Origin of the sequence: Sporosarcina sp. P12(2017), from assembly GCF_002743035.1 — a bacterium.
Classification (GTDB): Bacteria; Bacillota; Bacilli; order Bacillales_A; family Planococcaceae; genus Sporosarcina; species Sporosarcina ureae.
Genome location: NZ_PDYL01000014.1, coordinates 57,672 through 98,082, shown reverse-complemented (window position 1 = coordinate 98,082; position 40,411 = coordinate 57,672). Strand labels below are relative to the sequence as shown.

Annotated in this window: 38 protein-coding genes, 1 tRNA gene, 1 other RNA gene and 2 pseudogenes (1 of these 42 running past the window's edge); 8 read left to right on the top strand and 34 right to left on the bottom strand. The window is 42.6% G+C overall.

What is annotated here, in order from left to right; genetic code table 11:
• Window positions 1–570 precede the first annotated feature (570 nt).
• Genes CSV80_RS12480 through CSV80_RS12470 form a run of 3 tightly spaced genes read right to left on the bottom strand, consistent with a single transcriptional unit; the run spans window position 571 to window position 4,113 of the window.
• Window positions 571–1,695, bottom strand: a complete 1,125-nt coding sequence (locus CSV80_RS12480; protein WP_099671349.1) for a BRCT domain-containing protein — start codon at window positions 1,693–1,695, stop codon at window positions 571–573.
• A 20-nt stretch (window positions 1,696–1,715) separates the two neighbouring features.
• Window positions 1,716–2,150, bottom strand: a complete 435-nt coding sequence (locus CSV80_RS12475) for a hypothetical protein (RefSeq protein ID WP_099671342.1) — start codon at window positions 2,148–2,150, stop codon at window positions 1,716–1,718.
• A gap of 37 nt (window positions 2,151–2,187) precedes the next feature.
• Window positions 2,188–4,113 (bottom strand): DUF2075 domain-containing protein, encoded by a 1,926-nt coding sequence (locus CSV80_RS12470; RefSeq protein ID WP_099671341.1) that lies wholly within the window; start codon window positions 4,111–4,113, stop codon window positions 2,188–2,190.
• A 211-nt stretch (window positions 4,114–4,324) separates the two neighbouring features.
• On the opposite strand from CSV80_RS12470, the gene CSV80_RS12465 reads away from it, so the two are divergent.
• A complete protein-coding gene (locus CSV80_RS12465) occupies window positions 4,325–5,176 on the top strand; it encodes a DegV family protein (protein WP_099671340.1) in 852 nt (283 codons plus the stop codon).
• 202 nt (window positions 5,177–5,378) lie between these two features.
• Here CSV80_RS12465 and CSV80_RS12460 read toward each other — a convergent pair whose 3' ends face one another.
• The 16 genes from CSV80_RS12460 to CSV80_RS12385 all read right to left on the bottom strand — a co-directional run bounded on the left by CSV80_RS12460 (window position 5,379) and on the right by CSV80_RS12385 (window position 20,783).
• Complete coding sequence (locus CSV80_RS12460; RefSeq protein ID WP_099671339.1) at window positions 5,379–5,621, bottom strand: hypothetical protein; 243 nt, start codon at window positions 5,619–5,621, stop codon at window positions 5,379–5,381.
• Between the two features lie 75 nt (window positions 5,622–5,696).
• Window positions 5,697–6,434 (bottom strand): Fic family protein, encoded by a 738-nt coding sequence (locus CSV80_RS12455; protein ID WP_099671338.1) that lies wholly within the window; start codon window positions 6,432–6,434, stop codon window positions 5,697–5,699.
• 90 nt (window positions 6,435–6,524) lie between these two features.
• Window positions 6,525–6,885, bottom strand: a transfer-messenger RNA (tmRNA) gene (gene ssrA / locus CSV80_RS12450).
• 90 nt (window positions 6,886–6,975) lie between these two features.
• Window positions 6,976–7,443 (bottom strand): SsrA-binding protein SmpB, encoded by a 468-nt coding sequence (gene smpB, locus CSV80_RS12445; RefSeq protein WP_029054058.1) that lies wholly within the window; start codon window positions 7,441–7,443, stop codon window positions 6,976–6,978.
• Window positions 7,444–7,485: 42 nt separating this feature from the next.
• Window positions 7,486–9,867 carry a ribonuclease R gene (gene rnr, locus CSV80_RS12440; protein ID WP_099671337.1) on the bottom strand — a complete coding sequence of 794 codons (2,382 nt, stop codon included), beginning with the start codon at window positions 9,865–9,867 and terminating at the stop codon, window positions 7,486–7,488.
• A 39-nt stretch (window positions 9,868–9,906) separates the two neighbouring features.
• Window positions 9,907–10,653 (bottom strand): alpha/beta hydrolase, encoded by a 747-nt coding sequence (locus tag CSV80_RS12435; protein WP_099671336.1) that lies wholly within the window; start codon window positions 10,651–10,653, stop codon window positions 9,907–9,909.
• Window positions 10,654–10,714: 61 nt separating this feature from the next.
• On the bottom strand, window positions 10,715–10,942 hold the full coding sequence (gene secG / locus CSV80_RS12430) for a preprotein translocase subunit SecG (protein ID WP_029054061.1): 228 nt from the start codon (window positions 10,940–10,942) through the stop codon (window positions 10,715–10,717).
• A gap of 110 nt (window positions 10,943–11,052) precedes the next feature.
• On the bottom strand, window positions 11,053–12,348 hold the full coding sequence (eno, locus tag CSV80_RS12425; protein ID WP_099671335.1) for a phosphopyruvate hydratase: 1,296 nt from the start codon (window positions 12,346–12,348) through the stop codon (window positions 11,053–11,055).
• A 12-nt stretch (window positions 12,349–12,360) separates the two neighbouring features.
• Window positions 12,361–13,887, bottom strand: a complete 1,527-nt coding sequence (gene gpmI / locus CSV80_RS12420; protein WP_099671334.1) for a 2,3-bisphosphoglycerate-independent phosphoglycerate mutase — start codon at window positions 13,885–13,887, stop codon at window positions 12,361–12,363.
• On the bottom strand, window positions 13,877–14,641 hold the full coding sequence (gene tpiA / locus CSV80_RS12415) for a triose-phosphate isomerase (RefSeq protein WP_099671333.1): 765 nt from the start codon (window positions 14,639–14,641) through the stop codon (window positions 13,877–13,879). Before tpiA ends, gpmI begins: the two co-directional genes overlap by 11 nt.
• 12 nt (window positions 14,642–14,653) lie before the next feature.
• Window positions 14,654–15,841 (bottom strand): phosphoglycerate kinase, encoded by a 1,188-nt coding sequence (locus CSV80_RS12410; RefSeq protein WP_099671332.1) that lies wholly within the window; start codon window positions 15,839–15,841, stop codon window positions 14,654–14,656.
• A 133-nt stretch (window positions 15,842–15,974) separates the two neighbouring features.
• Window positions 15,975–16,982 (bottom strand): type I glyceraldehyde-3-phosphate dehydrogenase, encoded by a 1,008-nt coding sequence (gene gap / locus CSV80_RS12405; RefSeq protein ID WP_099671331.1) that lies wholly within the window; start codon window positions 16,980–16,982, stop codon window positions 15,975–15,977.
• A 61-nt stretch (window positions 16,983–17,043) separates the two neighbouring features.
• Window positions 17,044–18,069: a sugar-binding transcriptional regulator gene (locus tag CSV80_RS12400; RefSeq protein ID WP_099671330.1), complete on the bottom strand. Its 1,026-nt coding sequence runs from the start codon at window positions 18,067–18,069 to the stop codon at window positions 17,044–17,046.
• A 126-nt stretch (window positions 18,070–18,195) separates the two neighbouring features.
• Window positions 18,196–18,429: a glutaredoxin family protein gene (locus CSV80_RS12395; protein ID WP_099671329.1), complete on the bottom strand. Its 234-nt coding sequence runs from the start codon at window positions 18,427–18,429 to the stop codon at window positions 18,196–18,198.
• 993 nt (window positions 18,430–19,422) lie between these two features.
• Entirely contained in the window at window positions 19,423–20,208 is a 786-nt protein-coding gene (locus tag CSV80_RS18110) for a TPM domain-containing protein (RefSeq protein ID WP_099671328.1), read from the bottom strand.
• Window positions 20,205–20,783 (bottom strand): LemA family protein, encoded by a 579-nt coding sequence (locus CSV80_RS12385; protein ID WP_099671327.1) that lies wholly within the window; start codon window positions 20,781–20,783, stop codon window positions 20,205–20,207. Before CSV80_RS12385 ends, CSV80_RS18110 begins: the two co-directional genes overlap by 4 nt.
• Window positions 20,784–21,201: 418 nt before the next feature.
• On the opposite strand from CSV80_RS12385, the gene CSV80_RS12380 reads away from it, so the two are divergent.
• The 5 genes and pseudogenes from CSV80_RS12380 to CSV80_RS17880 all read left to right on the top strand — a co-directional run.
• Window positions 21,202–21,942, top strand: a complete 741-nt coding sequence (locus tag CSV80_RS12380; protein WP_099671326.1) for a metal ABC transporter ATP-binding protein — start codon at window positions 21,202–21,204, stop codon at window positions 21,940–21,942.
• Window positions 21,942–22,808, top strand: coding sequence for a metal ABC transporter permease (locus tag CSV80_RS12375; protein ID WP_099671325.1), 867 nt, complete (start codon window positions 21,942–21,944; stop codon window positions 22,806–22,808). The genes CSV80_RS12380 and CSV80_RS12375 overlap by 1 nt, the downstream gene beginning before the upstream one ends.
• Before the next feature lie 64 nt (window positions 22,809–22,872).
• The gene (locus CSV80_RS12370; protein ID WP_199083984.1) at window positions 22,873–23,850 is read left to right on the top strand and encodes a metal ABC transporter solute-binding protein, Zn/Mn family; all 978 of its coding nucleotides are present in this window, start codon (window positions 22,873–22,875) and stop codon (window positions 23,848–23,850) included.
• 252 nt (window positions 23,851–24,102) lie between these two features.
• Window positions 24,103–24,219, top strand: a pseudogene (locus CSV80_RS18045) (ArsB/NhaD family transporter); the annotation flags it as partial.
• A gap of 52 nt (window positions 24,220–24,271) precedes the next feature.
• Window positions 24,272–24,603: pseudogene (locus tag CSV80_RS17880) on the top strand (ArsB/NhaD family transporter); the annotation flags it as partial.
• Between the two features lie 304 nt (window positions 24,604–24,907).
• Here the strand turns inward: CSV80_RS17880 and CSV80_RS12355 are convergent.
• Window positions 24,908–24,979 (bottom strand) — tRNA-Arg (locus tag CSV80_RS12355).
• Window positions 24,980–25,210: 231 nt separating this feature from the next.
• Between CSV80_RS12355 and clpP the strand changes: the two genes are divergently transcribed.
• Window positions 25,211–25,807, top strand: a complete 597-nt coding sequence (gene clpP, locus CSV80_RS12350; protein ID WP_029054094.1) for an ATP-dependent Clp endopeptidase proteolytic subunit ClpP — start codon at window positions 25,211–25,213, stop codon at window positions 25,805–25,807.
• A 425-nt stretch (window positions 25,808–26,232) separates the two neighbouring features.
• On the opposite strand, the gene CSV80_RS12345 is transcribed toward clpP, so the two are convergent.
• The 12 genes from CSV80_RS12345 to hprK all read right to left on the bottom strand — a co-directional run bounded on the left by CSV80_RS12345 (window position 26,233) and on the right by hprK (window position 36,646).
• Window positions 26,233–26,490, bottom strand: a complete 258-nt coding sequence (locus tag CSV80_RS12345; protein WP_029054095.1) for an HPr family phosphocarrier protein — start codon at window positions 26,488–26,490, stop codon at window positions 26,233–26,235.
• 48 nt (window positions 26,491–26,538) lie between these two features.
• Complete coding sequence (gene whiA / locus CSV80_RS12340) at window positions 26,539–27,465, bottom strand: DNA-binding protein WhiA (RefSeq protein WP_029054096.1); 927 nt, start codon at window positions 27,463–27,465, stop codon at window positions 26,539–26,541.
• A gap of 41 nt (window positions 27,466–27,506) precedes the next feature.
• Window positions 27,507–28,454, bottom strand: coding sequence for a gluconeogenesis factor YvcK family protein (locus CSV80_RS12335; RefSeq protein ID WP_099671348.1), 948 nt, complete (start codon window positions 28,452–28,454; stop codon window positions 27,507–27,509).
• A 22-nt stretch (window positions 28,455–28,476) separates the two neighbouring features.
• A complete protein-coding gene (gene rapZ / locus CSV80_RS12330) occupies window positions 28,477–29,364 on the bottom strand; it encodes an RNase adapter RapZ (RefSeq protein ID WP_099671323.1) in 888 nt (295 codons plus the stop codon).
• Window positions 29,365–29,369: 5 nt separating this feature from the next.
• Window positions 29,370–29,846, bottom strand: a complete 477-nt coding sequence (locus CSV80_RS12325) for an 8-oxo-dGTP diphosphatase (RefSeq protein ID WP_099671322.1) — start codon at window positions 29,844–29,846, stop codon at window positions 29,370–29,372.
• Between the two features lie 203 nt (window positions 29,847–30,049).
• Entirely contained in the window at window positions 30,050–31,003 is a 954-nt protein-coding gene (gene trxB / locus CSV80_RS12320) for a thioredoxin-disulfide reductase (RefSeq protein ID WP_099671321.1), read from the bottom strand.
• Between the two features lie 148 nt (window positions 31,004–31,151).
• Window positions 31,152–32,675 carry a tetratricopeptide repeat protein gene (locus tag CSV80_RS12315; protein ID WP_099671347.1) on the bottom strand — a complete coding sequence of 508 codons (1,524 nt, stop codon included), beginning with the start codon at window positions 32,673–32,675 and terminating at the stop codon, window positions 31,152–31,154.
• An 88-nt stretch (window positions 32,676–32,763) separates the two neighbouring features.
• Window positions 32,764–33,285 carry an acyltransferase gene (locus CSV80_RS12310; protein WP_099671320.1) on the bottom strand — a complete coding sequence of 174 codons (522 nt, stop codon included), beginning with the start codon at window positions 33,283–33,285 and terminating at the stop codon, window positions 32,764–32,766.
• A complete protein-coding gene (ppaX, locus tag CSV80_RS12305) occupies window positions 33,282–33,938 on the bottom strand; it encodes a pyrophosphatase PpaX (RefSeq protein WP_099671319.1) in 657 nt (218 codons plus the stop codon). The genes CSV80_RS12310 and ppaX overlap by 4 nt, the downstream gene beginning before the upstream one ends.
• Window positions 33,931–34,890: a nucleoside recognition domain-containing protein gene (locus tag CSV80_RS12300; protein ID WP_099671318.1), complete on the bottom strand. Its 960-nt coding sequence runs from the start codon at window positions 34,888–34,890 to the stop codon at window positions 33,931–33,933. Before CSV80_RS12300 ends, ppaX begins: the two co-directional genes overlap by 8 nt.
• Window positions 34,874–35,695, bottom strand: a complete 822-nt coding sequence (gene lgt / locus CSV80_RS12295; RefSeq protein WP_233201601.1) for a prolipoprotein diacylglyceryl transferase — start codon at window positions 35,693–35,695, stop codon at window positions 34,874–34,876. The genes CSV80_RS12300 and lgt overlap by 17 nt, the downstream gene beginning before the upstream one ends.
• A complete protein-coding gene (hprK, locus tag CSV80_RS12290) occupies window positions 35,696–36,646 on the bottom strand; it encodes an HPr(Ser) kinase/phosphatase (protein ID WP_099671317.1) in 951 nt (316 codons plus the stop codon).
• A gap of 186 nt (window positions 36,647–36,832) precedes the next feature.
• Between hprK and CSV80_RS12285 the strand changes: the two genes are divergently transcribed.
• Window positions 36,833–37,384: an N-acetylmuramoyl-L-alanine amidase family protein gene (locus CSV80_RS12285; RefSeq protein WP_099671316.1), complete on the top strand. Its 552-nt coding sequence runs from the start codon at window positions 36,833–36,835 to the stop codon at window positions 37,382–37,384.
• Window positions 37,385–37,827: 443 nt separating this feature from the next.
• On the opposite strand, the gene CSV80_RS12280 is transcribed toward CSV80_RS12285, so the two are convergent.
• Both CSV80_RS12280 and uvrA read right to left on the bottom strand, forming a co-directional pair.
• The gene (locus tag CSV80_RS12280) at window positions 37,828–38,919 is read right to left on the bottom strand and encodes a DUF4097 family beta strand repeat-containing protein (RefSeq protein WP_099671315.1); all 1,092 of its coding nucleotides are present in this window, start codon (window positions 38,917–38,919) and stop codon (window positions 37,828–37,830) included.
• Between the two features lie 80 nt (window positions 38,920–38,999).
• A protein-coding gene (gene uvrA, locus CSV80_RS12275) for an excinuclease ABC subunit UvrA (protein ID WP_099671314.1) crosses the window boundary here: on the bottom strand, window positions 39,000–40,411 show its end. It continues 1,456 nt past the right edge of the window; only the last 1,412 of its 2,868 coding nucleotides appear in the window; the start codon falls outside the window, past its right edge; it ends in the stop codon at window positions 39,000–39,002.

Sequence of the window (40,411 nt, the reverse complement as noted above, 5' to 3'; positions counted from 1 at the left end):
TCTGTCACAGTAGCCAAAAGGTATAGTAAAAAAATGGATGTTGACTGTCTCTGTTCAGCTGTCTTCGATTTTTTCCTTGTGGACAGAAAAGTATAGACGGAATATTGTGAACTCATTTATGCGACGCTAGTGTACGAATTTATAAATATAATTCATTGGCATAACAGGTACAACTAATTCAGCCTCTAAAAAATCCAACATATGTCTTCCTTCAAATAAATTGGGTTCTCGTAAATAAGATTCAGGCGTTATTGTCTCAACACCGTCCCAATAAAGTAGGGATTTGTAAATCCAGTCTGTTTTTGGCACGGTGATATTAGGAAAATACAATAAATTATCCATAACTTAATTCCCTTCCTTCTATATATTTAATATAATGAAAATTAATATAGGTTCATGTTCATAAAATTTCATAATTATTTAAATACTTTTTTTCGTACAGACACATCAAATAATATTACTTATTGAGTAAACTAAATATTATATGATTCCTACGCATGTAGTCTAATTGAGAATTACTAATGTTTTATATTAGACCCATTATATTACTTTCCATTCGTCTATCTGCCTTTACTCAAGCAACATCCTATTAAAACTAGACGCTGCAATCAACTTAATGTTAAATTCTTCAGCTCGCTTAAGCATTACATAATCTCCATCATCAGTGTAAATCATATAATCCACGTTCTTACCACTTGGGCTTTTATTAACTGATGCGCCCATATCTTCAAGGATTTTAATAACTCTTTTCTGAACACTAGCTTTTAAACAAGCAACATTAACTTTTTTACCGTAGAACTCAGGTAGTTGTTTGTATGGACTTTCAATATAAGAATCATTCATTATCTTCCGATTAAAAGTTGACTTAGAGTCATCTTTTACGATATTATCTGCTTGCTCTAAGTTTATATCATTAAAAACAATGTCTATAAACCATTCGTCTGTATATAATGGTATTTCTAATTCATTAGCTCTGTCGATTTTACTTTGACCTACTTTTTCACCGCATATTAGGTAATCGGTTTTCTTAATAACACTATTACCAACTGAAGCGCCACATGCCACGGCTATCTCCTGCATTAAAACACGTGGAAACTGTGATGCACCTGTAAACACTAGATGTTTACCTTCAAATGCAGACGACTCACCTTGCAATTGCATGCCTCGTTCAAGCAAATTTTTTGCTTTTGATTTAAATTGGGATGGTAATGGTTTGAATAACGGTATCCATGTTTTAGGATTTGCTTTTTTAATAACATTATACAAAGCAAAAACATCTCCAAGAGCTGTATGGGAATGTCTTTGATCTACATTGAAATAATTAGATACGAAACTCATTGAATAGGAGAATAAATGTGGATGTTCAATCCTTAATGCACGTACTGAATCATAAACTGGATAGTCTTCTGGCAACCAGTTATAATAAACTAAAAATTTACGATCAAATGATGCGTTATGAGCAATTATCGGGTAATTATATTTTTCAATTATATATTTAAATGAATTACGATATTTATCATTTACTGATATATCTTCATATCCCTCGCCCATCCCATCGTATATAAGTTCAACATCACATACTTTTCCTAAGTGTAATTCATCAACTATTACATCATTTTCTACTACAAGGACCGCCACTTCAAAAATACCATCTTCAACTTGAAAACCTCGTGTCTCTAAATCAACAATAATCATATTCTCCAAAATAATCACTCCTATTCAATGTTTAGTTGATAGTTGAAGGTCTGCATCATATATTCTGTTATTTCATGAAGAGTATTAAATAAAAGTCTAGTATCTTTCATCCTAAAATTATAGTGAGAAGTATATCTACTTTTTCTTATTTCAAACGCAGATATAGTTTTCTTCATTTTATCGTTTGTACCTTCTACAGTATCACGTAAAATAATTTCAAATTGATATCGAGCAAACTCTCGTCCATTATTTTGTACTACAATTAGAGCTTCACTTTTTAGATTATTAAACACAATTTCTTCAACGTCATATAATCCTTTTGATGACCAATTGTCTAACTTCTTTGTTTCATAAGCTTGTAAACGATTTGAATTATGAAATCCTGTTAGTCTAACTTTATTTCCTGTTATATTAACAATACCGCTATTCAAGTCATTAATTCTAGTTTGCAACATGATATCTCCACCCTTTAATATCTAATCATTTCATTAATCAATAACCTTCCCTCTCATCCACCAAATACAACAACTGCTCCTGATCCCTACGATTCGCCGTCACTCTTTTCAATCGTTCCTTCAAATAAGACTGCAACTCTGGATTAGTACAATAAATAAAGCATCCTTTTTGTCCGCGTGTCATCAGCGTTCGGTACGTGTTACGGATAATCGGATCCGCCACCTCATAAGCTTTTTCAGGATCTTCTTTAGCTAGCTTCTTAATCCCTTTCAGTGATTGATCCGACTTTGCGCGCTTAGTGAAATCCGTGACTAGTTTCCCGTCCTCCATGCGAAGATCGTCCCCTATAATCACACCGACATAGTCAAACTCTAATCCTTGCGCAGTATGGATGCACCCTGCTTCACGAACAGATGAATTCTCTATAGCCCATGTGTTTTCTATGTTCCAACTAATACCGAAATCATACTCGGGAACCGTAATGTCATAATGGTCTACGTCACGCCGATTGGATTTTGGCCACTCCCAGCAGTACCCCGCCATCAGACGTGATTTGTTATTTCTTTCATTGAGCTTTTCAATTTCCTCAAGCATTTCATTCGGATCCTCGTAAATCCTGAAATCGTAGTCCATCCCCATATCATTGATGTTTGCAGTATGTCGAATTTGCAATACATCATCCAGCCATGCAATATAGCCGTCTGATCCGCCACAACGAAATTGCGACACTAGCTCACGTGAAATAATTTCAGCCCCTAGTTCTTTCGCATATTTTTCGATCGTTTCTATACTGCCAATGTCGTGTATGGTGACTTTCTGATGTTCATCAATAAAGAAAATCGTAAATTGAGAGCCTTTAATCAGTTCTTTAACCTGATTCTCTCCTAGATTGCGAAATAAGCCTGATTTCTCATTTAATCGATGAGCTTCGTCGACGATTAAAATATCAAATTCATTTGGCTCTACTTCTGTAAAGCTGCCAGATCCTTTGAAGAGATTATCAATATGGGACTTTTTAAAATCCTTTTTCAGCTTTGTAGAATAAATATGCCGCGGCGCAGCATTCTTCGTTACATACATCGCTACCAGTTCTTCAGCTATCAACTTCACCATTAAATTAATAGCGAGCACCGATTTACCTGTACCGGGTCCCCCTTCCACTATCATCACTTGTTTAGTTCCTGTCCGGATACTATTGAGCGCTAAGTGGAATGCCTCTTCATAGAATACTTTCTGCTCATCGATCATGATGAACTCTTCATTTCCTTTTAGCATGTTGTTCAACGCATCCTGAAGAGATTTTGACGGTCGGATTCTACCATTTTCAATCTGATAAATTAAATGATTGCGGTCACCTTCGCGTATGTACTTTTTAATGAATGTCCGCAACTTGGAAATTTCACCTTTAACAAAAACAGGTGCTTTTTCTAGATGATCTGCATAGTAATCATCTGTTAACGGATCATTATCTGTTTTTCGATAGTTATGTAGGTAAGCACACGGTTCCAAACGAATTTCTTGTTGCTGTACGTTTTCATTGAAGTCTTCAATTAGCGCCGCATACGACCATGCTTGATAGGAGGGATGGACGACTTCTCTAACGCCTCCACCAACATATGTGCGAACCAACGCATCACGGGATGGTACTTTCTCTACTTCTTCCCACTGCTTTAATTCTACAATGACTACATGATCTTGCGTCCCGTCATTACCCGCAATAAGAAAGTCCACCCGCTTGGATGTATTAGGAATATTGAATTCAATAGCGACTGCTGCATCGCGCGGTATATCGTCATCCTGCATCACATTGGACATTTTCTGCAAAGAATTTTCCCACGAACGAATCTCCGCTTTACTCGTTCTCCCTATCTTCTTTTGATAGGAGCTATATAACCGATCAATCAACAGTTCATTTACGACATCACCAACAAATTGTTCTTTAGTCGATTCATATATAATCAATGCATCACCTACATACTTTATATTTACGTTCTATCCACATCTTACCATTATAATAGTATAGCGACAATACTTGACAAAATAATCAGTATACTACGAACTACTTTTTCTTGCATTTCATAAATCCAATATACATCGCCTATTTATCATGTATAGTTAAAGTGAATTCAAAAACCTACACATCTAATAAAATGCAAACTGGAGGCGACACACAGTGAATAAAATCATCCTAACAACCGAAAGCGGTGCCGACTTGCCGGAGTTTCTATCAAAGAAACATAATATACAAGTAGTACCCATGCACGTCATCATGGACGGCCAAGACTATTTAGACGGTCATCTACCTGTACAAGACATCTTTGATTTTTACAACCGTACCAAAAAGATCCCTTCCACCGCTGCCACGAATACCCATGAGTACCAAGAGTTTTTCAAAAAGATCCGAACAGAATTTCCTGACTGTGTAATCGTTCATATAGGGTATACATCAAAGGCGTCTGTTTCCTTTCAAAATGCATTAACAGCAGCGGAAGAAGTAGAGGATATATATTTAATAGATGCATTAAACGTTACAGGCGGATTAACTGCGGTGATTATGTATGCGGTTGCTCTGCTGGAGGAAGAACCTGAAATGGATCCTGTCCACTTGGTAAAGAAAATCGAAGCAAAGGTTCCAAAAGCAAGACTTGCCTTCGTTCCTGGTAGCTTAGACTTTTTACGGGCTGGCGGACGAGTCAGCAATATGGCGTATCTTGGCGGGGCTTTGTTAAAAATCAAACCATGTATTGAATTAGTGGAAGGTAAGCTTGTTTCGACTAAGAAATATCGTGGAAAAATGAGCAAAGTGGCTGAAAGTTTATTGCTTGATTATTTACAACAATACGATATAGATCGACAACAAATATATTTCATATACTCGATCGGACTAAGTGAAACTATTAAAGAACGGATCAATGAAATTGCATCGGAAAAAGGATTTGAAAATATTCTTTGGATGGAAGCGGGTGGTATGATCTCGACACATTCCGGTCCTGGAGGATTTGGGATTGCGGGGATAGAAATTTAACGTCAAAAAGGTACCTGGGTTTGTACAGGTACCTTTAACTATGTTGAGCCCTATCCAATAAAACTCAAATACCGTTCTCAACAACAAACGAGCTCCATTGCCATCAGTGAAGGTATTTTCCAACCTGCTATGAAGGATTGCAGCTCCGTCCACAACTATAGATTGTCTGTTTATTTTTATAAGAAAACCCTCATCAAAAACCTTACTGTATATATTTCCAAACATCTTCCACAGATTCATAACGAAAAATATTAGACAATAACAGCCCCAATGCAATCGAGTCTGCCCGCATAATCGCTTCTTTAATGTCTACTGGTAATTTGCCGAATCTCTCGGTTAATTGAATGGCGGCAATTTCCGCTAGTGCTTCTTCTTTACCGATTTGTTTACCCTTTTCAATTCCTATTTGCAATCCTTCTTCTCTCCACTGATCTGCCAACGACATAGCTAACTCACTTCCTTCTGAAAGGTTCAGTATCTACACATGTTAGATTAGCTACTGGTCTATAGACAACTACGACTAATCTAAAAACTCTAAATACCGTTCCAATTCCATCTCTTCATAATCCACAACAAACTCCACAAACCCTTCATAATCCCCTGTAACAGCAGCCCGATCCAATAACTCATAATACTCAAACCGACGCTCAGTCTCAATAATAATTGGTAAATAACCTGATTGCACGAGCTCTAAATTCAACAATAAGCGAGCCGTCCTACCATTACCATCAGTGAATGGATGGATATTTACAAACTTACTATGAAGAATCGCTGCTCTTTCCACTGGATGAAAATTTGTAGTAGCATTGTACCATTCAATCAAATCCGTCATTAACTGTGGCACCACTACAGCATCAGGTGGCGTATGAGAGGCACCTGATATGATTACATTCTGCTCTCTATACTTCCCGGCATTGGCTCTATCTATTGAATGCAAGACGATACCATGCAATTCTTTAATCACTATTTCTGAGAAAGGCTGATTTTGCTGCACAATTTCTTCCGCAACTAAAATTGCTTCCTTATGATTAATAGCTTCTAGATGCTCTCTCATGGATTTACCGGCAATAGTTATTCCATCTTCCAGCACTGCTTTTGTTTCATAAACCGTTAACGTATTTCCTTCAATTGCATTGGAGTGGTACGTACTTTTAATTAGAAAATCCTCTTTAAGACTTCGAATCAGTTCCTTAGATAGTGGTCGTTGCTGATCAACTTTCTTCTTCAACAATGAAATTGTATCCAGTTTTTCTATCATAGTGCATATACCCTCCTATTAAAATAAGGGATATCACACAAGAGGTTCTCTTGTACAATATCCCTTACTTACTATTACACCTTAATCTCATAATGGAGACGGTGGGAGTCGAACCCACGTCCAAAGGCTCTGCTACTTCAGCGTCTACGCGTGTAGATTGATCATTTAGGTTTCGCGCAAGCATTCTGCCATCAATCAGGGCTTCCTGTGCGCTATTCCGGGAATCTCTTATGACACCCTCAGAATGCAGATGTCATCGTAGCTCACTATAAGTGAACCTTACGCCTCCACATGAGCGATGGAAACGGAAGGTAGATTCAACAGCTTACGCTGCGAATGCTAGGTTGTTGTTTGTTTTGCCAGTTATTATTAACTGTCGTTTCTGACGGAGACGATCCCTCCGACGCGCAGCTCAAGCCCAGACCACCCCTGTCGAATCCGTAACGTCCCCGAAGGAAAGTCCGGAACCCAGGCCCGTTTCACTTAAAACGGCGGGTCGTACTTGAAACTATCTATAGTATACAATAAATCGGCGGGATTATCAATCTTGTTGATTGGCTTTGAATGCTCGTTGCATATCACGCTTATGCTCTTTTTCTTTCAAGTCTTGGCGCTTATCATAGAGTTTCTTCCCTTTACCTACGCCGATTAATACTTTAGCAAAGCCGTTTTTAATATACATTTTCAACGGGATAATCGAATAGCCTTGTTGTTTCATCGTGCCTGTGAGCGAAGCAATCTGTTTTTTGTGCAAAAGTAATTTTCGCACGCGAACGGGATCATGGTTATGGATATTCCCTTGTTCATATGGACTGATGTGCATATTCGACAGCCATGCTTCGTTATTACGGATTAATATAAAGGCATCACGCAACTGGACTTTCCCTTTGCGGATTGATTTGATTTCCGTTCCTTTTAGCACGATGCCTGCTTCAATCGTTTCTTCAATTGCGTAATCAAAATTCGCCTTTTTATTGACGGCGAGTACTTTACCGGTTCCTTTGGCCATGCAACTTCCTCCCTGACAGAAGACCGGAGACAGGCTCCAGTCTTATTTTTTCTTCGGACGTTTCTTAGATTTCTTTGGCATACCTTCGTAAAACTTCTTCTTTGGTTTTTCATATTTTTTATTGCGCTTGTCGCTAGAACTTTTCGCTCCGCCACCAGCACCTGATTTACTACTCGACCCTTGGCTTCTTCCTCTACCTGCACCTTGGCCCCTGCTCTTACCTCTGCTAGCCTGGATCACTTTTGGTGACTCTTTACGAGAGCCTCGGAAGTTTTCTTTCATTCCAACGATTTCGAAGTCCACTGCTTGCTCTTCTGGTTTAACAGATGTCACACGCACTTTTACTTCGTCCCCGATACGGTATTGTTTCGCTGTACGTTCCCCGATCATCATCATTTGGCGATCATCGAAGCGATAATAGTCGTCGTTCATGTTCTTGACATGGACAAGTCCTTCTATCGTATTTTCAAGCTCTACAAAGATTCCGAAGTTCGTAACAGAAGATATGACTCCTTCAAACTCTTCCCCAACTTTATCGAGCATAAACTGTGCTTTCTTCAGTGCGTTCGTATCACGCTCTGCATCTACTGCACGGCGTTCACGTTCAGACGTGTGCTGCGCAATCTCAGGCAGTGTAGCGGACCAATGTGCAACCGTTTGAGCCGATGTGTCTTTATTGAATAAATACGTACGGATCAGGCGGTGAACGATTAAATCTGGATATCTTCTGATTGGTGCAGTGAAGTGCGTGTAGTAGTCCGTTGACAAACCGAAGTGACCGATACTGTCTTGGAAGTACTTCGCTTGTTGCATCGAACGTAATAACATCGTTGAGATCAATGATTGTTCTGGCAGTCCTTCGATTGATTCCACAATTTCTTGTAATGCACCTGAATCGACTTGTTTATCCGTTCCTTTGACGACGATTCCGAATGTCGTAAGGAACTCGAAGAAGCGTTGTAATTTCTCTTCTTTTGGATCTTCGTGGATTCGGTATAAGAAAGGTACTTTCATCCGGTCGAAGTGCTCTGCAACAGTCTCGTTGGCAGCTAGCATGAATTCCTCGATCAACCGTTCGGATACTGTACGCTCGATAATGACCACGTCTGTCGGCCAGCCGTTTTCATCTACTAAAATTTTGGATTCTTTGAAGTCGAAGTCGATGGCACCACGGTCTTGACGCTTCTTACGGAAAATGCTTGCCAGTTTGGCCATGTCGTTTAGCATCGGTACGATCTCTTCGTATTTCTTCGATAGTTCTTCCTCTTGATGCTCAATGATTTGGTACACTTCATCGTATGTCATGCGGTAATTGGAGTTAATGACACTCGGATAAATATCATGATCAATGACTTTACCGTTCATATCGACTTTCATTTCGCATGTCAATGTTAAGCGATCTTCTCCTGGATTGATGGAACAGATGCCGTTCGACAATCGATGCGGTAACATCGGAATGACGCGGTCTGTCAGATAGACACTCGTACCACGGTCTGCTGCTTCTACGTCCATTGGAGAGTTCTCTGTTACGTAGTAGCTCACGTCTGAGATATGGACAAATAGACGATAGGATCCGTTGTCTTCTTTGAAGACTGAAATCGCATCATCCAAGTCTTTTGCATCGGCACCGTCAATGGTCATCGTCAATTCTTTACGTAAATCTTTACGGCCTTCGAAGTCTTCCGGCTGAACTGTCGTCGGTACACTATTCGCGTGTTCCATGACGTCTTTAGGGAATTCGATTGCAATGCCATGTTTGTGAATAATTGATAGGATGTCTACACCTGGGTCGTTTTTATGCCCGAGAATCTGTGTGATCATGCCAGTCGCATTATTTTCATCGCTTGGCCAAGCCGTGATTTCAGCAATAACTTTCTGACCGTCTACCGCTTCCAATGAATGACCTTTTTCGATGTACAAGTCCATTGGCAATTTCTTGTCATCCGGTAAGACGAAACCATATCCTTCATGTGCTTGATATGTTCCGACAACTTGTGTCGTTTTACGCTCGACGACTTTCGTGATCACGCCTTCGCGACGATCTCCAAATGAGTCGTCTGATACGCGTACCAAGACGATATCGCCATTCATTGCGCCGTTTACTTCATGTGGTGGGATGAAGACATCATCGCCCTCTACTTCCTCTGGTGCCACAAAGCCGAAGCCTTTTGCGTGACCGATGAATTTACCGCGAAGTAAATTCATTTGTTCAGGCAAGCCATAGCGGTTATTGCGTGAACGAACGATTTTCCCGCTCTGTTCTAATTGTACGAGCATTTTCACTAAGTCTTTAAATTCGTCCGCCTGTTCTAAGCCGAGTGCTTCTTGTATCTCGTGCACAGTGGACGGCATATAGGATTTTTCTTTTACTAAAGACATAACCCGTTCTTGTAACTCTTTTATATTTGGTTCCAAAAAAACCATCTCCTCCTTTTGTTCCTTTAGTTATATCTTCCCCTAATTTCACTCTTGCCAATCAAGGGATTCTAAAAAATGTAGTATATTTTCGTGAAGTTGTGCTTTTTCGGGACCTAGTGTAATGACATGTCCCGATTCTTCGTACCATTGTAGTTCTTTTTCTGTAGATTCAGCTTCGTCATAGATGATTTGTGCGGAATTCGGGTCGATTACATCGTCGTGACGCGATTGAACAACGAGTAATGGTGTGTAGATGCAGTCGACTTGATCGCGCACGCCCTGTACCATGGATTGTAAACCGTCTAGACCTGGCATAGACTTCGTTTTCAAGTCGTCCATTTCTAATTTAATTTGCTCGTCTGATAGGCCCGCGAACTTTTTGTAGTCTCGTGCATATTTCAGCACGCCTGACCACATCAAGTCGGTCGTTTTCATCGTCATCGGTGCACACATCGTCACGATGCCTTTTAGCGGAAATTGCGCTGCAAGCTTTAGTGAAAATACGCCACCGAGCGATAATCCCGCCACAGCAATCTCTTCATATCCTGCCTCTTTCAGTTTATTATATGCATCCAGTACATCTTGCCACCACTGGTCAGGATTGGTCTCGATCAATTCTTCAGGCGGCACACCATGACCGCGGTAATGTGGTGCCAATGAAGTGTAATTATGTTTTTCAAGGAAGCGGCCGAGCATCCGCACATCCGCGGATGTTCCTGTAAAACCATGCAATAGTAATACCGCACGTTTTCCATGTTGAAAGAAGAATGGTTTCGGTTGGGCAATTCGCATGTATTTCGTTCCTTTCTACGAAAAGCGCCTGACCGTTCAAACATGGTCAGGCGCTTGCATTTTATATTTTCATGATCGCAATAGTTAGGACAAAAAATAAGACGGATAAGACGATAGTCGCTCTTTGTAGAACGAGATCTAATCCACGTGCTTTTTGTTTTCCGAAAAGTTGCTCTGCGCCTCCGGAGATGGCCCCTGACAGTCCCGCACTCTTACCGGATTGCAATAAAACGACTACTATTAATGCTATAGCTACGACTATCAGCGATGCTGTGAAAACGGCATGCATGTTTTTCCACCTCCAAAATAGCAAGTTACAACATTTCTATTCTAACAAAGCTAGTCTCTCGGCACAACCTTTTGTTACGGATTATGCCGATTGACCAGTAATAGAAGCTATTATTTATTCAAATTATAGAATGTCTCTTTGCCTAGGTACTGTGCTGTTTCAAACAATTGATCTTCGATACGAAGCAATTGATTGTATTTCGCGACACGATCCGAACGAGAAGGTGCACCCGTTTTGATTTGGCCAGCGTTTGTAGCGACTGCGATGTCTGCAATCGTCACGTCTTCTGATTCACCTGAACGGTGAGAAATAACTGCAGTGTAGCCTGCGCGTTTCGCCATTTCAATTGCATCGAATGTTTCAGTCAATGTACCGATCTGGTTTACTTTGATCAGAATTGAGTTACTGATGCCTTCTTTGATTCCACGTGACAGTTTTTCTGTGTTTGTCACGAATAGATCGTCACCCACTAATTGAACTTTGTTGCCAAGACGTTCTGTCAATAGCTTGTGGCCATCCCAGTCGTTCTCGTCCAAACCGTCTTCGATCGACACGATTGGGTACTTTTCGCAAAGCTCTTCATACCAAGCAACCATTTCTTCAGATGTTTTACGAATATCTTCACCTGCAAGGTAGTAGTTGTTTTGGTCTTGATCGTAGAACTCAGAAGAAGCTACATCCATCGCAAGCAAGATGTCTTCGCCTGCTTTGTAACCTGCTTTTTCGATTGCTTCGATAATAGTAGACAGTGCTTCCTCGTTAGAAGCTAAGTTCGGAGCAAATCCGCCTTCGTCTCCAACTGCTGTGTTCAAGCCTTTACCGTGAAGAACCGTTTTTAGGCTGTGGAAAATTTCCGTGCCCATGCGAAGTGCATGACGGAAAGATTCTGCGCCAACCGGCATGATCATGAATTCCTGGATGTCGACGTTGTTATCTGCGTGCTCTCCACCATTTAAGATATTCATCATCGGTACCGGCAATTGCTTCGCGTTGAATCCGCCAAGATGCTGGTACAATGGAATGTCTAAGTAATCAGCTGCTGCGTGTGCAACTGCCATAGAAACACCAAGGATTGCGTTTGCGCCAAGCTTGCCTTTATTCTCTGTACCATCTAATTCGATCAAGGCTCTGTCGATGACGACTTGATCCAACACAGAATAGTTTTCTTCTAGTTCAGAAGAGATCACTTCATTGACATGATCTACTGCTTTCAATACGCCTTTACCGTTATAACGATTTTCGTCGCCGTCACGTAGTTCTACCGCTTCATACTCCCCAGTAGATGCACCGGATGGTACGATGGCACGTCCAAAGGCACCGCTTTCTGTGAATACTTCTACTTCTACAGTTGGATTGCCTCGTGAATCCAATACTTCTCTAGCTTGAATGTGGGTAATGATTGGCATGAAAATCTCTCCTTAGAATAATGATTTTCCGGTCATTTCAACCGGTTGTGGAATTCCTAACATTTTCAACATCGTCGGTGCTAAGTCTGCAAGAATGCCGTCTGTACGCAGCACTACATCTGGATTCGTGACAATGACAGGTACAGGATTTGTCGTGTGTGCTGTCATAGGTTGTCCACCAATTGTAGTGACTTCATCCGCATTGCCGTGATCCGCTGTAATGATAGCCGATCCGCCTTTTGCAGATAAGGCGTCAATGATCCGGCCTAAACATGTATCAACCGTTTCAATCGCTTTAATGGTTGGCTCTAGCATTCCGCTATGACCGACCATATCCGGATTCGCGAAGTTCAGGATGATGGCATCTTGTCGTTCCGCTTCGATTTCCGCAACTAACGCATCCGTTACTTCGTATGCGCTCATCTCCGGCTTCAAATCATACGTCGCGACTTTCGGCGAATTGATCAGAATGCGGGTTTCGCCTTCAAACGTCTCTTCGCGTCCACCACTCATAAAGAACGTCACATGCGGATACTTTTCCGTTTCCGCGATACGCAACTGACGCTTGCCTTGGTCTTCTAGCACTTCACCGATTGTTTTGGTTAGATTGACATTATGAAATACAATGTCTGCTACTACATCATCATTATAATGCGTAAAGCCGACAAAATGTAAGTCCGTAAAATTTTTCACGCCTCGATCGAAGCCATCAAAGTCTGGTTGCGTGATCGCACGTGACATTTGAATCGCACGGTCTGGACGGAAATTGAAGAAAACGACCGCATCTCCGTTTTCGATCGTCGCTACCGGCTTGCCGTCTTGTTGAATGACAAACGGCTCGACAAACTCATCATGTATTTCTTCGGCATACGAAGCGCGGACTCCTTCTTCTGCTGAATCACAATGAGGTCCGATACCATACACCATGGCGTCATACGTCTTCTGCACACGTTCCCAGCGCTTGTCGCGGTCCATCGCAAAGTATCTGCCGGACACCGTCGCGATCTGACCGACACCTACTTCTTCCATCACATCTTCCGTACGTTTGATGTAAGGAAGAGCTGTCGTCGGTCCCACGTCACGTCCGTCGAGAAATGCATGCAAGTAGACACGCTCTACGCCATGTTCTTTCGCCATTTTCAATAAAGCGAATAAATGTTCATAATGACTGTGAACGCCACCGTCTGACACCAGTCCCATTACGTGAAGTGCAGAGCCCTTCGTTTTGACATGCCCCATCGTCTCAAGCAATGTCGCGTTCTCAAAGAACTCACCTTCACGAATCGACTTGTTGATGCGCGTCAAGCTCTGATAGACGATACGCCCCGCACCAATATTCAAGTGACCTACTTCAGAGTTCCCCATTTGTCCTTCTGGTAACCCTACGGCTTCACCACATGCCGTTAATGTTGCGTGAGGGTAGTTCTCCCACAGCAAGTCAAAGTTCGGAATGTTGGAGTGTGCTACCGCGTTGCCGTACGTTTCATCTCGTAAGCCGAAGCCGTCCAAGATAATTAACGCGACCGGTTTATTCACCATGAGTTCCAGCCTCCACTAATTTTACGAATGCTGCCGGATCAAGACTTGCTCCTCCGACTAACGCACCGTCAATATTGTCCTTGCTAAGTAATTCAGCGATATTTTCTGGTTTCACACTACCGCCGTATTGAATACGGATAGCATTTGCTACGTCTGTTGAGTAGAGTGTTTCGACCTTATGACGAATCGCTGCACATACTTCATTAGCATCTTCAGCCGTTGCAGTTTTGCCTGTGCCAATCGCCCAGATAGGTTCGTAGGCAATAACGGACTGTTTCGCTTGTTCCGCTGTGACACCGAAAAACGCTTTTTCTACTTGCGCTGAGACGATTGAAACCGTTTCAAGTGCTTCGCGTTGCTCTAACGATTCTCCTACACATACTATCGGTACGAGGTGATGGTTGAACGCTGCCAGTACTTTTTTATTCACGGTATCGTCTGTTTCATTGAAATACTGACGACGCTCGGAATGTCCAAGAATGACATACTGTACGCCTAAGTCTTCCAGCATAGCCGGGCTGATTTCGCCTGTGAATGCCCCTTCGTCGGTATCATGCATCGTTTGAGCGCCTACTTTGATCGCAGTCGTTTCAAAACGTTGTAGTAAATCGTTCAGATACAATGCCGGTGGGCAGATGACTGCTTCGACTTGATCTGATGCCGTGAGTTGTCCTTTAATGTGTTCCGCAAAATCTGCAGCTTCACCAGATAATTTAAACATTTTCCAGTTGCCCGCAATGATTCGTTTTCGCAAAAGAATTCCCCCTTATTCTCGATCTTGTAATACAGCGACTCCTGGCAATTCTTTGCCTTCCATAAACTCGAGTGATGCGCCGCCACCTGTAGATACGTGATCCATTTGATCCGCTACTTCAAACTTTTCCACAGCCGCTGCAGAGTCTCCTCCGCCAATTACCGTATAAGCAGCTGTTTCTGCCATTGCGTCCGCCACTGTTTTCGTGCCGTTTGCAAATGGTTCCATTTCGAACACACCCATCGGCCCGTTCCAGATGACAAACCTGGAGTCTTTAATCACTTGCTCGTAACGCGCTGCTGTTTCCGGTCCGATATCCAGACCCATCCAGCCTTCTGTAATTGCATCGACTGCAACCGTATTAGTTTCTGCATCCGCTGCGAACTTATTCGCTACGACTGCATCTGTTGGCAAGTATAGATTCACTGCCTTTTGCTTCGCCTTCTCAATGAAAGACTTCGCCAACTCTACTTTATCTTCTTCTACTAATGAATCTCCAGTTTCATGACCTTGTGCGCGCGTGAATGTATACGACAATCCGCCACCAATCAATAAGTTGTCGACTTTATCCAACAAATTGTCGATGACGCCGATTTTGTCTTTTACTTTCGCTCCGCCAATGATTGCTGTGAACGGACGATCGGGATGAGACAATGCTTTTCCGAGAACATCTAATTCTTTTTCGAGTAGGAAGCCAAGAACCCCCGGTATGTACTCTGCAATGCCAGCAGTAGAAGCATGTGCACGGTGCGCCGTTCCGAATGCATCATTTACAAAGACGTCTGCAAGTTCTGCAAATTGTTTGGATAGTCCCGCGTCATTCTTCTCTTCGCCTGGATTAAAGCGAACGTTTTCCAGCAAGATCACGTCGCCGTCTTTCATTTCCGCAATCGCTTTTTCTACTTCTTCACCGATGGATGAATTCAATTTCTTCACAGGTTTCCCAAGAAGCTCAGACAATTTATCGCCAGCAGGTGTCAAACGCATATCTTCTTTCACTTCGCCTTTAGGACGTCCTAAGTGGCTAGCTAAAATAACCTTTGCCCCCGCGTTTGTCATATACTCAATTGTTGGTAAAGCTGCTCTAATGCGTGTATCATCCGTTACCTTTCCGTCTTCCATTGGTACGTTGAAATCCACGCGACAAAATACGCGTTGACCGTTCAATTTAATATCTCTAATCGTCTTTTTCGTGTTCATTCAATAAGTCCTCCTTGGCTTAAATACAAAAAGAGGAACGGGGTTCTCCGTTCCTCTCACCCATATTTATTCATTATAATCGGTAACTTGTGGAATGGCTACGATTTATAACAGAATTCATGGTTTTCTCAGCTTATAGGCCTTGTTTATTCATATATCGTGCAAGATCGATACAACGAGCGGAGTAACCGGACTCATTATCGTACCAAGAAATGACTTTTACCATATTATCTTCCATAACCATTGTAGACAAACCATCTACTGTGGAGGAAGCTGTGTTGCCATTGTAGTCAACAGATACTAATGGCAAGTCACTGAAGAACAGAAGTCCTTTTAATTCGCCTTCAGATGCTTTCTTCAATGCTGCGTTGACTTCTTCTACCGTTACGTCTTTTTCTAATTCCGTCACAAAGTCAACAAGTGAAACGTTTGGAGTTGGCACACGTACCGCCATTCCATCTAGCTTTCCTTTCAGTTCAGGAATTACTTTCGTTACAGCAGAAGCTGCACCTGTTGTCGTTGGAATCATCGACACGCCAGCCGCACGCGCACGTCGGTAGTCGGAGTGTGGTAGATCCAGAATCTTCTGGTCGTTCGTATACGAGTGAATCGTCGTCATCATACCGCGCTTAATACCGAATGAATCATTCAATACTTTCACGACAGGTGCTAAACAGTTCGTCGTACAAGACGCGTTCGATACGATATGGTCGTTCGCTGCATCGTACGTTCCTTCATTGACACCCATGACAAGTGTTGTCATTTCACCTTGTGCTGGAGCCGACAAGATCACTTTCTTCGCGCCTGCATCGAGGTGCTTTTGCAATCCTTCTTTTGAACGGAAGACACCTGTACAATCGATGACGATATCTACGCCAAGGTCTTTCCAAGGTAGGTTCGCAGGATCTTTTTCTGCAAACACACTAATCTTTTTGTCATTAACACGAATTGAGGATTCATCTGATTGCACATCTGCGTCGAAAATACCGTGTACTGAATCATATTTCAATAAATGAGCCAACATCGATGCATCCGCTAAATCATTGATTGCCACTACTTCCATATCTTCTGTTGCAAATGCTTCGCGAAGTACCAAACGTCCAATTCGTCCAAACCCATTAATCGCTATTTTCACTGCCACAATAAATCGCCTCCGTTAAAGTAGTTGTATCATTTCGCCTTTTAGGCATTATCTCTGCGGTTTACATGAGCGACAGCATATTCTGTGCTGCCCCTTCATCTGTTATCAAAATTGTTTGGGACGGTGCACTTGCTAAATACGACAGCAGTGCTTCCGCTTTACTCGCTCCGCCAGCTACTGTGAACACGAGCGGAACGTCTTGCAATTGCTCCATCTGAATTCCAACTGTTCGGATACGATGGACAATTTCACCTTGCTGATTGAAATAAAAGCCGAATGCTTCTCCCTTAGCTTGCCGGTCCCGTAGAATGTGTTGTTCTTCTTCGGAAGAGTTTCGCAATACAGCCATCTTCGTCGCATCCCCGACACCGTGGATCACGCAATCGGTGCGACTATATAACTCCAACATCTCTTTCGCAGCGGGCTCATGCTGGAATACCGCATGTGCTTCTTCACTCAGAGTATCTGGATAATAAAACGCTTTGTATGTCGCTTGACACGATTCTGCAAACGAAGCAGCAATCATATTCGCCTGTAACCCAACTTCTTCCCCAACGCCACCTCTTGCTGCAATGAATTGCACATTCGGCAATTCGTCTTGCTGCATAAACGAGGGAATCGCGGCTACTGAACTGCCACCAGTTACAGCGACAATTTCATTCCCCTTAATGCGCGAGCGAAATTGTTTCGCCGCTTGCATGCCGAGCAGCTTTTTCGTCAAAGGTGAATCATCGGAATCCCCTTCCACAACATGTACTTTTAGAATGCCGAGACGCTCCGCCAACTCATTCGCAAGTTGTCGTCTGCCCGATTTCTCTTCCATCGTATCATGCAATACAAAGAGCACTTCTATACCTTTTTCAGTAGTGGATACGCCTTCTTTCGCAATATGCACCAATTCTTGTTCTTTCATTAAATCGAGCATCGTACGTGTTTCCCTTTCGGAATAACCAGACATGGAACTAAGTGTTCGTCTGCCGACAGGCCCCGACGCTTTAATCAATTTCAACATCTGATAGCGTTGCTCGATCAACAGCGGAAGTTCTGGTACAAGCGCGAGTTGCGCTTCGTAAAATGATAAGTTCACTCACATCACTCTTTTCAAGTGGGTTATATTCGGTCCCTGTTAGTTATTCTTGTCCCACCTAGTGTAAAAAAATACTATACATGAAGTATAGCATGTTCAGAAATGAAACACAATAAGAAAGCGTTTTCATTGTTCAGTTAATTCCAAAACCTCGATATAGCCGATATTTCCATATGCTAACACTTGTCCTTCGTGCTCAATGACCGGGATCATCAACATATACTTCTCGTGGATTTCGTCATCTTCTTCTATATTAATCGTCTGCCACTCGAGCGGGTAATCTTCTGCGACCAAGTGAAGCATTCGTTCTGCTTCTTCGCATAGCGCACAATTGGGTTTTGTGTAGAATTGAATTTTCATTGGTGGGTCACCTCGTTTTTACTTATGATGTCATGGAATGGGTTGTTTTTCTAGTGATTTGCATTTTTTTTGCGGAGGATTGGGTGGGGTTTGAGCGATTGTTGGGGTGGATTGAGCGGTTCGCGTGGGGGTATGAGCAGTTGCGGTGTTACATAGAGCGGTTAACGTGGAACTATGAGCGGGTGTGGATCGCGATAGAGCGGATAGCGTGATTCATTGAGCGGCGGCAAACCGCAAATGCCAATGAGAGATGGCGCGGCGGATACAATGTGGGAAGATGAGCTGGCGGGCCGCGGGATTAGAGCGGATACAGGGCTGCATAGAGCGGTGAACGTGAAGCTATGAGCGGATGTGGTCCACGATAGAGCGGATAACGCTACACATAGAGCGCTCGCGAGACCACATTGAGCGGATAGCGGGATTCATTGAGCGCTGCCCTGCAACCACTGCGGAAAGATAGGTGGCGCGGCGGTTACTATGTGGGAAGATGAGCCGTCGTGCCGCGGGATTAGAGCGGATACAGGGCTGCATAGAGCTGGTAACGTGGAACTATGAGCGGGTGTGGATCGCGATAGAGCGGATAACATTACGCATAGAGCACTCGCGGGACCACATTGAGCGCATAGCGGGATTCATTGAGCGGCAGCAAACCGCAAATGCCAATAATAGATGGCGCGGCGGTTACTATGTAGGAAGATAAGCTGTCGTGCCGCGGGATTAGAGCAGATGCAGGGCTGCATAGAGCGGATAACGTGATATTATGAGCGGATGTGGGCCACGATAGAGCGGATAACGCTACGCATAGAGCGCTCGCGGGACCACATTGAGCGGATAGCGGGATTCATTGAGCGGCAAATCGGGAACTATGAGCGGTTTAAGAACTGTTTAGAGCGCACCCGCCACCACATAGAGCACTTAACCAACCAACCCAAACAAAAAAAGTGACAACAACTCAAAATTCGAGTCATCGTCACTTTTCTGCGAAGCAAGCCATTACCAACTTCGGCCTGCTCCGCCACCACCACCGGAACCACCGCCGCCGAAGCCACCAAAGCCTCCACCGCCGCTACTTCCACCTCCGAAGCCGCCGCCACCGGAGCCAGGGAAAAATATCGGGCCGACGCTAGATCGGCCACGTGGACCGCCACCGCCTCTTCCTCCGCCGCCGAAAAAGACGCGGAAGAGTATATAGAGAACGATGATCACGATAATAATTGACGGCATGCCTACGTCTTCTTCACCTTGCTCGGGGTATACGACTGGCAACTCATCGCCTTCTAGCCCGTATTCTGCAGCTATTTCATTATAGAATGCTTTGTACGCTTCCATAATCGCGAGGTCTGGTTGTTCTTTAATTAAATAGGGCATCGCCAGTTCGTCAATATAACGTCCCACTTTACCGTCTGGAAGTGCTCCTTCCAAACCGTAGCCAGTCGCTAAATAAAACTTACGATCGATACCTGCCGCCTCATCTTTTTCTGTGGAAACGACAAGCAATGCGCCGTTATCCATTTCTTTATCGCCTAATTGCAATTCACGAAGCAACCGTAATGCATATTCCTCAACAGGCTCGCCTTCAAGAGAATATACTGTACGAACAGCGAATTCTGCTTTCGTTGCTGCTTGCAAGCGAATTCCGTACTCTTCTATCTCCGCTTCTTGCGTAGGTGATAAAATGTCCGCGTCATCTACTACCACATCTGTAATCGCATGAACGGTCGTAGTACCGGTAAGGGCCACTAGTAGCGCTACGAGGAACATGCAGACGCGGTTGATCACTTCACGTCATCCCCGAAATCGACTGATGGCGGTTGTTGCGCCCCTTCGACCGCTTTGAAGTATTCTTTTTCATCGAATCCGAAGATCGAAGCGACGATTTTACCTGGGAAACGTTTCACTGTTCTATTAAAAGCAGACACGACGTCGTTATAATCTTTACGTGCAACGGCGATACGATTTTCCGTACCTGCTAATTCATCCATTAATTGTTGGAAGTTCTGGTTCGCCTTTAAGTCAGGATAGTTTTCTACAACTACTAATAAACGACTTAACGCGCTAGACAGTTCTGAATCTGCCGCTGCTTGTTCTTCAGGACCTTGTGCCCCGGCCATTTTACTACGTGCATTCGCAATGTTTTCAAGCACCTCTTTTTCATGGGAGGCATATCCTTTCACCGTATTCACTAAGTTTGGGATTAAATCTACTCTACGTTGTAACTGCGTTTCGATTTGCGCATACGACTGATCAACATCTTCTTCCAAGTTCACTAACTTGTTGTAAGAAGGAACGATCATAATCGCCGCGATAATTACTAACACGATAATGGCTATAAGCGGGCCAGCAAGTTTCTTCATTGATCACTACTCCTCTCGTCATCTCATTAGTATGTACTTACCCTACTTCTTTCACTCACCAAACTTCCCGTCGCGATATTTTTAACGTTAGTATTTGGGTCTATGTCCAGTTTACTTTCTATATATAAGCATAAACTACATACAATATGACGCATCTATTGAATTAAATGTGCTTCTAGATAAAATCCACAAGAATACTTCTCAAAAACTACTTTACAGGAATTTTTAAGTAAGCTATACTATTGAAAGTTGCGCTAGGGAAACAATATAGTCCTAATCATGCATTAGAGTTGCATAGAGGAAACTATTGTTTTATATTATTACTTATAAAAAAACTATAATGCTTCTTGAGTAAAATAAAAGTTGTATTCCTTTTATCTAAAAGTTGCACTAGGGAAAGAAAAGAGGAGGAAACTGGATGATAGATCCGATCACAGTCAATAATGTAAGTGTTTCGTATGACGGAAATGAAGTCGTAAAAGACGTTTCTTTTTCATTTGGAGCTGGTAGTTTGATTGGTGTTCTCGGGCCGAATGGTGCGGGTAAATCTACACTGATGAAAGCCATGCTCGGCTTAATTCATAAAGATCAAGGAGATGTGAATTTCGGCAGTAAGACGGTGGATTCCATGCGTAAGCAAATTGCTTATGTTCCTCAGCGTTCCAATATCGACTGGAACTTCCCAATCATCGTGAAAGATACGGTTTTGCTTGGTACGTATCCTAAGATCGGCTTACTAAGACGTCCTCGTAAAGCAGATAAAGAATGGGCAATGGAGTGTTTGAAGCAAGTAGGAATGGAAAGCTTCGCTAATCGCCAAATTGGTGAGTTATCGGGCGGCCAGCAGCAGCGGGTATTTCTTGCACGTGCACTAGCCCAAAAGGCGGACTACTTCTTTCTTGACGAACCATTCGTAGGGATTGACGTATCCAGTGAAGAGATTATTATTGGCATTTTGCGCGAGATGCAAGCGGAAGGCAAAGTAATTTTTGTTGTTCACCACGACTTGTCAAAAGTAAAAAAATATTTTGATGGGCTGATTCTCATTAATAAAGAGTTAATTGATGCAGGTCCTACTAGTAAAGTGTTCCAGTCAGACAATATGGCGAAAGCATATAACCGTGAATTTATGATCGACGGCTTGGAGGTTTCTATGTAATGGAGTTTATTCAAGACTTAATGACGTACAGTTTCTTACAGAAAGCATTTATTACGTCGATCATGGTCGGCATCATTTGTGGAGTGATTGGAAGTTTCATCGTTCTTCGAGGAATGGCTTTGATGGGTGATGCGATTTCCCACGCTGTTCTACCGGGTGTTGCCATTTCTTATATGCTTGGAATTAACTATTTCTATGGCGCAGTGTTTACAGGTGTTCTTACAGCATTCAGTATCGGTGCTATATCTCAAAATAGTCGAATCAAGAATGACTCCTCTATCGGGATTGTCTTTTCAGCGTTTTTCGCTCTCGGGATTATTTTAATCACACAAGCTAAAAGCGCGACGGACTTAACGCAGATTTTATTCGGTAACGTGTTGTCTGTCCGCAGTTCTGATATGTGGCTGACATTGATTATCGGTGCAATCGTCATTTTAGTAGTAGCGTTGTTCTTTAAAGAACTCCTCGTTTCTAGTTTTGACGAGACGATGGCTGCAGCTTATGGTTTGAAAACGCGTCTGATTCACTACGCGATTATGTTTTTATTGACATTGGTTACAGTCGCTTCATTACAGACTGTTGGCGTGATTCTCGTTGTCTCTTTATTGATCACACCCGCTTCTACAGCGTATCTGTTAACGAATCGCCTCTCGGTCATGGTCGTACTAGCAGCATTTTTTGGTGCAGTATCTTCCATCGCCGGACTGTATTTCAGTTTTTTGTACAACATGCCGTCCGGACCTGTGATCGCATTGGCAGCGACAGCCATTTTCGTCCTAGCCTTCCTATTCTCACCTAAGCAAGGCATTGTTGTCAGTATGTTCAGGAAGAAATTCAAACGTAAATCAGTTGCAGGCGCAAACTAGTAAGGAACCAACCGCCGCGGCGGTAATATAAATTTATTATTCATAAAGGAGTAGAGTGTATTACATGAAGAATTTAGCAAAATGGCTAACCTTGTCATTGCTCGCTGTGTTTATGTTAGCGGCATGCGGTAATGATGATGAAGGCAAGAAGACAGAAGGTACGGACGACGGTGACAAAGTAGCGGAAACAGGCGACAAGTTGAAAGTCGTTACGTCATTTACAATTATTGCGGATATGGCACGAGAAATTGGTGGCGATTACGTTGATGTATACAACTTAGTACCAACTGGAACGGACCCTCATGAATATGAGCCATTGCCCAATGATATCAAAGCCGCAACAGATGCAGAAATATTATTCTATAACGGTTTAAATCTTGAAGGCGGAGAAAAAGGTTGGTTCTTCAAAATGATGGATTCCGTAAGACAGAAAGACGAAAACATTTATAGCTTGACTGAAGAAGTAGAACCTATGTATATCGGTGGAGAAGATGGTAGTGACGAGGAAATCAACCCACACGCGTTTATCGATCCAGCTGTTGGTGTCAAGATGGCTGAAGCTATGCGCGATGCATTGATTGAAAGACACCCGACAGAGAGCGAAAAAATTAAACAACAAGGTGACGAGTACGTAAAACGTCTTCAAGAACTGGATGAGGAATTTGCAGAGCGTATTTCTACAATACCTGAAGAAAACCGCGTACTTGTTACAAGTGAACGTGCATTCCAATACTTGAATGACCACTATGGTTTGAAAGAAGCATTCATCTGGGAAATCGATACGGAAGAGAATGGTTCACCTAAGCAAATCAAAGAACTCGTTCAATATATCCAAGATCACAAAGTTCCCGTATTATTTGTAGAATCTAACGTAGACTCTCGCCCAATGGAAACTGTTTCTGCAGAGACTGGCGTTCCAATTGCTGAAAAGAAGATCTACTCTGACGAAATCGGTAACCCTGGTGACGAGATTGATACGTATGTAAAATACTTAAACTACAATATGGATCTCATTCATGATGAGTTGAGCAAAGAACGATAATTTTCTCGGTCAACCAACTCGAGATAAAAAGGAAGCCACACTCCCCTTGTGGCTTCCTTTTTTATTTGTGTATATAAAAATATTGAACATGCAAGTCTAAACCTATATGTCATAGAGACTAAAAAATATAGGAGTATTTTATAAATGCTACAGAAATGGGACGTTACTTAAAAACGATAGGCGATCAATCCCGATTATAATTATTGAAGTTATTGCGGGTGCCTACTATTGAATGTAGCCAATAGGAGTACCATGCAAATAATACTAGCATCTACTATATTTCTACTCACGCTAGTCTTGGTTATTTGGCAACCGCGTAACCTATCAATTGGCTGGTCTGCATTACATATGGCGTGTTTTGCCAAAGGAAGCAGCGTACGGATGTTTTTTACTAGTCATCCTGCTTGTTGCCGGAGTAGCAGGATTGAGGTCTGTACTGACTGGCTTGATCGAGTGGACATCAAGTCACGGCTTGCATGCTGCTACGATTGTATGGGATTCATCGCAGCAATCCAGGACGCAGCGGTACCACCTGATGTGCGGGAGGCGTTAATTTATGCAAATGTGATCGGGTCTGATTTAGGTCCGAAGATGACACCAATCGGCTCGCTGGCGACGTTGCTTTGGTTGCATGTACTGTCGTTAAAGGGTGTGCGTACTTCATGAAGGTATTATTTCATAGTAAGTAGTGTATTGACTGTGCCTACGCTTCTGATTACGTTGATGGGGTTATGGTGGCTATCGGTTTCTTGAAATTAGGAACGATGGGGATTGGTGCTTCACCCCCATGTAAACACTACCTAACTCTCACAAACATTCACGTTTATCTCCGGAGCATTACTTCGGTTCTGAATTTCTACCGATGATTTATTCATAGGAAAAAGTAAACAAAATGAATATAACTTATTAAAAAAGAACACACTCAATGAGATTACTTACACTTTTTCTCATCGAGTGTGTTCTATTTATATCTTTCCAATGTCGTAAAAAAACAACGATTGGATGCGCGATCCAAATGGACCATGACAAACAACCGTTGTTTAAGATAGAACCTTGATGCCCTCGGCGGGAGTCGAACCCACATTTTGAGCTTCGGAGGCTCACGTGCTATCCATTGCACCACGAGGACTAAACGTGTAGTATCAAGCTTTAACTATAATTTCTCCACTACAGAAAAAAGCTTTTCATCTGTAAGAGACATCTTCCATTATATCGTAGAATATAATGAAAAGCAATGTGTATTTTTAAGGCAAATGATTTGACCTTTGTTGACCTTAATAGGTAAAATACAGTTATAGTTGAAATACGAAATGATTTCAACCGAACGAATATTATGAAGTAATTAAAGGAGGAAGTCTAATTGAATCTAATTCCTACAGTTATTGAACAAACAAACCGTGGTGAGCGAGCGTACGATATTTACTCTCGTCTATTGAAAGACCGTATTATCATGTTGGGGAGCGGCATTGACGACAACGTAGCCAACTCTATCGTTGCACAACTGCTATTCCTAGAAGCTGAAGATCCAGATAAAGATATCTCCATTTACATCAACAGCCCAGGTGGAAGTATCACAGCAGGTATGGCAATCTACGATACAATGCAATACATTAAGCCAGACATCCGCACAATCTGTGTAGGTATGGCAGCATCTATGGGAGCATTCTTGCTAACAGCTGGTACAGAAGGTAAACGTTACGCTTTGCCAAACGCAGAAGTAATGATTCACCAACCACTAGGTGGCGCACAAGGTCAGGCAACTGAAATCGAAATCGCCGCAAAACGCATCTTGCACCTACGTGAAAAACTAAACCAAATCCTAGCAGATCGCACTGGCCAGCCAATCGACGTCATCGCAAAAGACACAGACCGCGATAACTTCATGACTGCCGAACGCGCTAAAGAATACGGTCTAGTCGACCACGTTCTAGAACGCAGCGAAATCGAAAAGAAATAACAACAACAGGTTGTCCGGAAAGCCAAATGGCCTTCCGCGACAACCTTTTTATTTTGTATTTTATATGGGTTTGGGTTTGGGTTTGGGTTTGGGTTTGGGTTTGGGTTTGGGTTTGGGTTTGATTTTGATTTTGATTTTGAGCTAAGTCTATATTTATGGTCTTACTCCTTACAAAACAAATGCATCAGCATTCAAATATAAAAGACGACACTAGTTGGTCGGAGTGGAAGGCGGCTCCCGATGGATCAGCCCGATCAGGTGAGACAACCAAAAGAGAGCGAAGCGAACTGGTTGGCTCACCGCGGGCCCATGGGAAAGCGTCCGCCTGGAACGCAGACCAACGGCTTCTCCACGCCCCCTTCACTAAGCCAGAAGACAAAAAAAGATGACGAAACCTCAAAAGGTCATCGCCACCCATATCCAACTCACTGCTCAACTTCAACTAAATCAGCCAAATTCTGAAGAGCCAAATCCTCATCAATCCCGTCCGTAATCAACGTGATCTCCGTCCCCTTCGCAATCGCCAAACTCATAATCCCCATAATGCTCTTCGCATTCACCTGACGATTATCCTTCTTCAAATAAATATCAGCCGTATACTTATTGGCCTCCTGTACAAATAACGCCGCCTGTCTCGCTTGTAAACCAGGTTTAATTCCTACTTTTACTGTTTTTTCTACCATAGTGTGTGCTCCTTTTCTTCCTCTTCTCATGAAGGTTCTACTAGTTATTTAACGTAAACGATCTGCGATTTCTTCAATCTTACGCAAACGATGATTGACGCCCGATTTACTGACCGGTGCACCCGTTACCAGTTCACCTAGTTCCTTTAGCGTCACGTCTTGGTGCGTAACACGTAATTGAGCAATTTCTTGCAGACGATCCGGTAATTGATCTAAACCAATCGTGCGCTCAATTAACTTAATATTTTCTACTTGCCTTTGTGCCGCACCGATTGTCTTATTCAGATTGGCAGTTTCACAATTCACTAGCCGATTCACACTGTTGCGCATATCACGCATAATCCGCACATCTTCAAACTTCATAAGGGATACATGCGCACCGATAATGCCAAGGAAATCGGATATTTTTTCTGCTTCTTTAAGATAAGCGATAAATCCTTTTTTACGTTCAATAGATTTCGCATTCAACTGAAAATGGTTCATCAACTCAACAAGTGATTGACTATGTTCTTGATAACTTGAGAAGACTTCCAAGTGATAAGAAGACGTCTCCGGATTATTAACGGAACCTCCTGCCAGGAAAGCTCCCCGTAAGTATGCGCGTGCACAGCAGTCATTTTCAATTAGCTGTGGATCGATCGTGTTAATCATTTGGAAATCATGCGTCATAATCGACAACTCTTCTAGTAAATGTTTGGCTCCATCTCGGATCCGACAAATATAGATATTATTTTTCTTTAAACGCATTTTTTTTCGTACAAGCAATTCCACTTTGTAAGGATACAACGCCTTCACGTTCGAATACAGACGACGCGCAATAGAGGCATTTTCTGTTTGAACGTCAAGACTAAGTTGTTTATTAGAAAAAGACATGACACCATTCATTCGGATGAATGCCGCAATTTCTGCTTTCGTACAGCAGTCATCCGCCTCAATCTGTGTCAGTTCCTTTTTCGTTTTGGATGCAAAAGACATGATTTTCCCCCTTTTCGGCGATCTTCATATCTATCCGCCTTCTACGTTCTCTCTATATAACGCATCAACATATCTGATACTTCCATCGTTTTATGCATGATCGTTCCATCTAAGATTGTGGCAATCTCCTGCACAAATACTTCAGGTACTAGTGATTGAAGTATTTCTAGGTCATTCTCCACAAGCCAAGGTTCTTCATTTTCACTCAGGTTATGGGTACATCTGAACGCTTCTGCATTATTCACTAGTACTGCATCGAGAAATGGTTCTCCCGCATGATCATAAAGCGCCTGAACATGCTCAGAAGCAGTATAGCGATACGTTTCGCCACGTTGCGTAGTTAAATTACCAACATAGACCTTTTTTGCAGTACTTTCGAGAACCGCTTCGCGAATATCCTGCACTAAAAGTGTTGGCAAAGTACTAGTATACAAGCTTCCCGGTCCAAATACGATTAAATCTGCATTTTTTATTGTATCCGCTGTTTCTGGCAAAGGTTTTACATCTTGAGGCGTGATGAAAACGTTACGGATTTTCCTTCCATAGAGAGGGATTTTCGATTCACCTGTAATGATTGAACCATCTTCAAGCTCGGCATGCAAGGTAATTCGCTGATTTGCTGCAGGTAGTACGGTTCCTTTAATATTCAGCACAACGCCCATCTGCTCGACTGCACGTGCGAAATCGCCAGTAATAGTCGTTAGGGCTGTAAGCATTAAATTCCCTAGAGAATGTCCTTTCAAGCCATCGGATCCCTCAAAACGATGCTGAAACATTTTCTCGATCATAGGCTCAACATCTGAAAGCGCTGCCATAACTTGCCTTATATCTCCAGGCGGCGGGACGTTATACTGGTCGAATAAACGACCTGAACTTCCCCCATCATCCGCTACCGTAACTATCGCTGTCAATTCGATCGGATAACGTTTTAACCCACGAAGGATATTGGATAATCCTGTGCCACCGCCGAACACAACAACTCTTTTCATCGTAGTGGATTGCATATTCATGTCAACCCTTTCTTTTTTCAACGTCTCGATGCGATACATGCGTCGGGTAGTCGTCTTTAAAAACACCTGTAAAGTATTCAGCAAGTGTAACAGAACGATGTTGACCACCTGTACAACCGAATGCGATAACCGCCTGACCTTTTCCTTCTTGTTTATACTGAGGGATCAAGAATTTAAATAAATCGGTTAGTTTTTCAATTAATTCTTTTGTATCTGACCATTTCAATACGTAATCCGATACTTCGTGATTCAAACCTGTCAACGGACGTAATTCTTCCAAATAAAACGGGTTCGGTAAAAATCGAACGTCGAACACTACGTCTGCATCAATTGGCATCCCATGCTTGAATCCGAATGATACAAAATTCAAGGTGAAGTTCGGCTCGCCTGCTTCAGAAAATTCACGTGTGATTTTCTCTCGTAATTGCTTAGGCTTTAACTTAGATGTGTCAATAATAGAACGTGAAAGTCCTTTTATTTCAGTCAGCAAATGACGTTCTTTGCGAATCCCTTCGAGTAACACGCCTCCTTCAGATAACGGGTGTGATCTGCGCGTTTCTTTATAACGTTTCACAAGTGCTTCGTTATCTGAGTCGAGGAATAACAAACTTGTTTTAACATCTTCCATTTTGAATAATCCTTCGAGTGCAGTAACCATGGAATCAAATAAACTTCCTCCGCGCGTATCCATCACAGCGGCAATGCGTCTCATCTGATTATCCGACTTCATCATCAAATCCAGGAATGTTACAAACAATTCGGGTGGCAAGTTGTCTATGCAATAGAATCCCATGTCTTCGAAGCATTGCATGGCGACTGTCTTGCCTGCACCTGACATCCCTGTAATAATTACGACTTCATATTCATTTACCGCTTGTGGTTGATCCATAAATGTTATTCACCTTCCATTGATTGTTGAAGCGATTCTCGCAAGAAGCGGAATTGCTCTGTATAATAGAACGTTCCATATTGCATACCTTTCTGACTAACCGCAAAGAGTAAATTCTTGCGATCACCTTCCGCCATTGGCAGTGTATGCAAACTTTCAAGCGGATGCCATTCCAGTTCACCTTCGACGGTTGTCTTCATTAATTCTCCGGAATAATCATGTGCGACAAATGTGAAGAGTAACCATTCATTCAATAATTCTGTTCCTTCATCATCCATAATCATCATCGTATATACGCCTTTTAAATGTGGCGAGATCGCCTGCGCACCGGTTTCTTCGAGAAATTCACGATTAGCTGCTTCATATACAGACTCACCTTCATCGATTTTCCCTCCCGGTGCTACATACCAACCACGCCTTGGCTTCTTTAGTAATAGGACTTGACCGTCTTTTACCACGAGCAAATTAGCAATTTTTTGCATATGTAGTTCCCCACTTTTCAAGTATGTACTTATAGTATACAACGCTTTCATTAAAAACGAAAAAAAAAGGTGACTATTCACGGAAGTTTGTACCGTAAATAGCCACAAAGTTGCTATATTATGAAAGGGGGTCTTTCTTCTTTCTATTATCCCCCTTTTATATTGCAGGACGATTACATACACGTTACAAAATAATAACCTGTTTATGCCTTCGCTTCTACTTCTTCCATCAACTCTTCGATGTACTTCTGAGCTGCTTGAGCTGCAATACTTCCGTCTCCTGTAGCGGTCACGACTTGGCGCAATAATTTCTCACGCACATCGCCCGCAGCAAAGATCCCTGGAATTTTTGTTTCCATGATGTCATTCGTTTCAATATAGCCGTTTTCATCTAAAATGCCAAGCTCTTTGAAAGGCTCTGTTATTGGATCCAATCCGATATAAACGAACATACCTTCCGTTTCCATTTCACGTTCAGAACCGTCTTCAGTAGATACCAACGTTATAGAACCGATCTTCCCGTCTTTTTCATTCACTTGCTTAACCGTTGAATTCCAAATGAAATCAATCTTCTCATTTGCAAACGCACGCTCTTGAACGATTTTTTGTGCACGCAATGTATCACGACGGTGGATAATAGTTACCTTATTAGCAAAACGTGTTAAGTATGAACCTTCTTCTACCGCAGAGTCACCGCCACCAATTACGACGATATCTTTATTACGGAAGAATGCCCCGTCACATACTGCACAGTAACTAACGCCACGGCCCGTTAATTCTTCTTCACCCGGTACACCGATCTTTCGGTATTCTGCACCCGTAGTCAAAATAACTGCACGTGCTTTATAACTTTTCTCGCCTACATGAACCGTTTTGAATTCACGGCTGTCTTCGATTTTCGTTACGTCTCCATACGCATATTCAGCTCCGAAACGTTTCGCATGATCGAACATTTTCGTGGAGAGATCCGGACCTAAAATACTTTCAAATCCAGGATAGTTCTCAATATCTTCTGTATTGGCCATTTGACCGCCTGGCAAGCCTCTTTCTAGCATCAGTGTGGACATATTTCCACGTGATGTATAGACAGCTGCTGTCATCCCTGCTGGACCTGCTCCGACGACGATCACATCATATACTTTTTCTTCCGTTGTCATGGTGTTTTTCCTCCTTCAAAATACGCATCCCTTGGTGTTCATTCATATCACCAAACATTTTATCTGACTGGCAGATAAAACTATCGCTACATAAAATCGTACGAGAAATACACGTGAATTTCAACTTAAATGCAACATCTACAGGTATTTATTCTTTTGAATAAGGCAGAAATTGAAGCAGTTCTTGAATATACTTAGAAAGTGTTGCAACTGATACGCTATAATTTTCTGCGATAGACTTCTTTGTCACTTTTTTGTCATGTGAAGATTGGAACATAAAATCTGCAGAGGCAGCAAGTGCATGTACATTGCTGAACATATATTTTTGTTCAAGCGCATTTTCACATAAAGAGAACCACATTTGAAAGAGCTGTACTCCTTGCTCATCAAGCGGTTTATACTCTTCATACAATAGATCACAAATTGCTAGCGCTTTTTTCAAAGCCTTTTCGAATGGAGTAGTCACCTTGAATGAATAGTTCAGGCTGTGCGCTAAAAAAAGCTGTTCTGCAGCAGTCAATTTTTCAACATCTATATATCCCGGATGCGATAAGATCTCCTGTAAATGTGACGACTTTCCTACTAAGTACAAACCGAGCATTCGCTCACTGCGATAAGGGTTCGAAATCTTTTCAATCAAGAACGGCACATCCTCTTCGTAAGAATCCGTGTCCAACTCTTCATCCAGTGATTTCCAAGGTTCGAAACCTTCTTTAGTAGGATCCAACTTCAACAAAGCTTCATTTGCCTGTTCTGCTACTTTTCGATGACCCGTAAAGTATGCGGCATTCGCTAGCCAGAAATAATACCCGACATCTCCTTCAAATCCGCGTTTTTGCAGACTTCGAAGCCAGTGGTACGCTTCTTCATAACGACCAGTTAGTGCAAATGTCGCTCCTAATTTATAGCGCTGCTCGAATTGATACGGTTTAATTTTCGACAACAACTCCATCATGCTGTTCAGGCGCACTTCATCTCGGTTGTAATAAAAGAACACTGCCAAGTTACATAGTGCATGGATATTACCTTTCTCTTCACGCAGGACATCATACAATATGTCTTCTGCATGCTTCTCTTTGCCAATATAAAAATACGCAAGCGCCAAATTATTATGGACAGCCCATGTTTTCGGATAATCCACTAATAAATCTTCTAGCACTTCTATAGCATCTTCAAAATCCCCTTGTTCCATCATGCGACGTGCTTTTTCTTGCCTAAAAATCACTTCACCATCAAGCTGTTCGCCTTCTTCAACGAACAATTCTTCTTGATCAGCGAATTCAGAGATTTCATGAGCTTCTTCTACAAATACACCATCCGGTGCCATAGCTACATATTTCAATGCATATTGCTTCGCTTCACGCAGTAAACCAAGATGTGCGTGAACTTCCGCTAAATAGAATGTCGTCTCTTCATTATTTGGATCTAGATCATCAGCCGTTTGCAACAGCTCATACGCATCTTCAAAGCGACCGACCTCCATGATGAACACGCCATATTCCATATGTGTCAGTGCGTCATCTGGATTCAATTCTAGTGCACGTTTATAATATTTTTCTGCATCAGAAAATTGTTCACGCTGCATAGCTTGCATCGCGCGTTTACGATAAAAATCACCGTCAGGCAGGAAAGGTATAATTTTATCTTTCATAAATCGTTGGTTGTTTTTCAATCGAACTCCTCCGAAAAAGTAAGAGGAACGCACTTGACGTCCCCCTGCAATGTATCCTCTAGTATAGCACAACTACATAGTCCGTCATTCATTTGCTTTCACGTGCTGCACGTTCTGCCATTTCTTCGGCTGTATATATAATACGCACTGGATTCCCGCCAGCAAATGTACCAGCCGGAATATCTTTATTGACGAGTGACGCAGCGGAAACAATAGCACCGTCACCTATTTTAACGCCTGGTAAAATTGTCGTATTGGCCCCAATCAGTACATGATTGCCTATTTCCACATCTCCAATACGGTATTCATCTATCAAGTATTCATGCGCTAAAATCGTCGTATTAAACCCAATTATAGAGTTTTCACCGACAGAAATTCGTTCTGGAAACATGACATCCGGTACAACCATCAGCGCAAAAGCCGTATGTTTTCCGACTTTCATTCGCAAGAACAATCGATACAAAACATTTTTCCATGAAACGAACGGAGTGTACCGCGCAATTTGAATGACGATGAAATTTTTGGCTACTTTTAAAATCGAGACCGTTCGGTAAATATGCCAAAGCGAATTTGCATCTCCTTTGGAAGGATGCCGCTCTGTGCGTCTCATAGCTTGATGCCCGCAGTAATTTTAAGTAAGTCGGACATATGTTGCAACATGTAATCAGGTTTGAATGTCTGCAAGTATTCTTCCCCTTTTAGTGCCCATGCAACGGCTGCAGTTCGTGTTCCTGCATTTCGTCCGCCGAGTATATCGTGGAAATTATCCCCGATCATAAGTGACTCTTCTGCTGTTCGATCCAGACGTGTTAACGCCAGTAGTATGGGTTCTGGGTTCGGTTTAGGATTCGTAATATCATCGAGTCCAATTACAGTCTCAAAATAAGGGGTAATTCCTAGAAGATTAATCCCTCTTTCAACCATGTCACGCTTCTTCGTGGAAACGACTGCCATCTTCAAACCAAGATCATACAATTTACGAAGTGTATCTTTCACGCCTTCGAATTCAGTGACATATGCATCGTGGTTCGCCAGATTCCATTCACGGTATTCGTCAATTAATTGTTCTGTCATATCCGGTGCAATCGATGAAAACGTATCATGTAATGTAGGTCCGATAAATGGCAACATCTCTTCCCGCTCGAAACGTCCAGGGAAATGTTTTTCCAATACATGTTGGAAAGAAGAGAGTATTAACTCATTTGTATCTGCAAGCGTTCCGTCAAAATCAAATAATAATGTAGTAATCGGTTGATTAGTCAATAACAGCTTCCCCCTTCTCTCTCGGCTGCTTCCATAGAATACTCACTGTAATCGTCAGTCCAATGGCAGTTACAAGCCGAATAATCAATAATGGCCAAATCGGTATACCGAGTGGCAAGAATAATAGTGTGTCCTCAATCACCGCATGACATGCCATCAAGAATATGAAGGCCAATGTAATATCTCGTTTTGATACGCCATCTTCCTGCACTGCTTGAATCATGACACCTGCACCGTATGCCAGCCCAATCAATAATCCAGCAACTAGTGTCATCGATGCATTCGGTTTCACACCAATCATTTTTGTAAACGGTGCCAAACTAGTAGAAAAACGCTCTAAATATTTGCGGTCTTTCACGTACTGCACAAACAGCATTAACGGAATGACGATCAATGCCAGCTGCAAAACGCCAAATGCCGCCTTTTCAAGTCCCAGCAAGAAAATTTGCACAAAGCCTTCCGGTACGACTTCCGCTTTTGGCGTTAGACCGTATTGCGCGATTTCATTACCACCTGTCCAGAATAAATTAATTAGCACTCCAGCTAGCACAGCCAATCCAAGACGTACAACAAGCACTGTCCATAGTTTGACGCCCACTTTTATGGCGACAGCTGTTTCAATGAACAGATTATGCGCAAAACTGATCATCATAGCAATGATGAATACTTCTTTCACCGTTAATTCTAATGAAATGATGCCGGCAATTCCAGCGTATAAGTTTAATGCATTCCCAAGCACGATAGGCACGGCTGCTTCACCGCGCAAGCCAAAAAGATGCATGATAGGTTCAACCAATTGCACAAGCCAAGGTAGGATAGGCGTAAATTGCAAAATGGTTACAAGCAACGTAATAGGGAAAATGATCTTACCGAGTGACCATGTCGTTTTTAATCCCACTTGTAAACCACTTTTCAACGTATTAGATAATGCGATATTATTTTTGTTTGTCATCATAGTTCTCTTTCACTTTCATTACATATCTACGATACAACAAAATGGCAATCCCTATGACAATTCCCGTTACAGATACTAACTGCGCTGCACGCAAACTGCCGATGACATACAGACTATCTGTCCGCATCCCTTCAATAAAGAATCTGCCTATAGAATACCAGATGACATAAAACAAGAATACTTCGCCACGTTTCATCTTCAGCGTTCTGCGAATCACTAAAATCAAAATGAGTCCGACAACATTCCATAACGACTCATACAAGAATGTCGGATGATACGTGATCCCGTCAATGGTCATTTGATTCATAATCCAGTCAGGAATAATCGTACTTTCTTTAAACGCTTCTGAAACCGGTCCGCCATGCGCTTCCTGATTCATGAAGTTCCCCCAGCGCCCGATAATTTGTCCAATCAATAAACCAGGTGCCGTAATATCCGCAACTTTCCAGAATGACACGCCACGCTTCTTGCAGAATATCACGGCGGTAATGACCGCACCGATCAACGCACCATGGATGGCAATCCCGCCATTCCAAATTTGAATGATTTGGTCGGGATGATCACGGTAATAATCCCACGTAAAAATAACATAGTAAATTCGTGCACTGATAATTGAAATAGGTATCGCCCAAATGAGCATGTCCGTTAGTAAGTCAGGGTGCATTCCCCGCTTCAGCATTTCTCGTTGAACTATCATAAATCCTAAAATAATTCCGAGCGCAATCAAAATACCGTACCAGCGAACTTCTAAGCTGCCAATACTGATCGCGACTGGGTTAATCGCTAGCATAGATACATTCACTTAGTCGCGCTCCTCTTCATCTAATAATTCCGCATTATCTGCGATTGCTTGATCCAAACGCTTCGTAAATTCCTCTGCAGCATTAATGCCGAGACGTTTCATTCGATAATCCATCGCTGCTACTTCAATGATGACCGCAATATTCCGCCCAGGTCTTACAGGAACAGATAATTTCGTAATTTGCGAATCGAGAATTTCTACTTTTTCTTCATCAATCCCGAGACGATCATAGTGCTTCTTATCATCCCAAATCTCCAAATCGACCGCTAGTAATACACGCTTATCATCCTTCACGGAACTCGCTCCAAATAACGTCATTAAATCGATAATACCGACCCCGCGAATCTCCAACATATGTTTCAACAGTTTGGGTGACGTTCCGATCAAGACGTTATCGGACACCTGACGAATCTCAACTGAATCATCCGCTACTAGTCTATGCCCTTTTTTAATGAGTTCTAACGCAGTTTCACTTTTACCTACTCCGCTGCCACCTGTGATCAACACACCCACACCATACACATCCACTAGCACACCATGAACTGTCGTCATCGGAGCAAGTTGTCCAACCAAGTAATTCGTCAACATCCCCGAAAATTGTGTAGTTTTATAATCCGTCCGGAGAACAGGAATGTTTTTCTCCTCTGCTAATTGACTCAATTCCTTTGGACCTTCTTCGCCATGAGCAATAATGAATGCTGGCGTATCAACCGAGCAAAGTCGCTCCAAACGCTTTCTTCGTGTAATGGCAGGCAATGTTTCGAGGAAAGACATCTCCTTACGCCCGATCAACTGCACACGTTCCGCAGGATAATAATCAAAATAACCAGCCATCTCAAGTCCTGGCCGTGAAATATCACTCATTTGGATTTGCTTATGAATGCCTGCATGCCCAGCAATCAATTCCAATCCAAATCGATTCATCATATCTTCTACTGTTAATTCACCCATGAAATCCCTCACTTTCTGCTACGATGTACGTATTCTGGCAGTCTTTTGTGCTTATGTACAAACTATTCCAACCTATTTTACCATGAAGGAAACGAAAAGAAATGGATTACTTCTTAATCTTTCTCCCCTTTTTGTATCCCTTTTAAAAGAATTCTCTATATAGAGGATAAAGGAGAGTGGACAGAATTGACACTAATCATTCTTGATGCGGGTCACGGACCAGATACACCCGGTAAACGAACACCTGACGGAAAGCTTCGGGAGTATTACTTTAATGCAGCAGTAGCTTCACTTGTCGGTGAACTTTTAACGAACGAAGGCCTTAAAATCAAGTACACACACGCGGCTTCACACGACGTACCTTTAAGCGAACGAACAGCTTCAGCTAACCGAATGAAAGCAGATGCGTTTGTCTCAATCCACGCAAATGCATTCGGCAATGGCTGGCACACAGCACAAGGGATTGAGACGTATATTTATCCACAAGCAAGTAAAAGTTCCGCAGTGCTCGCATCTGCCGTGCAAAAAGCCCTAATTTCCGCTTGCCAGCGTCCCGATCGCGGCGTGAAGAAAGCGGACTTCGCCGTACTGCGCGACACGAATATGCCTGCAATTTTAGCAGAATGTGGCTTCATGTCAAACCAGACAGAGGCCGCGTTATTGCAGAGTAAAGCCTATCAATGCCAATGCGCACGGGCTATCGCTTTTGGAATTTTGTGTTGGGAGTATGGGAGGTGAAATGGGAGGGTTTTGGCTTGGATGAGATGGGATACGGGCGGCAATGAGCGGTTGAGCGGTGTGATTAATCGCATAGACCGTTAGTATGAGCGGATACGGTCGGGGATAGAGCGATTAGCCCTCACTATAGAGCGGATACGCAGCCACAATGAGCGCCTACACGAATTAATGAGCGCTCGAGCGATTGCTCTCTCGATGTTGCAGGGCAATGAGCGGTTACGCGGCATGATTGATCGCATAAACCATTAGTATGAGCGGATACGGACCGTGATAGAGCGCTTAGCTGTTGGGATAGAGCGCTTACCCCTCACTATAGAGCGGGAACGCAACCACAATGAGCGCTCAGACAAATTAATGAGTACCCAAGCACTCCCCCTCATTACATTCAAACAAAAAAACACCTGCACCGCCACAAATGGCAATGCAGGTGTTTCATTATGCTATCAAACCATATCGACAGAGTTATAGCGAACCATGACTGAGCCCGTCTTGGACTCACCAGTAACATGCAACGGTTCTTTCGTCGCGTCATCGGCATTTTTGCTAAAGCGGATCGTACGATGCAAGAATTGCTCTTGCTCTTCCACACGGGACACGTCATTTAATTGCAAGTCGAGCTTGCCCATGTTGGACGTAATCTCTCCCTTAACACCTATGGAAGATGGGAAGTAAATTTCAACAGAACCGCTAATTGACTTTGCTTCCAATCTTTTTGCATCAGCAGATGAAGTCGTCAACGTCACATTTCCGTTTAAGGATTTCGCATCTACATCTTGTACCGCCCCATCTATATAGACACGGCCGTTTAATGTTTCGGCTTCTAGCTTCTCACCAGTAACTTTTAATAAACGTACCATACCATTTGCTGTTTCTAGTTCGGCTTCGTCGAATTTGATATCTGCACATTCAATTTTACCATTCGCCGTTTTGATGCGTAGATCTTTGAAAGCGACGCCTTCTACTGAACATCCTCCGTTCAACAAACGGACAGAGAGTTTATTATAAAGTGTTGAAGTCGGAACGTACAGATGCAAGTTGACTTGCAACATTTTCAAGTCGCTCCCGACGCGCAACTTATTACCGTCTTTCACGAACAATAACTTTTCAAGGAACTGGCTAAGTGCGCCTGCTTCAGAATCAGTATTGAAATGCTTTACAGAAAACTTCGCCATGATCTCATCGTTTTCTGAAGGATGAATTTCCACAGTACCGTGATCGATATGGATGATGATTTCTTCAATATCTTCTACAGATTTACTATCTGTATGTGTAAAGGAGACAGATTTGCTGAATGGTGCTTCGAAATCGAATTCTTTCACACGGTGTACTGCCGTATCCATAAATTGCATGAAGCGGTCACCTGCTGAGACGAATTCTTTGCGGATATCTTCGAAGAAAGCATCAGCTGAAGAGCTCTCTTCTGCAGTTCTTTGTTCAGATTCCTTACCCATGGCTTCCAGTAATTTCAATGCTTCTTCAGCTGTGATTTTACCTTCTTCAAGCATCGTTAGTATTCGTATGCGTTCATTTTGCATTTCCAGATTCCTCCTCGTTTTGAACAATCTTTGCAGTAACTATCTATTTATACGGTTCTGAGGAACAAAAGTTTCATTTTCTATTTCTTTACTACTTTTTTAATTTGTTCTTTCATCCGATTTCGATCTCTTTCTAGGATGGTCTTCAAATATTTACCCGTGTAGGACTCTTCGACTTCTGCTATCGCTTCAGGTGTCCCCGTCGCAACAATTTCTCCGCCTTTGTCGCCGCCTTCCGGACCAATATCGATAATATAATCGACTGTCTTAATGACATCCAGATTATGCTCAATAACGAGAACGGTGTTACCGCTATCAACTAGACGTTGTAGAACTTCAAGTAACTTGGCAATGTCATGAACGTGCAAACCTGTTGTTGGCTCGTCCAAAATATAAAACGATTTACCTGTGGAACGTTTATGCAGTTCGGAAGCCAATTTCACACGTTGGGCTTCTCCACCAGACAGTGTCGTTGCTGGTTGACCTAATTGTACATAGCCTAGGCCTACATCCACAATCGTCTGCAATTTACGATGGATTTTCGGGATATTCTCGAAAAACACCACCGCATATTCCACTGTCATCTCCAGTACGTCCGCAATATTCTTTCCTTTATACTTCACTTCAAGTGTTTCTCGGTTATACCGTTTGCCATGACATACTTCGCACGGTACATATACATCCGGAAGGAAATGCATTTCGATTTTGATGATTCCATCTCCACGGCATGCTTCACACCGTCCACCCTTCACGTTGAAGCTGAAGCGACCTTTTTTATAGCCACGAACTTTCGCTTCATTCGTCATGGCAAAAACATCGCGAATATCGTCAAAGACGCCTGTATACGTTGCTGGGTTGGAACGTGGTGTTCGTCCAATTGGTGATTGATCGATATCGATAATCTTCTCCAAATATTCCACACCACTGATACTATCGAATCTCCCTGGTCTTTGTTTGGATCGATTCAATTTCTGAGCCAATGTTTTATGCAATATGTCATTGACCAACGTACTCTTGCCCGAACCGGAAACCCCAGTAACTGCAATAAATTGACCGAGAGGGAACTCAGCATCAATATGCTTCAAGTTGTTCTCTGAAGCCCCCTTGACGATAATGCTTCGCTCATCACGTGGTCTGCGTTCAGTCGGAAGTGGGATGAATTTCTTTCCGCTCAAATATTGACCGGTCAGCGATTTTTTGTTTTTCATGACTTTTGCAGGAGTGCCTGCAGCTACCACTTCTCCTCCTGCCACACCAGCACCCGGACCTATATCAATTAAATAGTCAGCAGCCATCATCGTGTCTTCGTCATGTTCTACAACAATCAGCGTATTTCCAATATCCCGCATGCTTTGTAGTGTGCCAATTAATCGATCATTGTCTCGCTGATGAAGTCCGATTGAAGGCTCATCGAGTATATACAAAACACCCGTCAAACGAGATCCAATTTGTGTAGCCAAGCGAATCCGCTGTGCCTCTCCACCAGACAGTG

What these genes read in the sequence shown, in the direction of transcription:
- CSV80_RS12480 (WP_099671349.1), bottom strand. Translation starts at nt 1,695, where the DNA reads ATGATTATTGTTGATTTAGAGACACGAGGTTTTCAAGTTGAAGATGGT.
- CSV80_RS12475 (WP_099671342.1), bottom strand. Translation starts at nt 2,150, where the DNA reads ATGTTGCAAACTAGAATTAATGACTTGAATAGCGGTATTGTTAATATA.
- CSV80_RS12460 (WP_099671339.1), bottom strand. Translation starts at nt 5,621, where the DNA reads ATGTCGTTGGCAGATCAGTGGAGAGAAGAAGGATTGCAAATAGGAATT.
- CSV80_RS12455 (WP_099671338.1), bottom strand. Translation starts at nt 6,434, where the DNA reads ATGATAGAAAAACTGGATACAATTTCATTGTTGAAGAAGAAAGTTGAT.
- smpB (WP_029054058.1), bottom strand. Translation starts at nt 7,443, where the DNA reads ATGGCCAAAGGAACCGGTAAAGTACTCGCCGTCAATAAAAAGGCGAAT.
- rnr (WP_099671337.1), bottom strand. Translation starts at nt 9,867, where the DNA reads ATGGTTTTTTTGGAACCAAATATAAAAGAGTTACAAGAACGGGTTATG.
- CSV80_RS12435 (WP_099671336.1), bottom strand. Translation starts at nt 10,653, where the DNA reads ATGCGAATTGCCCAACCGAAACCATTCTTCTTTCAACATGGAAAACGT.
- secG (WP_029054061.1), bottom strand. Translation starts at nt 10,942, where the DNA reads ATGCATGCCGTTTTCACAGCATCGCTGATAGTCGTAGCTATAGCATTA.
- eno (WP_099671335.1), bottom strand. Translation starts at nt 12,348, where the DNA reads ATGCCAATCATTACCCACATTCAAGCTAGAGAAGTATTGGATTCACGA.
- gpmI (WP_099671334.1), bottom strand. Translation starts at nt 13,887, where the DNA reads ATGGTGAATAAACCGGTCGCGTTAATTATCTTGGACGGCTTCGGCTTA.
- CSV80_RS12410 (WP_099671332.1), bottom strand. Translation starts at nt 15,841, where the DNA reads ATGAACACGAAAAAGACGATTAGAGATATTAAATTGAACGGTCAACGC.
- CSV80_RS12395 (WP_099671329.1), bottom strand. Translation starts at nt 18,429, where the DNA reads ATGAAAATTCAATTCTACACAAAACCCAATTGTGCGCTATGCGAAGAA.
- CSV80_RS12385 (WP_099671327.1), bottom strand. Translation starts at nt 20,783, where the DNA reads ATGAAGAAACTTGCTGGCCCGCTTATAGCCATTATCGTGTTAGTAATT.
- CSV80_RS12380 (WP_099671326.1), top strand. Translation starts at nt 21,202, where the DNA reads ATGATAGATCCGATCACAGTCAATAATGTAAGTGTTTCGTATGACGGA.
- CSV80_RS12375 (WP_099671325.1), top strand. Translation starts at nt 21,942, where the DNA reads ATGGAGTTTATTCAAGACTTAATGACGTACAGTTTCTTACAGAAAGCA.
- CSV80_RS12370 (WP_199083984.1), top strand. Translation starts at nt 22,873, where the DNA reads ATGAAGAATTTAGCAAAATGGCTAACCTTGTCATTGCTCGCTGTGTTT.
- CSV80_RS12345 (WP_029054095.1), bottom strand. Translation starts at nt 26,490, where the DNA reads ATGGTAGAAAAAACAGTAAAAGTAGGAATTAAACCTGGTTTACAAGCG.
- whiA (WP_029054096.1), bottom strand. Translation starts at nt 27,465, where the DNA reads ATGTCTTTTGCATCCAAAACGAAAAAGGAACTGACACAGATTGAGGCG.
- CSV80_RS12335 (WP_099671348.1), bottom strand. Translation starts at nt 28,454, where the DNA reads ATGAAAAGAGTTGTTGTGTTCGGCGGTGGCACAGGATTATCCAATATC.
- rapZ (WP_099671323.1), bottom strand. Translation starts at nt 29,364, where the DNA reads ATGGATCAACCACAAGCGGTAAATGAATATGAAGTCGTAATTATTACA.
- CSV80_RS12325 (WP_099671322.1), bottom strand. Translation starts at nt 29,846, where the DNA reads ATGCAAAAAATTGCTAATTTGCTCGTGGTAAAAGACGGTCAAGTCCTA.
- trxB (WP_099671321.1), bottom strand. Translation starts at nt 31,003, where the DNA reads ATGACAACGGAAGAAAAAGTATATGATGTGATCGTCGTCGGAGCAGGT.
- CSV80_RS12310 (WP_099671320.1), bottom strand. Translation starts at nt 33,285, where the DNA reads ATGAGACGCACAGAGCGGCATCCTTCCAAAGGAGATGCAAATTCGCTT.
- CSV80_RS12300 (WP_099671318.1), bottom strand. Translation starts at nt 34,890, where the DNA reads ATGACAAACAAAAATAATATCGCATTATCTAATACGTTGAAAAGTGGT.
- hprK (WP_099671317.1), bottom strand. Translation starts at nt 36,646, where the DNA reads ATGGGTGAATTAACAGTAGAAGATATGATGAATCGATTTGGATTGGAA.
- CSV80_RS12280 (WP_099671315.1), bottom strand. Translation starts at nt 38,919, where the DNA reads ATGCAAAATGAACGCATACGAATACTAACGATGCTTGAAGAAGGTAAA.